Origin of the sequence: Janthinobacterium sp. SUN026 (assembly GCF_030397625.1) — a bacterium.
In the GTDB taxonomy this organism is placed as follows: Bacteria; Pseudomonadota; Gammaproteobacteria; order Burkholderiales; family Burkholderiaceae_D; genus Janthinobacterium; species Janthinobacterium kumbetense.
Window position 1 is genome coordinate 963060 of record NZ_JAPQNU010000001.1, and the last position, 57070, is coordinate 1020129.

Here is a 57070-nt window from a genome sequence, read left to right on the forward strand (position 1 = left end):
GCGCCGGTCGCTCGGCTGGACCTGGCTGCCATCGCGCGCAGCTATGGCGCCATTTTCAGCAACCGGCGCTTCATGTTCGGCATGTTCACGGCCGGGCTGGCCACCGTGCCCCTGACGGCCTGGATCGGCTTTTCACCCCTCTTCGTGCTGCAGGAAATGGGCGCCTCCTACGCCACGTATATCGCCCTGCAATGCGTGATCTTGTCCGGCTTTGTGCTCAGCAGCATCGCCATCCAGCGCCTGCGCCAGGATTTCCCCCTCGTGTCCCTGTTGCGCCTGGGCGGGCTGATCGCGGCCGCCGGCATGCTGGGCGCCGGCGCGGGCCGCCACCACGTCGACGTGTTTGCGGCCTGCATGTTTGTCTATTCCATCGGTTTCGGCCTGTTCAACGGCGCCCTGATCCGCAGCGCGCTCACGGCCAGCAAGGAATCGATGACCTTGACGACGGCCGCCATGAGCTTGCTGTACTGCATTTATCTGTCCGCCTGGCTGCAGCTGTACAACGTGCTGTGCCAGCGCTTCGGCTATGCGCTGGAAACGTATGCGCTGCTGAATATCCCCGTCATCGTGGTCATCACGGCCTGCCTGCTGCTGTTTACACGGGGCATGGCGGGGCGCCGGGAAAGCGAGGTGCTGCTCGCCCGGCACTGATGGCGCAACGATGCGCATGTTGTCGACCTTGTTTTATCTCCTGCGACGTTTATTGACACTCTCCTGCGGAAAATGGTGCGCCCATGAAAATAGATGACCTGGCCTCGAAACACGATCAAGCAAAGATTTTCAACCTGGAATACGAGTTTCGCATCAACCGGCTGAAACTCGATTACATCACCCTGGCCGATGTCAGGCCGGCTGGCAGCAACCTGGAGCAATTGGCCGCGGAGCACCAGGCGGGCATCGCGGCCCTGCGCAGCTTCGTCGCCCTGAACTTCAACCATTTCAATGCGGCAAGCTGTTCCTCGCTCAGCTGCATTCCCACGCGCGCGCTCGGCGAGGACGAGCGCTACCTGCACCGCATCTGGATGGGCGGACCCTTGCCGGCCATCGCCTGCGAGGCGATCCAGCAGTGGGGCGCGGCGCTCGACGACGTGCGCTGCAACGGCGGCGCGCCGTATGTTTCCATCCTGTGGGTGTGGGACGCGCAGCAACTGCGCGATGACGAGCGCTTCAGCCCCACGGGCGGCGCCGGGCGCTACACGATAGGCCGCTACGACATCGGCGGCACGACCCTGCATATCAATTCGCTGCGCGCGCTGGCGCTGGACTTCGCGCCGGCCCGCTTCGATATCCTCGATACCCTGCATACGCAGCGCTATTTCGCCACCTTGTCCGATTATTTCCGCATCCTCATCATGTGCGAATACGGCGGCCTGTATATGGATGTCGATACGATCCCGCACAATCCGGCGACGATTTTCCTGATGAAGCCGGAAGTGCCCGATTATTTCCAGCGCAAGGATGATGACAGCGAAGAGCGCCGGCATGTCAGTTGGATGAATTTGTTTCTCGATGAAACGGGCATGCTGATCGCCAAGAAGAACGATGCGGCGCTGCGTGTGATCCAGCGCAATGTGAACCGCGCGTATGCGGATATCGACCAGCAGATTCCCCGTTCCTGCCCACAATTCGAGGCGCGGCTGTTCGGCCAGTTTTATGCCGAATGGAAGAAAAACCTGGGCGTGACCCTGCTCAGCCATGCCGAGTTTTACCAGCGCTATTGCGTGCTGTATGACGGCGCGCGGGAAGCGGTGGCGGGTGGCATCCGCGGCATGCGCCTGCTGGACGATATCATTACCGACATGCACATCCCCTTGAGCGACGAGGAACGGCGCGCGTATGCGCGCTGCGTGGCGCGGCTCGACGAAATCGGCTGGCAACTCGACGATCCTTTGATCTTGCCCAATATCGTCGACGTGTTCGATATCGAGGAAGTGCCGCGCATGGCGTATGCTGCCCAATTGCGGGCGGACATCGAGCATTTTCACTATTACTCGGTGCTGTCGGACGATCCGCAGCTCGATCGCGTGAATGACGTTTTTTGCCGCTACCTGCTGGCCCATCGTTCGCAGCATATTGCCGGCGGCAACTTCTGGCGCCCCACCGTGGGCCGCCACGGCAGCCGCATGCCAACCGCCGGCGATGCCCTCCCGCCAAGTGACGAAGTTCAGGCTCAGGCGGGCCTGCTGTCGCATGCGCCGCTCACGCTGGTGCCGGGAGAACTGCTGGGCGACGAGGCGAAGAACCGCATGGCCAAATTGCTGTTTGCCACCAGTTACCTGGAATATTGTTCGTTCGGCAATAAACTCAATCTGCAGTTCGTCGAATTGCAGCGGCGGCAGAACATCGACCCCTACCTGGCGCACATCCACGGCCTGCATGACGAGGACGGGCGTTTCATCGGCTTCTTTACGGCCGCGACGATGGACGAGTTCCAGGCTTGCGGCGCCGTCTCGTATTACCGAGATGACATGAAGGCGCTCGACGATGCGTATGACGCCTTCGTGCTCGCGCATGCGCGCGCCGACGACTGTTTCGTCAGCAGCTTGGCCATCGACGAAAAATACCGGGGCCAGGGTTTATTCAGGCAGATGTTCCACGAAATCCGCGACCTGTCCAGCCGCAAGGGCTGCGCGCGCATCACCTTGACGGTGTGGGAAAAGAGCGAAGCGCTGCAAGTGTATCTGCACAAGGGTTTTCGCAGCGTGGGCACGTTCGACTATGCCTACAGCCTGTTCTATGACCGGCTGCATTTCCTCGTGTATGAAGGAAACTGAGGAAGGTAACTGAGGAGGGAGAACGAGGGAGAACAGGGGCGGCCGGCAGCCGCCCCGTGTAGTGTCTTACAGGGCCAGGAAGGCCAGGCCCGCCACGGCCGTCGGCAGCAGGGCGCCCGCCAGCAGGCCGACGGCGCCGATCGATTCATCCTTGAAGCCGCGGCGCAGCAGGGCCACGCCGGCCGGGTTCGGCGCATTGGCGATGACGGTCAGGCCGCCGCCGGCCACGGCGCCGGCCATCAGCATGTATTTCGCTTCGTCCGTCATGCCGACGATCAGCGAACCGAGGTAGGTGAGGGCCGCATTGTCGGTAATCGCCGTCAAGCCCAGGGCGCCGAAGAACAGGGCCAGCGGTTTCAGGCTCGAAACGATGGGCTGCAGCCACCATTGCTGCATGCCGCCCAGCACCACCAGGCCGCCCAGGAAGAAGCCGACCAGCAAGCCTTCCTTGAGGATCAGCGGGCTTTGATAGCGCTCATACGCCTGCACGAAGCCGAGGAAGAACAGGAACAGGCCGATGAACAGCACGGGATGGTGCGCCAGGGTGACGACGCCGGCCAGCACGATCATGTGCACCAGGCTGACGGCCAGCGGCACTTTCGGCGCTTCCACTTCACCGGCCTTCGGCTTGATGTCGGAGGTGTTGCTATGCAGATATTTGCGCAGCAATATGCTCACGCCCGTGGCGTTGACCAGCACGGCGATGGCGGCCTTCCAGCCGAAATGGGTGGCCATGTAGGCGCTGTCCCAGTTCCACGTGGTGGCCACCATCAGCACGGGCGGCGCCGCGTACGAGGTGAGGGTGCCGCCGATGGAAACGTTGACGAAGAGCACACCCAGCGCGCCGTATTTCAGCCATTCAGGGATGCCCGGGCGGAAGATTTGCGGCGCCAGCATCAGCGCGGCCAGGGTCATCGCGGCCGGTTCCGTGATCAGGGAGCCCGTCAGGGGCACGAGCGCCAGGCCCAGCCAGACGAGGGCCAGTTCCGTGCGCAGCGGCATCACGCGCGCCACGCCTTTCAACAGGCGCTGCACGGCGTCGAGCACGGGGCGCGAGGCGGCCACGACCATGACGACAAAGACGAACAGCGGCTCCGTGTAATGGCGCGACTCGGCATACTCGATGGCCGCATCGCCGCCCGAGACAAAGGCCATGATGATGATCAAAATGAAGGCCCAGAAGCCGAACACGACTTCCACTTCGCCCAGCAAATGCAGCAAGCCCGCATGGCGGGGATGGCGCCGCGATAATGTTTCAAACGACTTGGCGGCGAAGGTGTGGATGAGCGCGAGGCCGAAGACGATGGCGCTGATGAGTTGGATGGTGGTCAAATGCGTTTCCTTATGGACGGAGGAAGCCGCCCGGTGCATTGCCGAGCGGTAAGGAGAGTGCTTATGGTACAGCAATCGATGTGAAAAACGGTGTTTTTCGGACGTCGCGGGACGGCCCCCGGATGGGGATGCGCAGATATGCCTTGCCAAAAGGGGGACTGGATAGTACTGTATATGCATACAGTATTCATCTTCATATTCAATTATGCAACATTCCCAATTGATGGCCTCGCCGGAAGCCTTGCACCCGTCCCTGTGGCGCGCATCGCAGCTTGGGCAGGGCGCCACGCGCTGCCTGGACACGGGCTTTGTCGCCCTGTCCGCGCAGCTGCCCGGCGGCGGCTGGCCCTGCGGCAGCCTCATCGATCTGCTGGTGCAGCAGCCGGGCAGCGGCGAAGTGCGGCTGCTGGCGCCCGCGCTGGCGCAGCTGCCGGGCTTGCCCATCGTGCTGCTGCAGCCGCCCCACCCGCCGCAGGCGCTGGCCCTGGCCGCGCAGGGGCTGGCGCCGTCGCAACTGCTGTGGCTGAAGAGCGCCGGCAGCAAGGATGCCCTGTGGGCGGCGGAAAACATCTTGCGTAGCGGCACGTGCGGCGCCTTGCTGTTCTGGCAGCCGCACGTGCGCGCCGACAGCCTGCGCCGCCTGCACCTGGCCGCGCAGTCCGGCAACACCCTGTTCTGCATGCTGCGCCCCTTGCATGGCGCGCAGGATGCGTCGCCGGCGCCGCTGCGCCTGTCCGTGCGCCCGGCCGCCGGCGGCATCGAGATCGGCTTCATCAAGCGCCGGGGACCGCAGCGCGACGCGCCCCTGTTCCTGCCCCTGCAACCTCCTTCATTACTGCTACGCCATGCGACTCTGGATCGGCCTGTACCTGCCCCGGCTCCCGCTCGAAGTGTTTTGCCCGCGCTGGTCGTCTGACCTTCTCGGCGTAGTGCTGGAGCAGGAGCAAGTGATGGCCGTGTCGCCGCTGGCGCGGGCGGCGGGTATCCGGCCGGGCATGCGCCGCGCGGGCGCGCTGATGCTGGCGCCGCAGGCGCGCCTGCACGAGCGCTCTTTGGCACTGGAGGCGCAGGCGCTGCAAGCGGTGGCGCTGGCGCTGCTGCAATATTCGCCGCTGGTGGCGCAGGGCGAGGAAGCGACCCTGCTCGTCGACGCGGGCGCCAGCCTGCGCCTGTTCGGCGGCGTGCGGGCCCTGTGCCGGCAGATTGCGGCCAGCTTGCGCGCGCTGGGCTACACGGCCCAGCTGTCGTGCGCCCCCACGGCGCGCGGCGCCTGGCTGCTGGCGCGCGCCGGGACGCGCCGGGGCCGCGTGCTGGGCATGGAGAGCCTGGTGCGCCGTCTCGACGGCTTGCCATGCGCCTTGCTGCCGCCCGCGCGCCCCTGGCTGGAATGGCTGGACGGCATCGGCTGCCGCACCCTGGGGCAGTTGCGCCATTTGCCGCGGCCCGGCTTGCAGCGCCGCTGCGGCGGGGCCTTGCTCGACATGCTCGACGATGCGCATGGCCACGGCACGGAACTGTACCTGTGGCTCGAAGCGCCGCCCACGTTTTGCGCCAGCCTGGAATTGTTCGACCGCGTGGAGCACGCGGAAGCGCTGCTGTTCGGCGCGCGCCGCCTGCTGCAGCAAATGACGGGCTGGCTGTGTGCGCGGCAATTCGCCGTCGAACGCATCCAATTGCTGCTGGCGCACGAGCGGGGCAGGGTGGCGCGCCCGCCCACCGTCATCGACCTGGCCTTGGGCGAGGCCGTCTGGCGCGACGAGCATTTATTGCGCTTGCTCAAGGAGCGCCTGGCGCAGCTGGTGCTGGAGGCGCCCGTGATCGGCCTCACCCTGGAAGCGCTGCAGGTGCAGCCGATGGCGCCGCCCAGCGACACCCTGTTTCCCGAGCCGGGCGGCACGCCGCAGGAGCGCCAGCGCTTGCTGGAATTGCTGGTGGCGCGTCTTGGCGCCGAGAATGTCTTGCAGGCGGCGCCGCGCGCCGATTACCGCCCCGAGGCGGCCAACCAGTGGCTGCCGCTGCCGGCCAGGCCAGGCGCACAAAACGCGCAGCCGGACTTGCCGCCCGGCTTGTCCGGCATGCCCCGTCCCGGCTGGCTGCTGGCCCAGCCCATCGCCCTCCTGATGCGCGAACACCGGCCGTTTTATGGCTCGCCGTTGAAAATGGTGTCCGTCGCCGAACGCATTGAAGCGGGCTGGTGGGGGCAGTCGCAGGCGCGCGATTATTTCATTGCCGAAGGACTCGATCACGCCCATTACTGGGTTTACCGAGAACGCATCGCCGGCAGCGGAGAAGATGCCGCGCCGCGCTGGTTTTTGCATGGCTTGTTTGGCTGAATGCGTTGTCCTGCTGAAACTGTCATGCTTGGCTATACTTGCCTGCTTGTGCCACGTCATACACCTCAAAAGGATTTCCATGACCCAACTCTCCGACTTCCCCATCACCCAAAAATGGCCTGCCCGGCATCCCGAGCGTTTGCAGCTGTACTCGCTGCCGACGCCGAACGGCATCAAGGTCTCCATCCTGCTGGAAGAGCTGGGCCTGGCGTACGAGCCGCACCTGGTCAGCTTCGAGCAAAACGACCAGCTGTCGCCCGCCTTCCTGTCCCTCAATCCGAACAACAAGATTCCCGCCATCCTCGACCCGGATGGTCCCGATGGCAAGCCGCTGGCCCTGTTCGAGTCGGGCGCCATCCTGCTGTACCTGGCCGAGAAAACGGGCAAGTTCATCCCGCAGGACGCGGGCTTGCGCTATGAAACGATCCAATGGCTGATGTTCCAGATGGGCGGTATCGGCCCCATGTTTGGCCAGGTGGGCTTCTTCCACAAATTCGCCGGCAAGGATTACGAGGACAAGCGGCCGCTGGAACGCTATATCGGCGAAGCGAAGCGCCTGCTGGGCGTGCTCGAGCAGCGCCTGCAGGGCCGCGACTGGATCATGGGGAGCCAGTACACGATTGCCGACATCGCCATCTTCCCGTGGGTGCGCTGCCTGGTGGGTTTCTATGGCGCGGGCGACCTCGTCGGCTTTGCCAACTTCCCGAACGTGCAGCGCGCGCTGGACGCCTTCCTGGCCAGGCCAGCCGTTGCCAGGGGCGTGGATATTCCCAAGCGTGATTGAAGCTTGCCAGCCGCCAGCGGCGGCGGCCGGGCGGCGCTACAATGCGCCTTCGGCCGCCCTGCGCGGCAGCTTTGATCTGAGACAATGAAATCCACCCGGCAAGATTTTCCCGGCGCGCACGGCCATGTGCTGGCGGCGCGGCTCGATGCGCCTGACGGCGCCATCCGCGCCTATGCGCTGTTCGCCCACTGTTTTACTTGCGGCAAGGACGTGCTGGCCGCGCGACGCATCGCGCAAGGCCTCACGGAACACGGCATCGCCGTGCTGCGCTTCGACTTCACGGGGCTGGGCGCCAGCGAAGGCGAGTTCGCCGCCACCAATTTCTCGTCGAACGTGGACGACCTGGTCGCCGCCGCTGATTTCCTGCGGGCAAAACATGCCGCGCCGCAATTGCTGATCGGCCATAGCCTGGGCGGCGCGGCCGTGCTGGCCGCCGCGTCGCAAGTGCCGGAAGCCACCGCCATCGCCACCCTGGCCGCCCCCAGCACGCCCGCGTACGTGACGCGCATGTTCAGCGCGCACCTGGAGCAAATCGCCGCCGAAGGCGAAGCGCTGGTGCAGCTGGAAGGGCGGCCCTTCCGCATCCGTCAGCAATTCGTCGACGACGCAGGCAGCCACAGCCTGAAGACCCACATCACCGGCCTGCGCCGCGCCCTGCTGGTGATGCACGCGCCGAATGACACGACGGTCAGCCTGTCGAACGCGATGGAGATATTTACGGCCGCCAAGCACCCGAAAAGCTTCGTTTCGCTCGACGATGCCGACCACCTGTTGACGGGGCGCGACGACGCGGCCTATGTCGCCAACGTCATCGCTGCCTGGAGCGCGCGCTATCTGCAGCCAACGCCTCCTGCTCCATAGTTTCAGCTGCCCGCGGGCGCGGCCAGTTTTTTCCTGACAAGCAGAAACAGGATGGCGCCCAGCGGCAAGGAGGCGACGAATGTCCAGGGCTGGTAGGCGCTGGTGCCGGCGGCAACGCCAAACAGCTGGATGGCGATGGGCAGGAACAGGTATTGTCCCGTCGCCCAGTTGAGCGACAGCCGGCCGAAGCCGATGCTGATGAACAGCAACCAGGGCCATTTCCTGACGGTCAGCCTGCTGCGCAGGCATAACACCAGGGTCGACAGGATCAGCAAGGGAGAGAGGATGGCAGCGCCGAGCACCACGTAGTGGCGCAGCGATTTGCCGCGCAGCGTGAAGGTCGCCTGCTGTTCCAGCGATGCGGTCTGCGGCGCCACGCTCAAGCCCATGATGGTGGCGTCAGTGCCATATTTTCTCAGTGTGATGGTGCTGACGATCCATTTTTCCGGATAGGCATACTCGAAGCTGACACGCAGCAATTGAGGCATATCGCGCTGCTCGATGCGCTGGTAGCCCACCACCTTGACGGACAGGGGTTCGCTTGCCGGGAAGGCGGCGCTCAAGGCGGGCAGCGCCTGGCGGATTTGATCGCCGTTGTTGCCCGGCTCGGTTGCCATGCGTACGTAGTCCAGCTGTTTTTCGCGCAGCAGGTCGCTGTAATGCCGCGCCAGCTGCTGGTCTTGCAGCGGCACTATCTGTTCAAAGTCCTTGATCAGGTCGGATTGTTGGCATCCGGTCAGGATGCAGAGCAGGACAGGCAGGGCGCAGGTGCGCAGAAAGAGCAGGAGCATGGGTAGAGAAAGCAAGGAGACAATGAAAAACGCCGCCCCTGCAGTGGCAGGTGCGGCGCATGCTGGGGCGGAAATGGATCAGTCTTCGTCAAATTCGGCGGATAGATCCTTCCAGCCCTTGCTCACGGCAAAGGCGGAAAATTCCTCGGGTGCTTCCAGGACGATCAGTTTCTTGTCTTGCAAGCCCAGGTCGCCATGGCCGAAGTCGGGGCCTACATAGCCAAGGCTGCGCAGGCGGGCCAGGATGTGGCCGACCAGGGTCTTGTCCTTGCAGGCGCCCGCTTCGAGCGGGGCGGCGAAATCGACGTAGACGTCGATGATGCCGTAGCCTTCGTCGAAGATGCGGATGGCCTTGATGTCGTGGGCACGGCCGGAGCCGTCGGTGGCCTTGAAGGGGCCGCTGAGCTGGATGTCGGTGTCATTGTTCATGCCGCCAGCATACACCAAAAGCCGACCCTGCATGAGGGGTGTCATGCAACCCATCCCTGGATGGGGCATGTAAAAATTTCTTACAAATTCTTTGCCGTCTGGGGCGTTTTTTGCCAATTTCAAGGCCTTGAAAGGGCGTTGGCAGGCCGTATATCGGTAACAGGCGGATGCTCATGGTGAGGTCCGCCCCTCTTATCGCTTTAATGAAAAGGATATTTATCATGCGTACTTTTGACCTTGCTCCCCTGTACCGTTCCGCCATCGGCTTCGACCGCCTGGCGCAATTGCTCAACGAACAGCGCGCCGATGCACAGCCCAGCTACCCGCCCTACAACATCGAACTCGTGTCGGAAGACAAGTACCGCATCGTGATGGCATTGGCCGGCTTTTCGCGCGAAGAGATCGACATCATCACGGAACGCGATTCCCTGCACGTCGCGGGCCGCAAGCAGAAGGATGGCGTCGAGCGCACGTTCTTGCACCGCGGCATCGCTGCCCGCGATTTCGAACAGCGTTTCCAACTGGCCAACCACGTGAAGGTCACGGGCGCCACGTTTGAAAACGGCATGCTGACCATCGACCTGGTGCGCGAAGTGCCGGAAGCGCTGAAACCGCGCAAGATCGAGATCGGCACCACCACTGGCGCCACCGTCAGCACTTTGGAACAGCGTCAGGCAGCCTGATGTGATCTGAGTTGAGCTGATCCCGGCGCCACGCGCCGGCATCGGCGGGAGGGAACAGCGCTTCCCCATGCAGTAAAATACTGGCCGGTCGATCCGGCCAGTGTCACGTCCGGAGCCCGTTCGGGCCGCATTCAGGGCTTCCATTGGTTGCCCATGATACGCAAGATTAAACCCCGCTTAAAGGCGCAAATGCCTGTTTCCAAATGGAAAAATGTTAAGCACAGCCTAAGACTCGTGGCCCACTATTGCATACATCAAAATCTCATTGAATGAGGAGCAATTCATGGAACAGCAAACGAATACCGCATCGCTGAAAATCAAACGCACCGTAGCCGCGCTGGCCGCGATCGGTGTGCTGGGCGCCGGTGGCGCCATGGTGATGCATCAGAACAATGCCGGCGCGAATGCCACCGCAGGCACTCCCGCCGCACCCGTGGCCGCCGCCGTGGCGCCTGCAGCAAGCGCGCCGCTGGTGGCCTTGCCCGACTTTAGCCAGATCGCCGCGCGCAACAGCCCGGCCGTCGTCAATATCAGCGTCACGGGCAGCACCAAGGTGGCGTACGATCCATCGGCCCAGGCCGGTAATGACGACTTCGGCAACGACCCCTTCCTCGAATTCTTCCGCCGCTTCCAGGGCCCGCAAGGCGGGCAGCGCGGTGGCCGCGACGTGCCCACGCACGGCCTCGGTTCCGGCTTCATCGTCAGCCCCGACGGCATCATCATGACGAATGCCCACGTGGTGCGCGATGCGCGCGAAGTGACCGTCAAGCTGAACGACCGCCGCGAATTCCGCGCCAAGGTGCTGGGCACGGATCCGAAGACGGACATCGCCGTGCTGAAGATCGACGCCAACAACCTGCCCATCGTGCCGCTCGGCCATTCCAGCGACTTGAAAGTGGGCGAATGGGTACTGGCCATCGGTTCTCCTTATGGCTTCGACAGCACGGTAACGGCTGGCGTCGTCAGCGCCAAGGGCCGTTCCTTGCCGGACGACAGCAATGTGCCGTTCATCCAGACGGACGTGGCGGTGAACCCCGGCAACTCGGGCGGTCCCCTGTTCAACACGCGCGGCGAAGTGGTAGGCATCAATTCGCAGATCTACAGCCAGACGGGCGGCTTCCAGGGCTTGTCGTTCGCCATCCCCATCGACCTGGCCGGCCGCATCAAGGACCAGATCGTCGCCACGGGCAAGGCCAGCCACGCCAAGCTGGGCGTGACGGTGCAGGAAGTCAACCAGGGCTTTGCCGACTCGTTCAAGCTGGCCACGCCGGAAGGCGCGCTGGTGGCCAACGTGGAGCGGGGCAGCCCGGCCGACAAGGCAGGCCTGAAATCGGGCGACGTGGTGCGCAAGGTGAATGGCCAGCGCATCATCGGCTCGGCCGACTTGCCGGCGCTGGTGGGTACTTCCTTGCCAGGCGACAAGATCAGCATGGATGTCTGGCGTGACGGCAAGATCGTCAGCCTGACGGCAACCCTGGGCAATGCGGCCGACAAGGTGGCCGAAGTGGCGAAGAGCGACAACGCCGCCGGCAAGGTAAAGCTGGGCCTGGCCCTGCGTCCGTTACAATCGGATGAGAAACGCGAGGCGGGCATCAGCGCCGGCCTGCTGGTGGAAGACGCGGGCGGCGCCGCCGCGAATGCCGGAGTGCAGCCGGGCGACGTGCTATTGTCGGTGAATGGCCGTCCCGTCAACACGGTCGAGCAGGTGCGCGACGTGGTGGAAAAATCCGCGAAGTCGGTGGCCTTGCTGATACAGCGCGGCCCCGATAAGATCTTCATTCCCGTGCGCCTCGGTTGATCTGGCGCAGGATGCAAGGTCGATAAAACAGTCAAGATGAAGGAGTAGGGCATGCGCTTATTGCTGGTAGAAGACGATACGATGATCGGCGAGGTGGTGCTCGATTTGCTGCGCGCCGAGCATTACGCGGTGGATTGGGTCAAGGATGGCGACATGGCCGATACGGCCCTGCAGACGCAAACCTACGACCTGGTGCTGCTGGACCTGGGCTTGCCCCGCAAGGATGGCCTCGACGTGCTGCGCTCGATGCGCTTGCGCAAGCTCGACACGCCTGTGCTGGTGGCCACGGCGCGCGACGCCATCGAGCAGCGCATCGCGGGCCTCGACGCGGGCGCCGACGATTACGTCTTGAAGCCGTATGACCTCGACGAATTGCTGGCGCGCATACGCGCCCTGCTGCGGCGCGCCTCGGGGCGGCCGGAACCGATCTTCGAACACCAGGGCGTCTCCATCAATCCGCTGACGCGCGAAGTGATTGCCGAGGGCCATCCGGTCAACCTGTCGGCGCGCGAATGGGCCGTGCTGGAAGCCTTGATCGCCCGCCCCGGCATCGTGCTGTCGCGCGCGCAGCTGGAAGAAAAACTGTACAGCTGGAAGGATGAAGTCAACAGCAATGCCGTGGAAGTGTATATCCATGGCTTGCGCAAGAAACTGGGCAGTGACCTGATCCAGAACGTGCGCGGCCTCGGCTACATGGTGCCCAAGGCATGAGGATGAAGGTCACGGTGACGCATTCGCTGCGCGGCCGCCTGCTGTGGTTTTTGCTGGCGGCCATCATCATGGCGGCCCTGGCGCAAGCCTCGATCGCCTACCGCAGCGCCCTGTACGACGCCGACCAGATCTTCGATTACCACATGCAGCAGATGGCCCTGTCGCTGCGCTCCGGCGCGCCGCTGGCCAACCATGCGCAAGCGTTGCCGGCCGACCCTGTCAACAACGACATGGTGGTGCAGGTGTGGACGCCGGACGGCGTGCAGGTCTTCCGCTCGATCACGCGCGCGGAATTGCCGCAGCGCGCCGTGCTGGGCTTTTCCAACGTGAAAGCCAACGGCACGACGTACCGCATCTTTTCCGTGCAAACCAGTTCCCAGACCGTGCAGATCGCCCAGGACATGGCCGTCAGGAAGCGCATGGCCGGCAGCCTGGCCCTGCGCACGGTGGGGCCCATCGCGCTGATGGCGCCTATTTTGATGCTGGTCGTCTGGTGGGTCGTCAGCGGTTCGCTGGCGCCCGTCTCGCGCGTGCGCAAGCAGGTGGCGGCGCGCCAGGCGGACGATCTGTCTCCCGTCTCGGAAGCGGGCTTGCCCGACGAAGTGCGCCCCCTCGTGCATGAGCTGAACCTGCTGTTCGGGCGCGTAAAAACGGCGTTCGACGCGCAGCAGCATTTCGTTGCCGACGCCGCCCATGAATTGCGCACGCCGCTGGCGGCCCTGAAACTGCAGGTATTGAGCCTGGAACGGGCCGAATCCGAGGAAAAACGCAGCCTGGCGATCAGTCGGGTCAGCGCCGGCATCGAGCGGGCCACGCGCCTGGTCGAGCAATTGCTGGTGCTGGCGCGCCAGGAAGCGAGCGCTGCCAGCGGCGACCAGCTGCAGGCGGTGGATTTGAACGATGTCGTCAAGCGCGCGCTGGGCGACATGGCCGGCATCGCGCAGGCGCGCAAGATCGACCTGGGCCTGCATCACATGGACCCGGCCAAGGTGGCGGGCCAGGCCGATGCGCTCAACATCATGCTGCGCAACCTGGTCGACAACGCCATCAAGTACACGCCGCAGGGCGGCACGGTCGATATCGACCTGCGCGCCAGCCCCGTCGGCGTGACGTTATCGGTGGAAGACAGCGGCCCCGGCATCCCGCCCGAAGAGCGCGAGCGCGTCTTCAGCCGCTTCTACCGCGTGCCCGGCACGGACGCCAACGGCAGCGGCCTGGGGCTGGCCATCATCAAGGCCATCGCCGAACGCCATGGCGCGCGCCTGGTGCTGGACAAATCCGAGCGCCTGGGCGGCCTGTGCGTACGCGTGGAATTCCCGCAAGCCGTGAAAAGAGCATTTTGATCATGATCTTTGGCATGTTGCATTGACGCGCGCGCCGTGGCCCTATATTGTCTGCGAAACAAGCAGAATCAGACCACGGAGCGCAGCATGCAGAAGATCGGATTTTCAGGAACCCTCGACCCCATCACCAACGGCCATATGTGGGTGATCGGCGAAGCGCGTTCGCTCGCCGACGAGGTGATCGTGTTCCTGTCGCAAAACCCCGCCAAGAAGCCGCAATTTCCCGCCGAAGACCGCAAGCGCATCATCGAGCAGAGCGCGCGCGAATGCGGCTGGGACAATGTGCAGGTGGTCATCGTCAAGGGCGACTACACGGCGCGCGCGGCGAAAAAGCATGGCTGCGACTACCTGATCCGCGGCATCCGCACGACGGCCGATTTCGACTATGAAAACCTGATCCAGCAAACCAATGTGGACGTGCTGCAGGGCGCCAAGACCATCTTCGTCATGCCGCCGCGCGACCTCGGCTCCGTCAGCTCCAGCTTCGTCAAGGCGCTGGAAGGCCCCGTGGGCTGGAACTGGACCATGAAGAAATTCGTCCCCGGCCCGGCCTATCAGGCGTGGATACTCGACTGCCTGCGCAAGGAGTGGGAAGCGCTGTGGAACTACGCCACCGCGTCCGATGCCGACATCGCGCTGGCTGATCACTGGTTCTCCCACCTGACGGGGCCGCAGGCGTATGGCGGCGCGGACCGCCACTATCACAACCTCGACCACCTGGTGCACGGCCTGTCCGAAATCCGCGTGTGGGCCGACAATACCTATGCGCCCAAGCGCGACAGCGCGCTGGTCAAGAAAGCGTTCTGGTTCCACGACGCCGTCTACAGCCACGACGACGACGCCCTGTATTCCAGCGAAGAGGCGAGCGCCCAGCTGTGGCTGGCCAGCGGCCTCGATGCGGGCGACAACTTTGATGTGGCGCAATTGATACGCGTCACCGACCATTTCCAGGGTCCGGGCATCAGCCATCCGCTGAAAGACGCCATGCTCAGCGCCGACCTGGCCATCCTGGGCCAGGATGACGAGGTGTACCAGGCCTACACGCAAGCCATCGGCCGCGAATACGAGCACGTGGACCCCGTGCGCTTCAACGAGCAGCGGGGCTTGGCCCTGCAGCATTTGTGCGGCAAGGCGCAGGCGGGCCAGCTGTTCGGCGATGCATATTTTGCCAACCAGTACAACGAACGGGCCATTGAAAACATGCAGAAGGAAATCGCGGCGCTGGCCGGTTGATTATCGTCAGGGGAGGGCGGCGGCATGCGCCAGCGCATCGTCCAGCCGGTCGTTGCCCCAGAAGAGTTCGCCGTCGCTGAGGAAGCTGGGCGCGCCGAACAGCTTCAACGCTTGCGCCTGCTCAGTCTGGCGGCGCAGGCGCAGCTTGTTGTCCTGTGTCAAAGCCAGCGCCACGATGGCGCGCGCATCGAGGCCCAGCCCTTCCAAGGCTTCGCTGACGGCTTCGAAGTTGTCGATGTCGCGGTCTTCGGCGAAATTCATCGCCATCATGCGGCGCGCAAACGGGGCGATCCAGCCCTGGTCCGCGCCGACCAGGGCCACGCGCATGGGCAGCAGGGCCGCGCGGGGAAAGGAACTCGGTTGCTGCCATGGCAATGCATACTTTTCGCACTGGCGCGCCATGTCGCGCCACGTGTAGTCGCCCTTGATTTTTTGCAAGACGAACGGCGACGTTTCCCAGCCCAGCGCCTTGAAGACGACGCCCAGCAGGAAGGGTTTCCAGATCACTTGCACCTTCTTTTCATGCGCCAGCGCATCGATGCGCATGGCGCTCAGGTAGCTGTAGTTGCTGCCGAAGTCGAACCAGAATTCCAGTGTGGCCATGGTCTCTTTTCCATGCGGTCGCGCGGGGTTGATTCCTGCGCCGGGGCGCGAAGGCGCGACTACCGCGCCGGCCCCCGCTTGTCGTCCTAGCGGGCCGCCGCCTTGGCGCGCGCCGCGTGCAATTTCTTGAAGCTGTCGATCAGGCGCTGGTGCCGGTCGAGGCCTTCCAGTTGCATGCTGGTCGGGGTCAGGCCGAAGAAACGCACGCTGCCGTCCACCGAGCCCAGCACCGCATCCATACGGGCGTCGCCAAACATGCGGCGGAAATTGACGACGTAATCGTCCAGCTCCAGCTCGTCATCGAGTTCCACTTCCAGCACCACGTTCAAGGCTTGATAGAACAGTTTGCGCTCGAGCGTGTTGTCGTTGTACTGCAGGAAGGTTTCCACCAGCTCTTTCGCTTCCTCGAATTGCTGCAGGACGAGCTGTATCAGCAGTTTTAATTCCAGCGTCGTCAGCTGGCCCCACACCGTGTTTTCGTCAAACTCGATGCCGATCAGGGTGGCGATGTCGCCGTACTCGTCGAGCTCGCTGTTTTCCAGGCGGTCGAGCAAGTCTTCCAGGCTGGCATCGTCCAGGCGGTGCAGGTTCAGGATGTCGGCGCGGAACAGCAGCGCCTTGTTGGTATTGTCCCAGATCAAATCCTCGACCGGGTACACCTCGGAATAACCGGGCACGAGGATGCGGCAGGCGGTGGCGCCCAGCTGGTCATATACGGCCGTGTAGACTTCCTTGCCCATGCCGGCGAGGATGCCGAACAGGGTTGCCGCTTCCTCGGCATTCGAGTTTTCGCCGTGGCCGGAAAAATCCCACTCGACAAAATCGTAATCGGCCTTGGCGCTGAAGAAGCGCCACGAGACGATACCGCTGGAATCGATGAAGTGCTCGACGAAGTTGTTCGGCTCGGTGACGGCTTCGCTGGCAAACGTCGGCTGCGGCAAGTCGTTGAGGCCCTCAAAACTGCGGCCCTGCAGCAATTCCGTCAGGCTGCGCTCCAGCGCCACTTCCAGGCTCGGGTGCGCGCCGAACGAGGCAAACACGCCGCCCGTGCGCGGGTTCATCAGGGTGACGCACATCACCGGATACACGCCGCCCAGCGACGCATCTTTCACCAGCACGGGGAAACCCTGTTCTTCCAGTCCCTGGATGCCGGCCAGGATGCCCGGATATTTCGCCAGCACTTCCTGCGGCACGTCGGGCAGGGCGATTTCGCCTTCGATGATTTCGCGCTTGACGGCCCGCTCGAAAATTTCCGACAGGCATTGCACCTGTGCTTCGACGAGAGTGTTGCCGGCGCTCATGCCATTGCTGACGTACAAGTTTTCAATCAGGTTCGTTGGGAAGTACACGGTCTCGCCATCGGACTGGCGCACATACGGCAGCGAGCAGATGCCGCGCTCCGCATTGCCGGAGTTGGTGTCGATCAGGTGCGAGCCGCGCAGTTCGCCATCGGCATCGTAGATGTCGCGGCAGTAGGCGTCGAGAATCTCCTTCGGCAGCGCATCCTTGCGGCCCGGCTTGAACCAGCGCTCGTTCGGGTAATGGACAAAATCCGCGTTGGCGATGTCTTCGCCCCAGAACGAGCCGGCGTAGAAATGGTTGTTGCTGAGGCGTTCGATATACTCGCCCAGGGCCGACGCCAGCGCGCTTTCCTTGGTCGCACCCTTGCCGTTGGTGAAACACATGGGCGAATGCGCATCGCGGATGTGCAGCGACCACACGTTGGGAATGATGTTGCGCCATGAAGCGATTTCAATCTTGATGCCCAGGCCAGCCAGCAGGCTGGACATATTGGCGATCGTCTGTTCCAGTGGCAAGTCCTTGCCGACGATATAGGTGCTTGCGCCAGGGGCGGGATTCAGGGCCAGCAAGGCCTGGGCATCGGCGTCCAGGTTCTCCACTTCTTCAATGACGAACTCCGGCCCCGCCTGCACCACTTTTTTTACCGTGCAACGGTCGATCGAACGCAGGATGCCCTGGCGGTCCTTGTCCGAGATATCGGCCGGCAACTCGACCTGGATCTTGAAAATCTGCTGGTAGCGGTTTTCAGGATCGACAATATTGTTTTGCGACAGGCGGATATTTTCAGTGGAAATATTGCGCGTATCGCAATACAACTTCACGAAGTAGGCCGCGCACAGTGCCGATGATGCCAAAAAGTAATCGAACGGGCCGGGCGCCGAACCATCGCCTTTATAGCGAATGGGCTGGTCGGCGATGACCGTAAAATCGTCGAACTTGGCTTCGAGACGCAGCTTGTCGAGAAAGTTGACTTTAATTTCCATGAGGTAATCCAATACTGTGCTTATGAGTTAGCCGCTATTATCCGTGCTTTCCGCTGCAGGGCAAAGATTGTTCGCGGCGGCCGTGCTGGCGGGGAGCCGCAGGACTAGGCCGGCAGGGCAGGCAAGGGGCAGGTTCCCCCATGAAGCGGACGGATAAATGTGCGAGGCGATCTGACTGGACATGCGAATAACATTAATGAGACACGGCGAGCCCCGACTCGCCAAAGGGCGCTGGATAGCGCCGCTGCAAATGGGACAGTGGATTAATCTCTACAATCAATCGATCATCAAAGAAGGCGGCATCCCTGCGCAGTGCGCTGCGGCAGCGCTTTCCGCGTCGACCATCGTGGCCAGCACGGCACCGAGGGCATGCTCATCGGCCAGGGCATTGGGTGACTTGCCATTCATGCAAGAGGCGATTTTCTATGAAGCAGGGTTGCCCTTTGCGCTCTGGAAGGCCCCTTGGCTGCCGGCTGAAGCCTGGGCAGCGATTTTTCGCCTGCTCTGGTTGTTCGGTTATGCGCGCGGATCGGACTCGTTGCAGATAACCCGGCGGCGCGCCAGGGCTGCCGCCGAGCGGCTGGTCGCGCTCGCCGCCAGGGCTGCCGCCGAGCGGCTGGTCGCGCTCGCCGCCAGGGGGCCCGTGCTGCTGGTCGGGCATGGCATCATGAATCGATTGATCGGCAAGGAGTTGCAGGCCTTGGGTTGGCTTGCCCGCAACAGGCAAGGCAGCCGGTACTGGAGCATGGGAGTGTATGAGCTGTGAAAGTGAACTGTGAAAACCTGTGACGAATGCGGCAGCCGATACCGTGACGACGCCGAAGGCATGGCCAGCCTGTGCCCGGAATGCGCCTCTGTCATCTATGGCTTGCCACGGTGTGAGCACCTGTTCGAGGCAGGCCGATGCCGGAAATGCCTGTGGGATGGCCGGAAAAGTGACTTTGTGCGAAAACTAGAGCAGCAGGGGCGTTGACGCGATATCCGTGTGTGTGGGGCAGCGTCCATCGGCGGTCACCGGTGTTTTCGTGACAATGCATGAGTTTTTCGGATGGATAATTGGCTATCCTCCATGGGGGCTGCCTGCAGCCACTGCTGGACGGTTGATCGCATCTGGATCTCCTGCCAGCGACCGCTCCGTCATTTTCGCTTTGCCTAACCTGATGCAAGGATGAGCTGATGCAATTATCCAATTATCTTTTCTTTACTACCACTTGCGAACAAGCCTTGGCGTTCTACACGCAATGCGGGCTGGGCAAGATAAGCGATGTCTTGCGCTTTGGCGTGGATGGCATGCCGGTCCATCATGAAGCCATGCGCGGGAAAATCATGCATGCCCGATTCGAAGGACCAGGCGTGTTGTTTTTTGCTTCTGATAATGACGATGCCGAGCCCATGCGAGGGTCCGCACATATTTTGCAAATGCATGACAGGCAGTTAACGAAACAGCTTTTTGACAAGCTGGCTTATCAAGGCGTGGTGACGACACCGCTCGCCATCCAGGTATGGGGCGATTATTACGGTAAATTGACGGACCAGTTCGGGGTGCAGTGGATGCTGAACTGTTCGGCCTAACTAAAAAACAGCGGCTGCCCATGCTGGCGCAGCCGCTGTTTTTTCAGGCGGGCAGAGTGATCAGAACTTCACCCACAGCCGCCCGAAGTAGGAGGCGCCGTTCAGGCCGAACTGCACGCTGTCGTATTTGAAGCCATTGTCCGTCTCGTCCGCGTTTTGCGTGGTGGGCTTGACGTTGAAGATATTGTTGCCGCCAAAGGTCAGCTTAGTGTTCTTGCTGATGCTGTAGGTGAAGCTCAGGTCGGCGGACGTCTTGGCCGCGTAACGGGCATTCGGCACGCCTTCGGCCGTGCCGCTGAAGGTGCCCAGGGTTTGCGGGCCAAAATAAATGATGCGCAAGTCCGATTCCAGCTTGCCCGTGATGTAGTCGAAGCCCAGGGTGGCTTTCGCGCGCGGACCGCCCTGTTCGATGAACAGGCGTTCGCGCTCGGACAGCAGCACGTCTTCAAAGCCCGTCAGCGAGGCGGGCGTCTTGACCTTCGTCACTTCCGTTTTGCTCAAATTCAAGGCCAGGAAGGTGTTCAGGCGGTTGCCGGCCAATTCTCCCTTGTGCGACGCCGTCAGGTCCAGCCCGCGCGTGCGCGTGTCGATGGAATTGACGAAGAATTGCGCCTCGCCCACGCCCAGGAGGGCCAGACGCGCCGCCAGGTCCGGGTAGTTGTCGGCATTGAAACGGCCCGACAGCACGATGCGGTCCTTGATTTTGATGTTGTACAAGTCTGCCGTGACGGAAACGGCTTGCGTCGGCGTCCAGGTGGCACCGAAGGTAAAGCTGGTGGATTTTTCCTCTTTCAACTTCGGAATGCCGGCCGCGTTGGCGACGGCGCCGCCGTTCGGCGCCAGCACCACGTCTGTGGGCACGCCGCCGATGAAGTCCGTGAAGGTGGACGAGAAATACACTTGTTGCAACGATGGCGCGCGGAAACCCGTGCTGGCCGAACCGCGCAGCAGCACGTTGGGCGCCACTTTATAGCTGGCGGCCAGCTTGCCCGTCACGGTGGAGCCGAAATCGCTGAATTTCTCATAGCGCAGGGCCGCCTGGGTTTTCAGGCGCTCCGTCCAGTCCAGTTCCACGTCGCCATACGCGGCGATGCTGTGGCGCTTGGCCTTGGTGGCGTCGCCGGGCTGGAAGCCGGGAAAGCCCTGGCTGCCCGCATTGCCGCCCACGCCCACGCCGTCGGCGTCGTTGTAGGAGCCCGGTTCGCCAGCCATGATCTTGTATTCCTCGCTGCGGTATTCGGCGCCGAAGGCCACGTTCATGCCGCGCATCACCGTGTCGTAGTAGCGGCTGAAGTCGGCGTTGCTGGTCAGTTGCTGGAACGAGAAGCCGCCCGCATCGAAACGGCTGGGGCTGACGCCCTTGCCGCCGTTCATCAGGTCAAGGTTGGCGATCGAGGCATTCAGCGTGTTGCTGATGTCGTAGCGCATCTTGTTGTAGCCATAGGTTTGCGAAAAGTCAGCATGCCATTCGCCGATCTGGCTGCGGTGGCCGATGGTGGCGTACTGGTCGTCGATCTTGCCATTGATGAAAGGCACGAAACCATCCGGATACATGGCGGCCGAATTGCGCGATGGAATGTCGTCGCTGCCGATGCCGCCCCGGCCGAATGCGGCGCTGGACGCGTCGCGCGTCTGCGCGCCGGCCGTGAAGTACAGCTTGCCCGTGGGGCTGGTGGCGTAGTCGCCATTCACGTACAGGGTCTTGTTCTTGGACTTGGTGTCGCCGATGATGCGCATGCTGTCCGCATCGGCCCGGTTCGAGCGGCCGCGGTCCAGGTATTCGCCCGTGATGGCCAGGGTGCCCTTGTCGCCCAGCGCGATGCCGCAATAGGCGGAGGTCATGTAATTCTTGCCGTCGCCTGCGGAATACTGGCTGTAGCCGGCCACGGCTTCGCAGCCCAGGCTTTTCTTCAGTTCGATGTCGATCACGCCGGCAATGGCGTCCGAGCCGTACTGGGCGGCGGCGCCGTCGCGCAGCACTTGCACGTTCTTGATCGCCAACAAGGGAATCGCATTCATGTCCGTGCCCGTGTTGCCGCGGTTGCGCGCGCCGAACAGGTTGACGAGCGCCGTCGTGTGGCGCCGCTTGCCGTTCACCAGCACGAGGGTCTGGTCGGAACCGAGGCCGCGCAGGGCGGCTGAATCGATCAGGTCGGCCCCATCGGCGCCCGTCTGGCGCGTGGAATTGAACGAGGGCGAGATGTATTGCAGCGATTGCGCCAGATCAAACTGGCCGCCTTGCTCGGCCACCTTGGAAATGGGAATGATATCGACCGGCACCATGGTATCCGTGGCGGAACTGGCGACCCGGCGCGAGCCGACCACGCTGACCGTTTGCACGGGGCCTTCCGTGGCGGCCGCTTCCGTGTTCTGGGCCATGGCGGCAGGACTGAAAACGGCCAGGGCGGCGCTGCCGTACAGGCTGATGAGGATGGCTTGACGCAAGGTGGTGAGGGTCGGCACGCAGTATCTCCAAGTGGCTGATGAGCAAGATTCGTGACTTGATTCTAGTGCCATCATTTCAGCATTCACCAGCGATACTTTGTTTTGTTATTACAAATTTGCTGTAACTGTTGTTTCCTGGTTGATTATCTTTTGGCCGCTGCCTGGCTTGCCTTGTGCTGGTGCGGCATGCCCCATTCAGGTGCTGCGTTGCACCATGCCGCCCACCCAGATCGCTTGCGTGCCGTACTGCACTTCGATCAGACAGGGCTGCTGCGTCACGTGGCCCTGGTGCAGGCGCAGCGACTGCCGCAAGTGCGCTGCCAGCGCGCCCGCCGCCACGCCCGTGGCGCTGTCTTCCAGCGCCGGGTCGAGGTGGTTGAAGTTGCGTCCCTCATATTCGTTTTCGCCGACGCGGCAATACGCATAGCAGCCGCTGACCTTGTGCAAGGCGCTCCAGTCGGCGATCAATTCCAGGTTCGGCCGCAGCGCGCGCAGGGTGGTGCGGTCGGCCACTTCCAGCAGCAGCTTCGGGCTGCCGACGGACGCGACCACGGGCGGCGACAGCAAGTGCATGTGCTGGCCCATCAGCTCGGACGGCACATACTTTTCCACCAGGACGGCAGGCGCCGGCTGTGGTGCCAGGCCGATGAACAATCCCTCTGCGCGGCGCACCAGCTGCAAGGCTTGCCCGTGCATGGCGGTCGTCACCGTCAGCGCCGCCGGCGCGCCGGGCGCCGCCAGCAGCACATGCGCGGCCGCCAGGGTGGCGTGCAGGCACAGGGGACTGCGCGTGTGCGGATAAAAATAGTCGAGCACGAGGCATCGCTCCGCGCCGTCCGCTTGCCGGTCGAGGAAGACGCAGGCGCTGACCTGGCGTTCGCGGGCAAAGGCCTGGCGCTGCGTTTCGCTGGCGTAGTCGTTTTCCACGACCAGCGCCGCATTGCCGCCACCGGGGGCGGCGCCGAAACATTTTAATGAGTGGACGATCATGGCGGGCACTGTGCAAGGTAAAACCTCAGCATAACTGAGATGGCCGTTTTCAGATGAGTATAATATACTGTGTTTATATACAGTATTGAGGTAGATCATGGGGAGCGCAGTCTTACCCGAGTATGCTGAGTTGTACTGCCTGAGTAATTTCAGCTTCCTGCATGGGGCCTCGCATGCGGAAGAGCTGGTGGCGCGCTCTGTCCAGCTTGCTTACCGGGCGCTGGCCATTACCGACGAGTGCTCGCTGGCGGGTGTCGTGCGCGCCCATGCGACGGCCAAGCGGGCCGGTTTCCCCCTGATTATCGGCGCGCATTTTCACTTGACGCAGGCCGACGGCAGCCCGGGGCCGTCCCTGCTGGCGCTGGTGCAGGACCGCGACGGTTACGGCAACCTGTCGGAACTGATCACCATGGCGCGCACGCGGGCGGCCAAGGGCCGCTATCTGTTGACGCCCGACGATTTCGCCGCACCGTCGGCGCAGTTTGCCCATTTGCAAGGGCTGCCCGGCTGCCTGATGATCTTGCTGCCCAGCTATCCGGCCCAGCCCGCGACGCTGCGCGCGCAGGGGGCGTGGATGCTATCCACCTTTGGCGGCGAGCGCAGCTGGATAGGCTTGAACCTGCTGCAGCGGGCGCAGGATGACGCGCACCGCAGCGCCGTGCAGGACGCCGCGCAGGCGCTGGGCTTGTCCGTGGTGGCCGTTGGCCATGTGTGCATGCACGTGCGTTCGCGCAAGCCGCTGCTCGACACCCTGTGCGCGATCCGCGTGGGCAAGCCCGTGGGCGAGTGCGGCTATGCGCTGGCGCAAAACGCGGAGCAGCATCTGCGCGCGCGCTTGCGCCTGGCCAATGTGTATCCGCCGCAGGCGCTGGCGGAAACCCTGCGCATCGCGGACCTGTGCAAATTTTCTCTCGACAGCTTGCGCTATGACTATCCCGACGAGCTGGTGCCGCACGGCCACACGCCGGCGACGTATCTGCGCGAAGAAACGTATGCGGGCGCGCGCATCCGTTTTCCGCTGGGCATACCGGCCAACGTGCAGGAGCAGCTCGAACAGGAGCTGGAACTGATCGCGGAGCTGTCGTATGAAGCCTACTTTTTGACCGTGTACGACATCGTGCGCTTTGCCCGCTCGCAAGACATCCTGTGCCAGGGCAGGGGGTCGGCCGCCAATTCGGCCGTCTGCTATTGCCTGCACATCACGGAAGTGGACCCGGCGCGCGGCAATTCATTGGTCGGGCGCTTCATGTCGCGCGAGCGCAACGAGCCGCCCGACATCGACGTCGACTTCGAGCACCAGCGGCGCGAAGAAGTGATTCAATATATCTACGGCAAGTATGGGCGCGAGCGGGCCGCGCTGGCGGCCGTGGTGATCAGTTACCGTCCGAAAAGCGCCTTGCGCGACAGCGGCCGGGCGCTGGGGATCGACCTGGCCATCGTGGAAAAAGTGGCCAAGGCGCACCGCTGGTTCGACGGCAAGCGCGATCTGCTGGAGCGCCTGGCCGAATGCGGACTGGACCCGGAAGCGGCATTGTCGCAGCAGTGGGCCGGCCTGGCGCAGCAGCTGCTGGGCTTTCCCCGCCATCTGTCGCAGCATCCGGGCGGCTTTGTGATTGCGCAAGGAAAGTTGTCGCGCCTGGTGCCGATTGAAAACGCCGCCATGGCCGAGCGCAGCGTCATCGAGTGGGATAAGAACGACCTGGAAGAGCTGGGCTTGATGAAGGTCGACGTGCTGGCGCTGGGCATGCTGTCGGCCCTGCGCCGCGCCCTGGAACTGGTCGGTGCGCGGCGCGGCGAGCCACTCCGCCTGCAGGATATTCCGGCGGAAGACCCTGCCACCTACGACATGATGTGCCAGGCCGATACCATCGGCGTGTTCCAGATCGAGTCGCGCGCGCAGATGAGCATGCTGCCCCGTTTGCGTCCCCGTGAATTCTACGACCTCGTCATCGAGGTGGCGCTCGTGCGCCCCGGCCCCATCCAGGGCGGCATGGTGCATCCGTATCTGCAGCGGCGCCAGAAAAAGGAGCCAATCGATTATCCGAAGGGCCTGGAAAAGGCGCTGGGGCGCACCCTGGGCATTCCCATTTTCCAGGAGCAAGTAATGCAGGTGGCCATCATCGCGGCCGGTTTCACGCCTGGCGAAGCGGACCAGTTGCGGCGGGCCATGGCGGCCTGGAAACGCAAGGGCGGCATGAACAATTACCATGACCGCATCGTCAATGCCATGGTGGAGAATGGTTACGGCAAGGAGTTTGCCGAGGCCATCTTCAGCCAGATCGAAGGCTTTGGCGAATACGGTTTTCCCGAGTCGCACGCGGCCAGTTTCGCGCTGCTGACGTACGCCAGTTCCTGGCTGAAATGTCACGAACCGGCCGCCTTTCTGTGCGCCTTGCTCAACAGCCAGCCCATGGGTTTTTACAGCCCCTCGCAACTGGTGCAGGATGCGCGCCGGCATGGCGTGCCAGTGCTGCCCGTCGACGTGACCGTCAGCGCCTGGGAAGCGGCATTGGAAGCAGGGCAGGACCCCGTGCCCGCCGTGCGCCTGGGCTTGAACAGCCTGTTCGGCATGCGCGCCGAGGCGGCCCGGCGCATCGAGGATGCGCGCGCCATCGCCGCCTTCGTCGACGTGGCCGACCTGGCGCGGCGTGGCGGCCTGGACCGTCATGACTTGCAGGTCTTGGCGGCAGGCAACGCGCTGCACGCGCTGGCCGGGCACCGGCGCGCGGCGCTGTGGCAGGCGGCCGGCGCCGTGCCCGACAGGGATTTGCTGCGCGTCACCACGCCAGAGGAAGACCTGCCCGTGCTGGCCACGCCGACGGAAGGCGAGAGCATCGTCAGCGACTACCGCGCGCAAGGCCTGACCCTGGGCCGCCACCCGCTGGCGCTGCTGCGCAGGCAATTGTTGGAGCAGCGTTTCCTGCCAGCATCCGCGCTGGCCAGCTACACGGATGGCCAACTGGCGCGCGCCTGCGGCATCGTCACCGTGCGCCAGCGTCCGGGCACGGCCAAGGGCGTCATCTTCATGACCCTGGAAGACGAGACGGGCACCGTCAACGTCATCGTCTGGCCCGACCTGGTGGAAAGCCAGCGCCGCGAAGTGCTGAGCGCGCCGCTGCTGGGCGTGTACGGCGTGTGGCAGCGCGAGGGGCTGGTGCGCAACCTGGTGGCCAAGCGCCTGGTCGACATGTCGCATCTGCTGGGACGCTTGAGGACCAGCAGCCGGGATTTCTGTTGATGCTTGTCAATGTCGGCCAGGCGGTGGCATGATTGTCATATGACTACTTTGCCCGAACCGACATTGCGACCCGCCCTGGTCGCCGACGCGCCCGCCATCGTCGCCCTGATCGACGACTTGATGCCCTTTTTGACCCTGCATCCCGATGGTGTGGGGGCGGAAAAGTTCATCGAACATTGCCGCCAGCCGGCCATTGAAAGTTACCTGTCGCTATCCAACTATCATTACCAGCTGGCGCACATCGATGGCGAGCTGGCCGGCGTGGTGGCCATGCGCGACAACACGCACCTGTTCCACATGTTCGTGCCGCGCGCGCTGCACCGGCGCGGCATGGCGCGCCGCCTGTGGCGGGCGGCCCGCGATGTCTCGCTGGCCAGGGGGAAGGTCACGGCGTTTACCGTCAATTCCTCGGCCTATGCCTTGCCCCTGTACGAAAGCCTGGGCTTTGTCGCCACGGGGCCGAAGGTGGAGACGGGCGGCATCGCCTTCGTGCCGATGCGCATGGAGTGGATAGCCTGATTACCAGCGCACGATCTTGCCCGGATTCATGATGTTCTTCGGGTCCAGCGCGTGTTTCAGGGCGCGCATGGTGTCGATGGCGCCTTCGCCATGTTCTTCCACGAGAAAGGCCATCTTGTGCATGCCCACGCCATGTTCTCCCGTGCACGTGCCGTCCATGCCGATGGCGCGCGTGACCATGTCGCTGTTGACCTTTTCCGCGCGCGCGATGTCGATTGGATCGTCCGGGTCGACCAGCATCTGCACGTGGAAGTTGCCGTCGCCCACGTGGCCGATGATGGCGTAGACGAGGCCCTGCGCTTCGCAATCGGCCTGGGTGGCGAGGATGCATTCGGCCAGGCGCGAAATGGGTACGCAGCAATCGGTGGAAATGGCGCGGCTGCCGGGGCGCATCTGCAGCAGGGCGAAGTATGCGTTGTGGCGCGCGGCCCACAGGCGCGAGCGGTCTTCGGGGCGGCTTGCCCACTCGAAATCGCTGGCGCCGTGTTCCGCCGTGATGGCTTGCACCAGCTGCGCCTGCTCGGCCACGCTGGCCGGCGTGCCGTGGAATTCAAACAGCAGCAAGGGTTTTTCCGGCAAGGCCATCTTGTCGTAGGCGTTGATGGCTTTCACGCCGTTTTCATCGAGAAACTCGACACGCGCCACGGGAATACCCATCTGGATGGTCTGGATCACGGCGCTGACGGCCTCGCCCGTGCCGGGGAACGAGCACACGGCCGCCGAGATCGCTTCCGGCAGCGGATACAGTTTCACCGTCACTTCCGTGATGATGCCCAGGGTGCCTTCGCTGCCGACGAACAGGCGCGTCAGGTCGTAGCCGGCCGACGACTTCTTTGCCCTGGTTCCCGTCTTGATGATGCGCCCGTCGGCCGTCACCACAGTCAGGGCCAGCACGTTTTCGCGCATGGTGCCGTAGCGCACGGCGTTCGTGCCCGAGGCGCGCGTGGCGGCCATGCCGCCCAGCGAGGCATTGGCGCCCGGGTCGATGGGGAAGAACAGGCCCGTGTCGCGGAGCTCTTCGTTCAGCTGCTTGCGCGTCACGCCCGCCTGCACGGTGGCCGTCAAGTCTTCACTATGCACGGCTACCATCTGGTTCATTTGCGACAGATCAATCGTCACGCCGCCATGCAGGGCCAGCACGTGGCCTTCCAGCGAAGTGCCGCTGCCGTAGGCGATGACGGGCACGTCGTGCGCGCTGCACAGCTTGACGGCGGCCGCCACTTCCTCGGTGGAATGGGCGAAAATGACGGCGTCCGGCAGCATGGGGGGATAGCTCGACTCGTCGCGGCCATGGTGTGCGCGCATGGCTTGCGTCATGGAAAAACGGTCGGCAAAGATCAGGGAAAGTACGGCAGCAAGGGATACGGGCAGCGGTTTTTTCAGTACCGCCAACTGGTCAGTTTGATTCACGCAAGTCCTCCGTTTTTTTTATTCTACTCCGCGCCCGGGGATTTCACCGGCGTAGCCTATTGATTTTTTGCCAGTTGTAAAAAAACCTGCATGGTTCGCCGCGCTTTGGTTGTAAATGAGAATCATTTCTATTAGAATGCCCGCCTATACCTATTTTGCAACAGTTTGACCCGCAGCTCAGACCCCGAAAGGCCATGCCATGAAATTCCCCCTGTCCTTCTCCGCAGTCCTGCCCGCCTGCGTGCTGGCGCTGAGCGCCTGCAGCAGCGTGGCGCCAGCGACGGACGCTGCCACCGGCGCCGCCGCGGCATCCGCCGCGCAAGACGTGCGCCAACTGGGCGAAATCGTCGACTTGCGCAGCGGTCAGCGCGTGACTGCCGAACAATTGCTGGCCCAGCTGGCCGCCGCGCCGCGGGTCATCGTGGGCGAGCAGCATGACCAGCTCAGCCATCACCAGATCGAGCAATGGCTGCTGCAGCAATTGCAGGGCCAGCGTCCGCAAGGCAGCGTGTTGCTGGAAATGCTGAACCCGGACCAGCAAGCCAAGGTGGACAAGGTCAAGCCGTGGCTGCAGACGGACCCCGTCGTGCGCCCCGAGCACGTGGCCGAGCTGCTGGCCTGGCAGCCCAGCTGGAAGTGGGCGCAATATGGAGACCTGGTGATGACCGTGATGCGCGCGCCGTATCCCGTCTGGTCGGCCAACCTGGACCGCAGCGAAATCAAGCAATTGTTTATCGACAAGCCAGCCGTGCAGGGCAAGCATTCGAACCTGGCCAACGATGGCAAGGTGCATGAGAAACTGAAAGACATCATCCGCGTCATGCATGACAACCAGATCGACGAGCCGCGCCTGGCCGCCATGCTGTCGGTGCAGCAGCAGCGCGACCGCCGCATGGCCGAGCGCCTGCTGGCCGCGCCCGCGCCGGCCGTGCTGATCGCCGGCGCCTACCATGCGCACAAGGACCTGGGCGTGCCGCTGCACGTGCAGGACTTGACGGGCGGCCCGGCACCGCTGGTGCTGGTCCTGGCACAGCAGGGCGCCACGGTGCTGGCGCCGCAGGCGGATTTCGTCTGGTTCACGCCGGTTGTCGCGCCCGCCGTCGCCAGCGCCAAGTAAGCCGTTTCACCTCCGCCGGGCGGTCAGCCCGGCACTCTCCCCCAGCAAGCTCCCCCATAGCAGCCAGGTAGTTCGTCCGATTTTTTTTGCATGCGCGTGCGCGCCGTTGGCGCAGCCATGCCTGTTACCTGTCAAAGTTCTCATGCGTATCCCCTTGTTCCGTATCAAAGCCGCCAGCTGCGGTGTCGTTCTTTCCCTGTTGCATGCCACCGCGCAAGCGTCCGCCTTACCCCATGACATGTCGCCGCTGGGCATGTTTTTCGCCGCCGACCAGGTCGTCAAAAGCGTGCTCATCGGTTTGCTGGTCGCCGCGCTGGCCACCTGGGTGGTCTTGCTGGTGAAGGGCGCTAGTTTGCTGCAAGCCCGGCGCGAGGCGGCGCATGCCGTCGCCATGTTGAAGACGGCCACCTCCTTGCCGGACGCGGCCGTCAAAGTGGAGGGCGCAGGCGCCATTTCGCTGGCGCAACAGTTGCTCGCTGATGTACAGCAAGAACTGAGTCTGTCGCACGCCAGCGCGCCGGCGGCGGCCCTGAAGGAGCGGGCCGGCTTTCGCCAGGAACAGTTCATTGCGCAGCAGGTGCGCGCCATGACGCAAGGCATCGGCTTGCTGGCCAGCATAGGCGCCGTGGCGCCGTTCGTTGGTCTGTTCGGCACCGTGTGGGGCATCATGAACAGTTTTATCGGCATCGCCGTCAGCCAGAGCACGAACCTGGCCACCGTGGCGCCGGGCATTGCGGAAGCCTTGCTGGCCACCGCCCTGGGCCTGGTGGCGGCGATCCCCGCCGTCGTCATCTATAACGTCTTGAGCCGTGGCATCAACCACTACAAGGCGCAGCTGCGCGCCGCTTCCGCGCAAGTGCTGCTGATGCTGAGCCGCGACCTCGACACGCGCCAGCAGGCCTGAGCCATGGCTTCCCTGTTTCCCTCCCCGGACGACGATACGGCCGACATGCCGGAGTTGAGCGAGATCAATGTCACGCCCTTCATCGACGTGATGCTGGTGCTGTTGATCATCTTCATGGTCGTCTCGCCGCTGGCCACGGTCGACTTGAAAATCGACTTGCCGGCCGCCACGGCCAAGCCCGAACCCCGTCCCGAGAAACCGTTGTTCGTGTCGCTGAAGGCGGACCGCAGCCTGTACCTGGGCGAGTCTCCCGTGGCGCGCGAGCGGCTGGGCAGCCTGCTCGACGCGCAAACGGGCGGCGACCGCCAGCGCACGCTGTTTTTCCAGGCCGACAAGCAAGCCGCGTATGAAGACGTGCTGGGCGTGATGGATGCCCTGCGCCAGGCCGGCTATCTGAAAGTGGGCCTGGTCGGCCGGGAGGGCGGGTGAGTCCGCAGTCCGGGCCGGCGCCGCGCCCCCTATTGAGCTGGGGTATTGCCACGTCGCTGGTGGTGGCCGCTACGCTGGCGCTGCTGCTGTGGGCCGGCTGGCAGCCCGTCGCCGTGGTGCCCGCCAATCCGGCGGCCAGCGTGATGGTGGTCTTTGCCGCGCAAGCGATGTCGCCGGAGACGCAGGTGGCGCACGCCGTGGGCGCGCGCCAGTCGGCCGCGTCCAGCGCCGCCCGGCCGCCAAAGAGTGCAATCAAGCAAGAGGCGCTGCCGGTGCTGGCGCGCGCCGCCGCGTCGGAGATCGTCGCGGCGGAAAAAGAGGAAAAGGCGACGGCCAGTCCGTCGACGGAGCCGGGCAAGGATGCCGCGAAGGAAGCGTCCGTGCCCGCGCAGGCCAGCAGCAGCGCCACGCCGGCGCCGGCCGCCGTGCGCGGTCCGCAGGCGGCGCCGTTCAACAGCGACACGGCGTCAAGCAGCGCGGCGCCGGCCAGCTGGCAAAGCCAGGTGCTTGGCCACCTGGCGCACTTCAAGCGTTATCCGGGCGATGCGCGCCAGCGCAAGCGGGCTGGCGCCGCCTGGGTGCGCTTCCAGGTGGACCGCGACGGCAAATTGCTGGCCAGCGAACTGGTCACGTCGTCGGGCACGGTGCTGCTCGACCGGGAAGCCTTGCAAGTGCTGCAGCGCGCGCAGCCGCTGCCGGCGCCGCCCGACAACGTATTGCGCCAGGGCACGGTGACGGTGACCTTGCCCGTGTCGTTCAAGCTCGACGCCAGCTGAATTTTATATTTTTCAATAACATAACAAATCGAGGGTGTATGCATATCAAGACAATGACGCAGGCCGTGGGCATCTGCATGGCCTTGCTCGCGCAGCAGGCGTGGGCGCAACAGGCGCAAGACAGTGGCAAGGTGGAATTTTCGCCGCTGAATGTATCGGGTGAAACGGTGCCTGCGGAACGGCAGGCGCTGGAAAAACCGGGCGCCGTCAGCGCGCGCGGGGCCGATACGCGCTTGCAGCCCGTGGACCAGATCGTGCGCAGCATGCCGGGCACGTTTACCCAGATCGATCCGGCGCAGGGCGCCGTCAGCGTCAACATCCGCGGCTTGTCGGGCCTGGGGCGCGTCAACATGATGGTCGATGGCGTGAGCCAGAATTACTATGGCAGCGCGCCGTCGTCCGTGTCGCACGGCGGCGTGCCCAGCAGCCAGTTCGGCGCGCTGATCGACCCGAATTTCATCATCGGCGTGGATGTGTCGCGTGGCAATGTCGTCGGCGGCGACGGCGTCAATGCGCTGGCCGGCAGCGCCAATTTCCGCACCATCGGCGTCGATGACGTCGTCTTCGCCGGGGAAAAGACGGGGGCGCGCACGAAGATGTGGACCGGCAATAACGGCGTGGGTCGCAGCGCCATGCTGGCCGTGGCCATGAAAAACCCCGCCTTCGATGGCGGCAGCGTGGGCTTCATGGCCGCCACCAGCGCGAGCGTGATCGGCAACAACTACAAGAATGCGAAGGGCGTCAACAGCGAGGAATTCGGTTTCGGCTACAACCGCTATTACAAGCAAAAGCCCAAGTCGCAATTGCTCAAGCTGGACCTCAAATTGAGCGACTTCCATGCGCTGGAACTGTCGGCGCGCGATTACCGCAGCACGTTTACGCGCCGCGACATCCACAGCGATGACTACTACGTAAAATATCACTACACGCCATTTTCCGAGTTGATCGACCTCAATGTGGTGGCCAGCAGCAGCCGCGGCAACCAGAAATACATGCCCGAGGCGCTGACCAATTTCATCAACACGAATGCGGCCAACCGCGCCGACGCCTTCGACATCAACAACACCAGCAGCTTCAGGCTGGCCGGCGGCGATGCGCTGGTGACCATCGGCGGCAAGCTGATGCGCAATAAATACAGCAAGCACGTGGAAAGCCTGGTCGACGATCCGGACAATCCGGATGCGAACCAGCAATCGATCGAAAACAATACGTTCGGCCCCGAGGGCGTGCAAAAGATCAACAGCCTGTATGCGGGCCTGCAATACAACCGCGGCATTGTTCAAGTCAATGCGGGCCTCAACTACACGCACTTTGATTTGACGGGTCACAAGCCCGCCTGCGACTTGCGCGTGCAGTGCTTCCCGCAAGGGGCAAGCAATATTGCGTTGAAGGAGCATGGCATCAATCCCTCGCTGCTCGTTTCCGCGCAGGTGACGCCGTGGTTCCAGCCGTTTGCCAGCGCCGAGCGCACCATGCGCGGGCCGAATCCGCAGGAAGTGTTTTTCTCGAATGACGGCGGGGCGTCGATGAACCCCTTCCTGAAGGGCGAGCGGGCCAGCACCTACCAGCTGGGTTTCAATTCCAGCCTGCATGGCTTGCTGAGTGCTAACGATGCGCTGAATTTCAAGGCCTTGTATTTCAAGAGCAAGATCGACGGCTATATCACCAGCCAGTCCTTCCTCGTGTGCGACAGCGGGCGCAAGTGCAATATCGCGGAAGTGATCGCCAAGGACTGGCAGAATGTGGATGAATACGTGACCAATATGTATATCTACATCAACTCGGCCACGCCCGTGTATTCGCGCGGCTGGGAACTGGAAGCGCAATATCACCTGGGGCCGGCGTATGCGCGCCTGTCGTACACGCGCGAAACGACGCGCCAGCCCACGTCGATCGCCAGCGCCTGGTTTGGCGCGGCCGACATCAGCGAACTGCCCAGCGTGTACTACAACCTCGACGTGGGCACGCGTTTGCTGGACAACAAACTGGAAGTGGGCGCCATCCTCAAGCACACGGGCTCGAACCGCCGCCTGTCGCCGGACAATGACGCCGATGAAGCGACGGGGGAAGTGCTCAAGGCCGACAATCCGAAGATCCCGGCCGTGATCGACTTGTATGCGAGCTACCAGGTCAGCAAGAACCTGTTCCTGCGCCTGTCCGTGCAAAACGCCATGAACAAGGATTTCTCGGAAGCGCTGAACCGCCTGAACTCGATGCCGTCGCAGTCGCAAGAGAATACGCCGCTGAGCACGGCGCGGGGCAGGACGTATGTGGCAGGGCTGGAGTACCGCTTTTAAAGCAGGCCCAAGCCCCGCTGCCTTGGCTTAATTAATACTCGCGCGGCGTCGTTCCATAATAGCTATGGATCGACGTCGCCCAAGCGCTGTCCGCCATGTTCGGCCAGTTATCCGTGTCGAAGCCGGGGGCGTTTTCGATGCGTTCCTTGTCGACGTTGAGGGTGAAGCGCTTGTTGACGGTGTCGAGCAGCAGCGCCTCCCACGGCACGGCGAACAGCTTTTCGCCGATGGTGAAGACGCCGCCGTGCGACATGACGGCGTAGGCGATCTTGCCGCTGCGCATGTCGAGCATGATTTCCTTGATTTCGCCCAGGTGTTCATCCTTGGCATTGTGCACATGGTCGCCGATCAGGGTGTCGGCGCCCATCAGTTCAGGGCCGGGGCCTTTGTGGCCGCGGTTGACATACATGCCGTAGGCGTCGCGTTCTTCGTAGCTCATGATGGACCTCCTGTTGAAAAATCCCAGTCTGCCGCCGGGGCGCGGCAGGGTCTGTTCGCTCGCCCACACAACATATGGAATTGGAAATATTTCAATTATTGTTATTGGGTAATTTTGTTGCGCGTAGACAGCAGGAGGGGGAGGGATAGTCGGTATTTGGCGCAAATTTCCGTGCGCGGGGAGCGACGCAGGCGGGCTTTAGTGTATAATTTCAATTTCCCGCACGTGCCGTTCGGCACCATCTGCAATGACCAAATTTGTCTTCGTCACTGGTGGCGTTGTGTCTTCCCTTGGAAAAGGGATTGCCGCCGCCTCCCTCGCCGCGATCCTCGAATCGCGCGGCCTTAAAGTCACCATGCTCAAGCTCGACCCGTATATCAACGTCGATCCTGGCACGATGAGCCCTATGCAACACGGTGAAGTATTCGTCACCGATGACGGGGCCGAAACCGACCTCGACCTCGGTCACTACGAGCGCTTCATTTCCACCCGCATGAAAAAGGTGAATAACTTCACCACTGGCCAGATCTATGAATCGGTGATCCGCAAGGAACGCCGGGGCGAATATCTGGGCAAGACCGTGCAGGTGATTCCGCATATCACCAATGAAATCCAGGATTACATCCGCCGTGGCGCCGAAGGCTACGACGTGGCCCTGTGCGAAATCGGCGGCACCGTCGGCGATATCGAATCCTTGCCATTCCTGGAAGCGGCTCGTCAGCTGAGCCTGCGCGCCGGCCGCAAGAACACGGCGTTCGTCCACCTGACCCTGGTGCCGTACATCGCCTCGGCCGGTGAACTGAAAACCAAGCCGACCCAGCACTCGGTGCAAAAGCTGCGCGAAATCGGCATCTTGCCGAATGCGCTGCTGTGCCGCGCCGACCGCGCCATCCCGGAAGACGAGCGCGCGAAAATCTCGCTGTTCTCGAACATCGAGGAAGACGCCGTCATTTCCGTGTGGGACGTCGACACCATCTACAAAGTGCCGCAAATGCTGCACGACCAGGGCCTCGACAAGATCATCTGCGACGCGCTGGACCTCGATCCTGCGCCGGCCGACCTGTCGATCTGGAGCAAGTTGATCTACACGATGGAGCACCCGAAGGCGGAAGTGACCGTCGGCATGGTCGGCAAGTATGTCGAGCTGACCGAGTCGTACAAGTCGCTGATCGAAGCGCTGCGCCACGCCGGCATCCACACGGAAAGCCGCGTCAACATCGAGTACATCGATTCGGAAGAAATCGAAACGACCGGTTGCGACAACCTGGCCAAGTACGATGCCATCCTGGTACCGGGCGGCTTCGGCAAGCGCGGCGTGGAAGGCAAGATCAAGGCGGCCCAGTTTGCCCGTGAAAACAAGATCCCTTACCTGGGCATCTGCCTGGGCATGCAAGTGGCCCTGATCGAATACGCGCGCAACAAGGCTGGCATGCCGAACGCGAATTCGACCGAGTTCGACCTTGATACGGATCAACCTGTTGTTGCACTGATCAATGAGTGGCAAAACCACGATGGTAAAGTCGAGTTGCGCGATGAAAACTCGGACCTGGGCGGTACCATGCGCCTGGGCGCGCAGACCTGCGCCGTCAATCCGGGCACCCTCGCCGCCGAGATCTACGGCAGCGTGGTGACCGAGCGTCACCGTCATCGCTACGAAGCCAATAATCACTACCTGGCCCGTGTCGAATCGGCTGGCCTGATCGTGTCGGCCCGCACGCCGAGCGAAGATTTGTGCGAAATCATGGAATTGCCGCGCACGGGTGAAAATTCCCACCCTTGGTATATGGGCGTGCAATACCATCCCGAGTTCAAGTCGACGCCACGCACCGGCCATCCGTTGTTTACGTCGTTCATCAAGGCAGCGCTGGCGCACAAAGAAGCCAACGCCGCTGCGGAATAACGCGGTCGATCGCGACAGTATTACCCGTAAGACAGCTCCCGGCCAGATCGTTCCCGCCGGGAGTTTCTTTGCCCCCTTTGTGCAATTGCGCATCAGAACGCAGTGTGCAGCCCCCTGTTAAGCTTAACTTTGGAGAATGACATGAGTGCTATTGTTGATATTATCGGCCGCGAAATCCTGGACTCGCGCGGTAACCCGACCGTCGAATGCGATGTGTTGCTGGAATCGGGCGTGATGGGCCGTGCGGCCGTACCGTCGGGTGCCTCGACCGGTTCGCGCGAAGCCGTGGAATTGCGCGATGGCGACGCCAAGCGCTACTTCGGCAAGGGCGTGCTGCAAGCATGCGAGAACATCAACACCGAAATCTCCGAAGCCATCATGGGCCTGGACGCCAATGAACAGGCTTTCCTGGACCGTACCCTGATCGACCTGGACGGCACGGAAAACAAATCGCGCCTGGGCGCCAACGCCATCCTGGCCGTCTCGATGGCTGTCGCCAAGGCTGCCGCCGAAGAAGCCGGCTTGCCGCTGTACCGCTATTTCGGCGGTTCGGGCGCCATGCAGATGCCAGTGCCGATGATGAACGTCATCAACGGCGGCGCACACGCCGACAACAACCTGGACATCCAGGAATTCATGATCATTCCCGTGGGCGCCCCGTCGTTCAAGGAAGCCGTCCGCTACGGCGCGGAAGTGTTCCACACGCTGAAAAAGATCCTGCACAAGAAGGGCCTGAACACCAACGTGGGCGACGAAGGCGGTTTCGCGCCATCGCTGGCCAACCATGAAGAAGCCATCAAGCTGATCATCCAGGCCATCGAAGAAGCGGGCTACGAGCCAGGCACGCAGATCGCCATCGGCCTCGATTGCGCCGCGTCCGAGTTCTACAAGAACGGCAAGTACGAAATGGAAGGCGAAGGCCTGAGCCTGACCGCCACCGAGTTCACCAACCTGCTGGCGACCTGGTGCGACAAGTACCCGATCATCTCGATCGAAGACGCGATGCACGAAGGCGACTGGGATGGCTGGGCGATCCTGACGGCAGAACTGGGCAAGAAAGTGCAACTGGTCGGCGACGACCTGTATGTCACCAACACCAAGATCCTGAAAGAAGGCATCTTGAAAGGCATCGCCAACTCGATCTTGATCAAGATCAACCAGATCGGTACCCTGACGGAAACCTTCGCCGCCATCGAAATGGCCAAGCGCGCCGGCTACACGGCCGTCATTTCGCACCGCTCGGGCGAAACGGAAGACTCGACCATCGCCGATATCGCCGTTGCCACGAACGCCCTGCAGATCAAGACGGGCTCGATGTCGCGTTCGGACCGCATGGCCAAGTACAACCAGCTGCTGCGTATCGAGGAAGACCTGGGCGACATCGCCAGCTACCCTGGTCGCGATGCGTTCTATAATCTGAAGTAAGCTGATGTAAAACCCACTGGCCGGCCGGAGATGTTCCGGCCGGTTTTTTAACTGAATGCCCCATGCGCCTCATTACGCTCGCCCTGGCAGCCCTGCTGCTGTTGATACAATTTCCCCTCTGGCTGGGTAAAGGCGGCTGGCTGCGTGTTGCCGACATGGAAGCCCAAGTGGCGGTGGCCAACAAGAAGAACATGGAATTGAAGGCGCGCAACGCCAAGCTCGAATCCGAAGTGCGCGACCTGAAAGATGGTACGGGCGCCGTCGAAGAGCGTGCCCGCTATGAGCTGGGCATGGTCAAGCAGAATGAGATTTTCGTGCAGATCGTGCGCAAGGGCCAAACCCCGCCACTGCTGGAAACACCGGTGGACGCCGCGGCGCCACATTAAGACAGTACTACTTCCCACTTGCCAGCCTGGACCGATTGCCAGGCTGACATATCACTTTACTTCCTTGTACTTATTACCTTGTACTGCTGCACACGCATGGCGCGGCGTGCTGCTGCCTTGCTGCTTGCTGATCAGAAACGGGCCTTGCCGGTCGTGATCAGGTAAAAATGGATGCCGGTGACCACGACGGCGACACTTACCAGTACGGTTTCGAGAAATATCATATAAAAATCCTTGTCAGTATTTAGTTAGCTTAAAAAACGTCTAGGGCCAGGCGCCAGGCCGAAGACAGTACCGTCAGTACGGCAAGGCGCAGGCAACGTCGCCATGAACGTTTTTTAACCGCGCGACGCCAGGAAGCGCAGTTCTGCGGCCAGATTCGGCATCAGCTTTTCGTAGCGGTTGGCTTCCGAGTTCAGCAGGGCGAAATCGCGCTTGCTTGGACGCACATAGCGCTGTTCTTCATCGTTGACGCTGCTGGCGATGACTTCCTTCTGCGCCAGTTCGCTGTACGGCTTGGAAGCGAGCAGGGCGCCCAGGAAGGCGCGCGTGGCGCGGCCCAGGTTGCTGAAGTAATTGTCGTTGTCGTTGCTGTAGGTGTTGGTAAAAGTGGACATATGCCCTCCATGAATGGTCTGTTGTTGCATTGCACAATAATGGAGTTTGCGATATGCGTCCAATTTCAAATTCCAATTTCAGAAATTCAAGAAACGCATAATAAGGGCGTAGCCATCGGCCACGCCCTGAAAATGAATTTGTTACGAAATGTTTATCCTGCGGCGATGCGTCCCAAACCCGGATCGTCGCTGAAAAAACCGTCGAGTCCCGTCTCGATATAGCGCCGCATTTCCGCCACGGATCCCGCTTCGTTGCGCGCATTCTCGCCATTGCCGTCGCGGAAGTCGGCCGCCAGGAAGCGGTTTTCCGGACGGAAGGTCCACGTGTGCAGCAGCAAGCCCGCCTGGTGCGCATCGTCGACGATGGAAGAGGGCTTGGCCAGGCGCTGGTCGGCGCCCAGCGGGATGATTCCTCGCGTTGGCGGCGCCACCACGTCCGCGTAGGCGGCGATGTCGCGCAGGCCGGCCGGCGTCGTCATCTGGCCAAACGTCAGCTTGCCGCCCGCCTTGGCCACGTCCATCGGGCGGATATCGCCGCCCACCACCAATTGCATCAGGCGCACGTTGGCGCGCCGTCCCAGCTTCTCGCGCAAGTATTTCAAATTGGCCACTTCGAAGGACTGGATTTCGATGGGCGCGCGGCGCGTGTACTCGTGCGCCAGCATGGTCGACAGGAAACGGTCTTCCAGCGCCAGGCCCGCATCGCGGAAATACGTGGAGCTTTTCAGCTCCGGCACGAGGCCGATGACGCGTCCGCTGGCGGCTGATTGCGCTGCAACAAAATCGATGATTTCTTCCCAGGTCGGAATCTGGAATTGTCCATCGTACAAGGTGTTGCCGGTGCGTACTTTCGGCAGCCGTTCGATGGCGCGCAGGGTTTTCAATTCCGCCAGCGTGAAGTCGTCGACGAACCAGCCTTCGTGCCATTCGCCGTCGACCATCTTCTTGCCGCGCCGGCTCGCAAACTCGGGACGGCGCGCCACGTCGGTGGTGTCGATCAGGTTGCTTTCGTGGCGGGCCACGAGAATGCCGTCGCGCGTGGCGACCAGGTCCGGCTCGACGTAGTCGGCGCCGTCGAGGATGGCCTTGGCGTAGGAGGCCAAGGTATGCTCGGGACGCAGGGCGCTGGCGCCCCGGTGGGCGAAGACGAGCGGACGGCTTGGCTTTGTTTCCAGCAGGCCCGCGGCAAAGCCGGGCGCGGCGGCCAGCGCCAGGCCGCCGACGGCCGCCTGGACGAAGCTGCGGCGCGAAAAGTGCCGTTGCGGAAGGATAGGCGCGCGCATCAGAAATCCGCCGTCAAGGTCAGGAAGCCCTGGCGCGGGGCGATGGGGAAGGTGTTGTATGTCTTGTCGGCCGCGCCCACCACCACGTTCAAGGAACCTTCGCGGTTGGCCAGGTTGCTGACGTTGACTCTCCAGCGCGGGTTTTTCAGCCAGCTGGCCATGGCCGGCAGCTTGCCCGACACGCCCAGGCCCATCAGGAAATAGCTTGGGACGGACAGATCGTTGGTGTACGTCGCGTAGCGCTTGCCCACATAGTCTCCCGTCAGTTGCACTTCGATGTCGCCAAACGTGGCGGAAGCAACGAACTTGTTCAGCCATTCAGGCGAGCCCGGCACGTTCTTGCCCGCCGTCAAGACCAGCGCGGCGCCATTGTTGTAATTGTCCGCGTACTGCGAGCGGTTGTACGACAGGGCATTGTAGAACGAGAAATTGTTGCCGAAGTGCACGGTGCCCGCGATATCGATGCCGTCCGTGCGCACGCTGCCCACGTTGGCCAGCACGGGGTTGCCGCCAATGATGGAGGAAATCACGGGCGTCGGGCTGATCTGCAGCAAACGGTTGCTGAAATCGACGTGGTAGACGTTGACCTGGCCATCGATGGCCGTGATGGCGCCCAGGCTCAATGGGTGGCTGCCGCGCACGCCCACTTCATAGGTGAGGGCCGTTTCCGGCTTGGCGTCGCGCTTGAACAAATCAAACGCGGCCTGGCTCGACAAGCTCCAGGGCGAGGCGCCGCCGCCGCCGTAGGTGACGAACTGGCGCATGTTTTTCTGGATATTGAAGTACAGCTGGTCTTGCGGCGTGAAATCCCAGCGCGCGCCCACTTGCGGCAAGAACCATTTTTTCGTGTTGATGGTGCCGACCGGCAATGCCGTCGAGCCGCCGGCGATGGCGCCCTTGGCCGGCTGCACGGGGAATTGGCCATCGGCAAATTGCAGGCTGGACTTGAAGCCGGCTTGCAGGGCGATATCGGGACGGATGCGCCATTCATCCTGCAAGTGCAGCTGCACCACCTTGTTGTCGATCTCGCTGCCGTACTGCGTGATCAAAGGATTGCTGGGACGGTCGTACGGCGACGTCGGGTTGTTGACGTCCAGCGCATACCAGCGGCGGTAGGCGGACGAGCGGTTCTGTTCCAGCCACAGGCCCGCTTCCAGCTGGTGATTGCCGATTTCCTTGCGCAGGGTGGAAAGGAAGCCGCCCCGCTTGATGTCGTATTCCGTCGTGCGCACGGCGTAGCCCGAGTTGCCGAACACCTGTTTCAGGTTCTGTTTCGGGTAGTACACGCTGAACAGGCCCGGCAAGCCTGCCACGCCGATGGGGCCGGCCACCACGCCCGCGCCGTCATCCTTGTGGTAATACACCTGGTTCGACCACGTCATGCCTTCGGACAAGTTGGCGTCGAACTTGGCGTAGGCCAGGTAATCGGTGCGCTGCGCATCGCTGTAATAGTTGCGGTAATTGTTGCCGTCCGCGGCAGGCGTGGCGCCCGTCGGGGACAGGTAATTCAGGGCCGCCTTGAAGTCCGGATACAGGAAGGGGCGCGTGTATGGCGCGCTCGTCTCGCCCGCCACGTGCACGGTGCTGTCTTCGTTCGGCTCGATCTTGTCCGAGTAATTGAAGAACAGGGTCAGCTTGCCCGCCTCGCTGCGGTTGACGTATTTTGCGTTGAACTGGTCGCCGCCCTGGCGCGCATCGAAGTCCCAGGCGCGCGCTTCATGGTGCAGGATGGAAAAATAGGCGCTGCTGCCATCGCCGAAGGCGCCCGTGTCATAGCGGGCAAACGTGCGCGACGTGCGGTGACTGCCCACTGTTTGTTGCACGCTGGCGCCCTGCGTGGCCAGCGGGTCGCTGGAATAGGTTTCGATGGTGCCGCCCAGGTTGCTGGTCGACGCCGTGGCCAGGTCGCCTGCGCCCGAGGACAGCACGACGCTGCGCACGTTTTCGCTGATCACGGCGCGCTGCGGCGACAGGCCGTTGTAGTTGCCGTATTGCTGGTCGCCCAGCGGCACGCCGTCCATGGTGTAGCCCAGTTGCTGGCCGGAAAAACCATGCACGAACAGCGACAGGTTTTGCTCGTTGTTGCCCCATGGATCGGCCGTCTGGAAGCTGACGCCAGGCAGGGTTTGCAGGGCCTTTAACGGATTCGTGCCGGGCAGGATCTTCTGGATTTCATTCTTGCTCAGGGCGACGGAAGAGCGCGTCTTGCGCGAGGAAATCTCCACGGTGGCCATCGGGGCATTGTCGTCGGCGGCGGGCACGGCGGCCATGTCGGTGGCGGCGGACGCCACGGCGGCGGCGACGGCCGTTTGCGCCAGGGCCGGCAAGGAGAGGCCTGCGGCGCAAGCGCCCAGCAACACGTGGAAGGAATGGCGGCGCAGGGCCAGCGTCAAGTGGGTATTCATCATCAGCCTGTGGAAAGTATTGGAAGTAATACAAGCTGCGCAGCGTAACGGCGGCGCGTGACGGGCTGATGACGAACTGATGACGGGAAGATGACAGCAGAAACAATTGCGCCGCCTGAGGGGCGGCGCGGGGATTATTACAATTAGTTAATACTTGCTGCGGGGGGAATCAAGACTTCTGCCGGCGCATCCGTGATGAACAGCTGCGCGCAATCGACCTTGTCGAATTCATAGTGCTGGCCGCAGAAATCGCAGTTCACGCCCACCTGGCCCACTTCTTCCAGGGTGCTGTTGACTTCTTCCTCGCCCAGCATCTTGAGCATATTGCCCACTTTTTCGCGCGTGCAAGTGCAATGGAAGCTCGGGTGCAGCGGGTCGAAGACGCGGATCGTCTCTTCCCAGAACAAGCGCTGCATCAGGGTATCGATGTCCGTCGACAGGATTTCCGCCTCTTTCAGGGTCGACGCCAGCATCACGGCGCGGTTCCACGTGTCCAGCGCGTCTTCTTCCGAGACGGGCGTCGCTTCGGCCTTGCCGCCATGGTGGGGCAGCTTTTGCAGCAGCAGGCCGCGCGAGACGCTGTCGTCCGTGGCCAGCCACAAGCGCGTGTCCAGCTGTTCCGAGCGCAACATGTAGTTTTCGATCACGGTGGCCATGTCATCGCCGTCCAGCGGCACGATGCCCTGGTACGGTTGCTGGCCCGGCACCTTGTCGGCCGGGTCCAGGGTGATGATGAAGCGGCCCTTGCCCGTGGCGTTGAGCAATTGCGGCACGGTGGCCACGTCGGGAATCGTGGCGTCCGGGTCCAGCTTGGCCGTGGCGCGCAGGCGCAGGTCCGAGTCGCACTCGACCACCATCAGGCGCACGGGACCGTCGCCATGGATTTGCATGATGATGGAGCCGTTGAATTTCAGGTTGGCCGACAGCAGGGCGGCGGCGGCCACCATTTCGCCCAGCACTTTTTTCACGGCCGTCGGGTAGGCGTGGCGCGACACCACTTCCTGCCACGTGGTCGAAACGTCGATGAACTGGCCGCGCACGGCGGCGTTGTCGAAAATAAATTTTTGCAGGGTATCCTGGCCGCTAACGGCTGCGCTGATTGCGCCCGTGGTTTCAGTCGTCATTCTCTTATCCAATCTTCTTGAGTTGCGTATTAAATAGCTGGCCGCGTTGCACATAGTTCACGGCGTTGCCTTGTAGCCTGGTGATATCGTCTGCCGTCAGGGCCCGCACGGCTTTCGCCGGTGAGCCGATGATCAGCATATTGTCGGGAAATTCCTTGCCTTCCGTGACCAGCGCACCCGCGCCGACCAGGCAGTTCTTGCCGATCTTCGCGCCATTCAGGATCACGGCCTGGATGCCGACCAGGGCGCCATCGCCGATCGTGCAGCCATGCAACATCGCCTGGTGGCCGATGGTCACGTTCCGGCCGATGTCCAGCGGGTAGCCCGGGTCCGTGTGCAGCACGGCGCCTTCCTGCACATTGCTGTTGGCGCCCACCGTGATGCGTTCGTTGTCGCCGCGGATCGTGGCGCCGAACCATACGGACGTATTCGCTTCCAGGGTCACCTTGCCGATCACGTTGGCCGTGTCGGCAACAAAAGCGGAAGCATCAATCAGCGGCGCATCGGCGCCCAATTGGTAGAGTGTCATCGTTAGCCTGTGGCGGTGGTGGAAGCGCCGGGCACGGCCGGACGCGGAAGTTTTGCGCTATTTTACGCTGTTGCAGGGCAAGTCCGAGCGCCGGCCGCTAATCCGGTATAATTATCGAACGGTCGTACTTTTATGTGCGCCCTATCTACAGACACAGCATGTGGCGCCATCTGCGCCACTTTCAAGGCAGGCATCCGATGAAACCCATGAAACTTTCCCGTTCCGAATTCATCAACATCCGCGGCGCCCGTACGCATGTGCGCCATTGGGGCCGCGAAGGCGCGCCCATCCTGTTCATGGTGCACGGCTGGATGGACGTGGCCGCCTCGTTCCAGTTCGTCGTCGACGAGTTGCAGGGCGACTGGCACGTGATCGCGCCCGACTGGCGCGGCTTTGGCCTCAGCGACTACACGCAATCGGACACCTACTGGTTCCCCGACTACCTGGCCGACCTGGACGCCATGCTGCTGCATTATTCGCCGGACGCGCCCGTCAACCTGCTGGGCCACAGCATGGGCGCCAACGTGGCCGGTCTGTACGCGGGCGTGCGCCCGGAGCGCATCAGCCGCTTCATCAACCTGGAAGGCTTCGGCATGATGGCAACGCAGCCGGAGCAGGCGCCGGGCCGCTACGCCAAGTGGCTGGACGAATTGCGCGAGCCGCCCACCATGCGCAGCTATCCTTCGCAGCGCGCCGTGGCCGAGCGCCTGCAAAAGACCAATCCGCGCCTGCCGGACGAGCGCGCCGCTTTCCTGGCCGAACACTGGTCGGCGCGCAACGAGGCGGGTGAGTGGGATATCCTGGGCGATCCGCAGCACAAGCGGGTCAATCCCATCCTGTACCAGGTGGAAGAAGTGATGGCGTGCTGGCGCCGCATCACGGCGCCCGTGCTGTGGGTGGAGGCCGATGACACGAATATGTGGCAATGGATGGGGCCCAAGGAACAGGCGCGCATCGAAATCGACCGGCGTTTGGCCTGCATCAAGGATGTGCGCTGCGAGATGATGGCGGATGCTGGCCACATGCTGCATCATGATCAGCCGCAGGCACTGGCGCGGCTGGTGGAAGCGTTTTTGGCCTGATGTGTGTCGGGAACGCTGCAGCGCGATTGGCCAAGCAGCGTACAATGAAAACTTCTTCCATGCTGAGCCCGTGCAGGGTATTGTTTTCACATGCTTAAAGTCGACCTGCATTGTCATTCGAATATCTCCGACGGCGTGCTGTCACCGGCCGCCGTGGCCGCTTACGCGCGCAAGGCGGGCGTGGACGTGTGGGCGCTGACGGACCACGATGAAGTGTCCGGCGTCGCCGCCGCGCGCACGGCCGCGCTGGACCTGGGCATGCGCTTCGTGGCCGGCGTGGAAATTTCCATCACGTGGGCCGGTGAAACCGTGCACATCGTCGGCTTGCAAGTCGATGAAAACAATCCGGGTCTCGTGCAGGGCTTGCACCGCACGCGTTCGGGGCGCGACGCGCGCGGCCGCGAAATCGCCCGCCAGTTGGACCTGGCCGGCATCCCCGACGCCTATGAAGGGGCCTTGAAATTCGTCGGCAACCCGGACCTGATGTCGCGCACGCACTTTGCCCGCTACATCGTGGAAACGGGGAAATGCGCGAATATTCCCGACGTGTTCAAGAAATACCTGTCGGAAGGCAAGCCGGGCTACGTCGAGCACCGCTGGGCCACCCTGGCCGAAGCGGTCGGCTGGATCCGCGGCGCGGGCGGCGTGGCCGTCATCGCCCATCCGGGCCGCTACCGCTTCAGCGACATGGCGCAAGGCGTGCTGTTCGATGAATTCAAGCAACTCGGCGGCGTGGCCATCGAAGTCGTCACGGGCAGCCACAGCCCGGACCAGTATCCGAAATACGCGCAGCTGGCCAACGCCTACGGTTTCCTCGCCTCGCGCGGCACGGATTTCCATGCGCCGGGCGAGTCGCGCGTGGATTTTGCCATGTTGCCGCCATTGCCAGCCAACGTCACGCCCATCTGGCACGACTGGTTTTAGCCTGCAGCCAGGCAAATCTGCTGCGCGGCGCGCTTTGCGGCCGGCGATGCTCACCGTACTCCAGTACGGTTGCGCTTCTCGGCCACAAATCACTGCCGCTCGCGACGATTTTCCTGGCTGCCGATGCGCCGTCGTGTCGCTGCTTGAAATCTGCGTTAGCGTGCATATCTTTTTGTTATTCTTGTTATACATAGTCATCCGGAGCCATCGCCCATGAAACGTATCGTCCTGTTTATTGCAACCAACCTGGCCGTGATGCTGGTGCTGTCGCTCGTGCTCAGTTTGCTGGGCGTGGGCAATCCGGCGCGCGGCAGCACCTTGAACCTGGGCAGCCTGCTGGTGTTTTCGCTGGTGGTGGGCTTCACGGGTTCGATCTTTTCGCTGTTGATCAGCAAACCGATGGCCAAGTGGAGCACGGGTGCGCGCGTGATCGACAATCCGACGTCGTCGACGGAGTTGTGGCTGGTCAACACCGTACGCGCGCTGTCCGAGCGGGCCGGCATCGGCATGCCGGAAGTGGCCGTGTACGAAGGCGACGCGAATGCGTTTGCCACGGGCGCCTTCAAGAATTCGGCGCTGGTGGCCGTCTCCACGGGCTTGCTGCAAAGCATGAACCGCGATGAAGTGGAAGCCGTGCTGGGCCACGAGATCGCCCACGTCGCGAATGGCGACATGGTCACCTTGACCCTGATCCAGGGCGTGGTGAATACCTTCGTCGTCTTCATGGCCCGCGTGGTAGGTTTCTTTGTCGACAATGTCCTGTTGAAAAATAACAACCGCGAAGGCGGCGGACGCGGCATCGGTTACTTTGTGACCGTGATGGTGTGCGAAGTGATCTTCGGCTTGCTCGCTTCCATCATCGTGGCCTGGTTCTCGCGCCAGCGCGAATTCCGCGCCGACGCCGGTTCCGCCAAGCTGCTGGGCAGCCCCACGCCGATGATGCATGCGCTAGCCCGCCTGGGCGGCGTGCCGCCGGGCGAATTGCCGCAATCGATGCAGGCGCTGGGCATCAGCGGCGGCAATGGCGGCTGGGGCGCGCTGTTCGCCACCCATCCACCGCTCGAACAACGCATCGCCGCGCTGCGCAGCGTACAATAATGCCAACTTAACAAGCTGGTTCGCCAGAACGCTTACACATGAGTCAATTTTTTCATATTCACCCCGACAATCCGCAATTGCGCCTGATCAAGCAGGCGGCGCAGATCATCCAGTCCGGCGGCGTGGTGGCCTTGCCCACCGACTCCTGCTACGCGCTGGTGTGCCAGCTCGACGACAAGGGCGCTGTCGAGCGCCTGCGCCGCATCCGTGGCGTGGATGAAAAGCACCATTTGACCTTGCTGTGCCGCGACTTGAGCGAGCTGGGCGTGTATGCCCGCGTGGACAACCGCCAGTTCCGCCTGCTCAAGGCGGCCACGCCCGGCGCCTACACGTTTATTCTGGAAGCGACGAAGGAAGTGCCGCGCCGCCTCAGCCATCCTTCGCGCAAGACCATCGGCCTGCGCGTGCCGCAGCACCGCATCGTGCAATGCCTGCTGGAAGAGCTGGGCCAGCCGCTGCTGGGCGCGACATTGACCTTGCCGGGCGACGAAGACAGCTTGACGGATGCCGACACGATCCGCGAACGGCTGGAAAAACTGGTCGACCTGATCGTCGACGGCGGCGTCTGCGCGCATGGTCCCAGTACCGTGATCGACCTGACGGGGCCGGAGCCGGAAGTGGTGCGCGTGGGGCGGGGCGACCCGGCCGTGCTGGGTTTGTAGGCGGCATCGCACGCCCGTGCTGGCGCCGGTCTTCACCTGTTCTTAATGACAACGTAAGAAAGAGCCTAGTTCGCCTCTGGTAGAATCGCGGTCATGAGCGATTTCAATACGATAGTCCAGACCGTTGCGGTCTACCTGGTGCCGGTGCTATTTGCCATTTCCCTGCATGAGGCGGCGCACGGCTACGCGGCCCGCTATTTCGGCGACCCCACGGCCTCGAACGAGGGCAGGCTGAGCCTCAATCCCATGCGGCATATCGACCCTTTCGGCACGATCTTGCTGCCCTTGATGCTGTATTTCACGATCCAGGTGCCGTTCGGCTATGCCAAGCCGGTGCCCGTCGATTTCAGCCGCCTGCGCAATCCGAAGAAGCAGATGGCCTGGGTGGCGTTTGCCGGGCCTGGCGCCAATTTCGCCATGGGCCTGGGCTGGATGATCGCCTTTGTCGTGCTCAGCGTCTTGCCGCCGACGGAGATGGGCATGTTTTTCCGCAAGATGGCGGGCGCCGGCGTCAGCGTGAATGCGGCCATGTTCGTCTTTAACCTGATTCCCGTGCCGCCCCTCGATGGCGGGCGCATCATGACGGGCTTGCTGCCGATGCAGCTGGCGCGCCCTTACGCCAGCATCGAGCGCTACAGCCTGTATGTGTTCGGCGCCCTGGTGCTGCTGATGTACACGGGCATCTTGAATCGCGCCTTGCTGGCGGCGATCGAATTTGTCATCGGCATTTTTGTCACCCTGGTCACGCCCCTGACGGCGATATTGACTTGATGCCCGCAACTGGATGTACGCACATAATTGATGGAAGTACCGATGCAAGTAACTGAACCAATATTAGAAACCGAAGCGATTTCCGGCTGGCTGCGCCGCTGGGCGCCCCTGATCCCGGGCGGCGAGGTGCTGGACCTGGCCTGCGGCGCAGGCCGCCACGCGCGCCACCTGGTAAGCCTGGGCCACCCCGTGATCGCGCTCGACCATGATCCGGAAATGCTGGAAAAGGCGGCTGGCACGGGCATCACCACTTCGCTGGTGGACCTGGAAGCGCCGGGCGCCGTGTGGCCTTTCGCTCCCGGCCGCTTTGCCGGCATCGTCGTCACCAATTATCTGCACCGGCCGCTGCTGGAAGCCATGGTGGCCAGCCTGGCGCCCGATGGCGTGCTGCTGTATGAAACGTTTGCCGAGGGCAATGAGCAGTTCGGCAAGCCGTCGAATCCGAAATTCCTGCTGAAGGAAGGCGAAATGCTGACCTGGGCGGTGCAGCACGGCTTGCGTGTGGTAGCGTATGAGGATGGGCGCGTGGAACAGCCAAAAGCTGCTCTGGTGCAACGAATTTGCGCTGTCCGGCCGGATTTTCCACGGTTGGCAGCCCTGCTGCCGACGTTTTGAGCGGCCATACTATGTCAGAATGCACCACAGGCGCGGGCTATCCGCTACAATCGTTGTTTTATTTATCGGCGCTATAAACTTACTATGATCAAGGGCAGCATTGTAGCAATCGTCACCCCGATGCACGCAGACGGCAGTCTGGACTTTCCAGGTCTGCGCAAGCTGATCGACTGGCATATCGCCGAGGGTACAGACGGCATCGTCATCGTTGGCACGACGGGCGAATCGGCAACAGTCAGTGTGGAAGAACACTGCGAACTGATCCAGTTGACCGTCGAACATGCCAAGGGACGCATTCCTATCATCGCCGGCGCCGGAGGCAACTCCACGGCCGAGGCCATCAAACTGACGCGCTACGCGAAAGAAGCGGGCGCCGATGCTGTCTTGCAAGTGGTGCCGTACTACAACCGTCCTACCCAGGAAGGCATGTACCAGCACTTCAAGGCCATCGCCGAAGCCGTCGACATTCCCGTCATCCTGTACAACGTGCCTGGCCGTACGGTTGCCGACATGAGCAACGAGACCATCGTGCGCCTGTCCGCCATCCCGAATATCGTCGGCGTGAAAGATGCGACCGGCAATATCGGCCGCGGCATCGACCTGCTGCGCCTGGTTCCAGCGGACTTCGCCGTGTACTCGGGCGACGATCCGACGGCCATGGCGCTGATGTTCTGCGGCGGCCACGGCAACATTTCCGTGACGGCCAACGTTGCGCCACGCGCCATGCACGAACTGTGCGTGGCAGCCATGGCGGGCGAGCGCGCCACGGCGATTGCCATCAATAACAAAGTGTTCCCTTTGCACCAGAAATTGTTTGTCGAGCCCAACCCGGTGCCCGTCAAATGGGCGCTGGCCGAAATGGGCCTGATGCCAGCCGGCATACGCTTGCCACTGGTGCCGCTGGCTGAAAATTGCCATGCCACCGTGCGCGATGCCTTGCGCGACGCTGGCATCCTGTCTTAAGCCGAACTTCAAGCCCGGGCTTGACCAGCCCGGACCTTTCCTGATTCCAGCTGCTACTTAGCTTCTTATCCAGTTACGACATGACTAATTGCAAGAAAACCAAACCGGCGCCTGCCACCATCGCCGTCCGCGGCATCGTCATCGGCGCCGTCGCAGCCAGCCTCGCGGGCTGTGGCATGATCAGTTCGGTAGTCGGCGGCGACAAGGTCGACTACAAGTCGGTCAAGAAAGCCAGCACCCTGGACGTGCCGCCTGACCTGACGCAATTGCAGCAGGACAACCGTTATTCCTTGCCGGATTCGAAAAACGGCGTGGCCACGGCTTCCGGCTACAACGCGCAGCGCAACGCCACGGCCGGCACGCCCGTCATCGTGGGCGCCGACGGCGTGGTGGGTGTCGTGCCCGTCACGGCCGGTGGCGTGAAGGTCGAGCGCGCGGGCAACCAGCGCTGGCTGGTCGTCAAGCAGTCGCCTGAAGTGCTGTGGCCGCAACTCAAGCAATTCTGGGAAGATTCGGGCTTTACCGTCGCCATCGACCAGCCTACGGCTGGCATCATGGAAACCGAGTGGAACGAAAACCGCGCCAAGCTGCCGCAAGACTTTATCCGCAATACCATCGGCAAGGCCTTCGATTCGATGTACTCGACTGGTGAAAAAGACAAGTTCCGCACCCGCGTGGAGCGCCTGGCCGATGGGTCGACCGAGATCTACATCAGCCACCGTGGCGTGGAAGAGGTCGTCACGGGCCGCGACAAGGAAACCACCACCTGGACCGCGCGTCCCAACGATCCGGGCCTGGAGGCGCAATTCCTGGCCAAGCTGATGACGCGCCTGGGCGCGGCCAGCGATGAAGCACAAGCGAAGACAGCCGTTGATGGCGCCATCGTGCAGCCGCTGCACGCCAAGCTGGTGGGCGACGCCGCCACGCCGGCGCGCGCCATCGAAGTCGATGAAGGTTTCGACCGCGCCTGGCGCCGTGTCGGCCTGGCGCTGGACCGCGTCGGCTTCACCGTGGAAGACCGCGACCGCACGCAAGGCACGTATTTCGTGCGTTACGTCGATCCGGACGCGGTCAAGAAAGATGGTTTCTTCTCGAAACTGTTCAGCTGGGGTTCGTCGTCCGACAAGGACAAGGAAGCGCAGCGCTACCGCGTCCTGGTCAAGGCCGGCAATGGCTCGACCAGCCTGGTCAGCATTCTCAGTAACGAAGGCCAGCCCGATGTCTCGCCAGTGGCCGAGAAGATCCTGGGCTTGCTGAACGAGCAGCTGAAGTAAGCGGTGCATTCGCGGCGGGTATCGCAACCTGCCGCGCAATAAAAAAGGCTGATCCGGGAAACCGGCGCAGCCTTTTTTATTGCCTGCGTCCGGCTTATATCCTGCGGATAAAACGCCGGACGCAAAAAAGCCGACCCGAAGGTCGGCTTTTCCTAGTGCAGGGTGCTAAATTACTTAGCAGCCGATGCAGCAGCCGAAGCAGCCGAAGCAGCGTCGGTAGCGGCCGAAGCGGCAGCCGAAGCAGCAGCAGCAGCGTCGGTAGCGGCCGAAGCAGCAGCGTCAGCAGCAGCAGCTGGAGCAGCTTCAACTGCTGGTGCTGGTGCTGGGGTTTCAACTACTGGTGCTGGTGCAGGAGCTTCTTCTTTTTTGCTGCAAGCAGCCAGAGCAACAACCATCAGGGAGGCGATCAGCAGGGATTTTTTCATTTGTTTTCCTTAATTATTTCAAAAAATAAATCAATATTGTTGCGATGAATAATTACCGGTAATTATCGCTCGTTAGGTCGTCTTCGAAGGCTTTTCGTACCAGGTGGTGCCTGCCAGACAACGGAAACTTCCTAACCGAATATTATAGCGATTTTTGGTGCGTCGCAATAGGAGCAAGAGGCAAATTCGCAACTATTTTGTGATATCGCAATATTTGCCGAAGCAAATTGCAAGCAAGTGTAAGCGATTTGCGAAAGCGCGACAAAACGATATAAAAATAATATGTTTTATTGCGCTAACGCAGATGCTGTTATTTTACCTACTGTAATACCACTTTGCTACGCCGCCCCCATTCAAGCCAGTTCGAGCCAGCCATCCTGATACCACGTATATAACGCATCCATCACGTCATCGGAAGCCTGGGCCACGGCGGCGCCATCGAGGGCGCGTTCGTTGGCCAGGGTTTCCAGGGCCGCTTTATCGGCCTTGCCAATGGCAAACGATTCGCCATTGATGAAGACATTCTTGCCACGATACAGCATCAGGGTCTTGCGCGACAACACGACACCCTTTTTCTGTGCGGCGTCCGCGAAGCGGCCTACCGTCAGCGGCTTGGACAGCGGCGTGAAAAATACATTGTGTTTCGGTTCCGACAGGTGTTCGCCGAGGAAAATGGTCACGTCTTCTTCCGTGAAGCGCACCTTGTTCATTTCTTCCGCAATGGTGCTGAGCATTTCACGGGGGATTTCCGCCGGTTTGCCCGACGCTTTCAAGTCCGGATCGCTGTAAATGCCTGGCAAGTCGATCGAGTCGGCCATGAATTGCAGGAACGCTTCGCCCAGCTCCTGGAACGTGGGCGAGCGGAAGCCGATCGAATACGTCTGGCAATCGCCGATGGCCACGCCGTCGTGCGCGTAGTGGGGCGGCAAATACAGCATGTCGCCCGGTTCCAGCGTGAATTCTTCATCGGGCGTGAAGTTGCTGAGGATTTTCAGCGGCAAGCCGTCGATCAGGCTCAGGTCTTTCTGCGCGCCGATGCGCCAGTGGCGCTTGCCCTGGCCTTGCAGCAGGAATACGTCATAGGAATCGAAATGCGGGCCCACGCCGCCGCCATCGGTGGCGAAGCTGACCATCAGGTCGTCCAGGCGCGCGTCCGGCAGGAAGCGGAACTGGCGCAGCAGGGCGTCAGCCTTGGCGCTGTGCAGGTTGGCGCCCTGCACCAGCAGGGTCCATTCCTTCTGTTTCAGCGAGGGCAGGCTGGTTAGTGGACCTTGTTGCATGTTCCAGTGGCCATCCGCATGGCTGACCAGGCGCGATTCGACGTGATCGAGGGTAGCCAGCTCGGCCAGGGCCTTGAAATCGAACAGCGCCTTGAAGCCAGGCACGGCTTGACGGATCAACAAGGGTTTTTTATGCCAGTAGTCGCGCAGGAATTGCGCCGGCGTGATATCGCCGAGGAGAGTTAATGTTTTCATGCGCCCATTATAACAACCGGAAATGCAGGAATGCGCCTGCCGTTGGCGGCGTGAAGGTATAATTTGCCAGCTTATACAATGAAAGGAAGCATAATGAAGATTGCCAAAAATACGGTCGTGACTGTCAACTACAAACTGTCAGACGCGCAAGACAATCTGATCGAAGACGGCCGTCAGCCGATGGTCTACCTGCACGGTGATTATGAAAACACCCTGCCGAAGATCGAAGAAGAGCTCGACGGCAAGGAAGTTGGCTATTCCAACACGATCCAGATCGAACCGGATGATGCTTTCGGTGAATACGATCCAGCCCTGGTGAAGGTCGAGCCGCGTAATCGCCTGCCTGAGCCGCTGGAAGTGGGCATGCAGTTCGAAGGCATGCCGGAAAGCGATTCGCCGGATGAAGAAGCGATGATCTTCACGGTCACCGATATCGCCGACGACAAAGTCGTGCTGGACGGCAACCATCCACTGGCCGGCATCGCGCTGCGCTTCTCGCTGACCGTCGCCGACGTGCGCGAAGCCACCGAAGAAGAAATCGCCCATGGCCACGTGCATGGCGCACACGGCCATGACCATGGCGATGAAGATGATGAAGGCGAAGGCGAAGAGGGCGATCACTTCCGCACCCACCCTATTCATTAACACCTGACCAAACCTACTGCGCGGCGCGCTTTGCGGCCGGCGATGCTCACCGTACTAGAGTACGGTTGCGCTTCTCGGCCACAAATCACTGCCGCTCGCTACGGTTTTGTCAGGCGTCGTGACGTCTGTTGTTTGTTAGATAAAGGCTGGCTGCGTGCCGGCCTTTATTTTATCGGCGCAGCGTCGACGCCTTGGTTCGCGCTTGCGTCGATGGCCGCGTGGCCCGTTGACGTACCTCAAAGAATGGGGTCTTGCCGGGCCGGACGGCGATGGCGGACCAGTCGTTGTCGATGCTGACGTGGCCCAGGTTGCCTTTCCAGCTGATTTTCGGCCCGCCTGCCCTGGCTGCGGCTTTTTTACTTTTTCCCTCCTTGCCATCCGCGTCGCCATCGCGCTGCGTATCGACCAGTAACACCTTGCCGCTGAACTTCTTCGCCAGGGTGCGGATTTGCTTGCGCGGTCCGGCAAAGCCATCCTGTTTCGAACTGAAGCTGGGCAGCAGCGAATTGTCGTCTTCATCGAGCACGCCCACGTCGCCATCGGAAAACAGCACGATGCCGTCGAGCTGCTTGCGCTGCGCCATGGCGAACAATCTCTGCAGCCAGGAACGGTTGGCGACCAGGCGGTCTTCGAATTCGCTGTTGCGTCCCGCTTCCGGCAGGAAATGGTTGTTATTCGCCGGCAGATTCACGGTGGCAAACAATACGCCGCCGTATTCCCAGTGGGCATTTTCCGCATAGCTGCGGAATTTTGCCGTCGATGACAGTCGCGACAGGGTCAGCTTGTGCTGGCCCAGGCTCTGGTCATCGGCGAAATACACGTCGCGCAAGCGGTTCAGGCGTTCGATGGCGTTGACCCTGCCGCGCGAATTGCGGCAGTTGGCCCAGTCGCTTGCCGACAGCGAGACGATCAGCGGCGGGCCGCTGGCGTCGAGCAAGTCCTTGCGCTGGCCATACAGCTTGTCGCTGCACGATTCGCTGGCGGCCTTGATGCCGGTGGCCACGACGAAGGATGCATTGAAGGCGCTCGTGTCGGCGATGGCTTTTTTCAGGGGGCCATCGTCCGGCCCTGCGTTGAAGGAGTGGCCCAGCACGGCAAACTCGAAGCCGGCCTGGTCGGCGGGGGCCGCCACCGCCGCTTGCCATGGCAGGCTGGCAGCGAGCAAGCCGGCGGCCAGCAGGCGTATCGAGCTGCGCCGGCAGGTCATGCGGCGGCCAGCCGTTTCAATTGATACAGCTGCTCCAGCGCGTCGCGTGGCGTGAGCGCGTCGGGATCGAGGTCGGCGATGGCGTCGAGCAAGGCTTGCTGCGCCGCGTTCAGCGCGGCCAGCGGCGCCGCCGCTTCCTCTTCTTCCTCTTGCGCATACGGATCGGCGGAAGGCAGCGCGAACAGGTCGCGTTGCGGCGTGGCGTCGAGCGCCTGCGCTTCCAGGCGCGCCAGGTGCTTGCGCGCCGCCTTGATCACGGGCTGCGGCACGCCAGCCAGTTGCGCCACCTGCAAGCCATAGCTTTGCGAGGCGGGACCGGCTTGCACGGCGTGCAGGAAGACGATGCTGTCCTTGTGCTCGACGGCGGACAAATGCACGTTGGCGGCGCTCGGATGACTGTCCGGCAATTGCGTCAGCTCAAAGTAATGTGTGGCAAACAGGGTGAAACTACGGCTGGTGTCGATCAAATGGCGCGCGATGGCCCACGCCAGGGCCAGGCCGTCGAAGGTGGAGGTGCCGCGGCCCACTTCATCCATCAGTACCAAGGAATGCTCGGTGGCGCCGTTCAGGATGGCGGCCGATTCCGTCATTTCCACCATGAAGGTCGAGCGTCCGCCCGCCAGGTCGTCGGTGGCGCCGATGCGCGTGAAGATGCGGTCGATGGGGCCGATGGTGGCGGACGCTGCCGGCACGTAGCTGCCCACGTAGGCCAGCAGGGTGATGAGTGCTACCTGGCGCATGAAGGTCGATTTACCGCCCATGTTCGGGCCGGTGATCAACAGCAGCCGACGCTCGTTGACGAAGCGGCAATCGTTGGCGATGAAGCGTTCGATCTGCTTTTCCACCACGGGGTGGCGGCCTTCGACGATGTTGATGCACGGCTCGTCGACCAGTTGCGGCGCGGCCCAGTTGTGCTGCTGCGCATGTTCCGTCAGCGCGTTCAGGGTGTCGAGCTGGGCCAGACCCTGCGCAATCGTCTGCAGGGTGCCGATGTGCGGCGCCAGTTCGGCCAGCAGCAGGTCGTACAGCATCTTTTCGCGCACCAGCGCCTTGTCTTGCGCCGACAGGGCCTTGTCTTCGAACACTTTCAGTTCGGGCGTGATGTAGCGCTCGGCGTTTTTCAAGGTCTGGCGGCGGCGGTAGTCGTCCGGCACCTTGTCCGTCTGGCCGTGCGTGACTTCGATGTAGAAGCCATGCACCTTGTTGTATTCGACGCGCAGGTTGGCGATGCCCGTGCGGGCCCGTTCGCGCGTTTCCAGGTCGAGCAGGAACTGGCCCGCGTTTTCCGACAGCGCGCGCAATTCGTCGAGTTCCGCGTCGAAACCGGTGGCAAAGACGCCGCCGTCGCGCACCATGGCGGCCGGTTCCTGCGCCACGGCGCGCACCAGCAAGTCCAGGCAGGCGGTCGGCGTGGCCAGGGCAGCATGGATGGCGGCCAGCAAGCCGCTTTCGCCGCCCTGGCCATGGCCATAACAACGGACCACGTCGCCGCGCAGTGCCGGCAGTTGCAGCAAGCCGTCGCGCAGGGCGGCCAGGTCGCGCGGACGCGCCGACAGCAGGGCGATGCGCGTGGTGATGCGTTCGATGTCGGGCACTTGCGCCAGCGTGGCGGCCAATGGCCCCGCCGCTTCGCTTTGCGCCAGCGCGGCGATCGCTTCATGGCGCGCGCGGGCCACGTTCTGGTCGCGCCGCGCATGGTGCAGCCAGTGGCGCAGCATGCGCGAACCCATGGCCGTGCGGCAATGATCCAGCAGGGAAAACAGTGTCGGCGATTCCTGGCCGCGGATGGTTTCCGTCAATTCCAGGTTGCGCCGCGTGGCCGCATCCAGGCCGATGAATTCGCTTTCCGTTTCCGTGATCAAAGAGCGCACGTGCTGCAAGCCGCGGCCCTGCGTCGATTGCGCATAGCGCAGCAGCGCGCCGGCCGCGCCGAATGCGGCGCCGAGGCCGTCGGCGCCAAAGCCCGTCAAGGTCGCCACGCCCAATTGGTCGAGCAGGGCCTTGTGGCCGCCCACCACGTCGAAATGCCAGTCCGGCACGCGGTTGATGTGCGTGCCCGCGTAATCGTCGAACAGGTTGCCATTGTCGCCGCTGAGAATCTCGGCCGGCACGATGCGTTCCAGCTCCTGCTGCAGGCGCGCGGCCACGGTGGCGCTGTCGCCGG

At 62.5% G+C, this 57070-nt stretch carries 50 protein-coding genes (2 of these 50 only partly in view); 32 read left to right on the forward strand and 18 right to left on the reverse strand.

The window, feature by feature from the left end; translation table 11 throughout:
- Both OX459_RS04440 and OX459_RS04445 read left to right on the forward strand, forming a co-directional pair.
- Nucleotides 1–651: the 3' portion of an MFS transporter gene (locus tag OX459_RS04440; protein WP_289903972.1), read on the forward strand. Its footprint begins 564 nt before the window's first position; 651 of the gene's 1215 nt are visible here — the last part of the coding sequence; its start codon lies beyond the left edge, outside the window; it ends in the stop codon at nt 649–651.
- 83 nt (nt 652–734) lie between these two features.
- Complete coding sequence (locus OX459_RS04445) at nt 735–2774, forward strand: GNAT family N-acetyltransferase (protein ID WP_289903973.1); 2040 nt, start codon at nt 735–737, stop codon at nt 2772–2774.
- A gap of 66 nt (nt 2775–2840) precedes the next feature.
- Here OX459_RS04445 and OX459_RS04450 read toward each other — a convergent pair whose 3' ends face one another.
- Nucleotides 2841–4106, reverse strand: a complete 1266-nt coding sequence (locus OX459_RS04450) for a putative Na+/H+ antiporter (protein WP_099666919.1) — start codon at nt 4104–4106, stop codon at nt 2841–2843.
- A gap of 205 nt (nt 4107–4311) precedes the next feature.
- On the opposite strand from OX459_RS04450, the gene imuA reads away from it, so the two are divergent.
- From imuA to OX459_RS04470, 4 genes are all read left to right on the forward strand, one after another.
- On the forward strand, nt 4312–5022 hold the full coding sequence (gene imuA, locus OX459_RS04455) for a translesion DNA synthesis-associated protein ImuA (RefSeq protein ID WP_289903974.1): 711 nt from the start codon (nt 4312–4314) through the stop codon (nt 5020–5022).
- Complete coding sequence (locus OX459_RS04460) at nt 4952–6439, forward strand: DNA polymerase Y family protein (RefSeq protein ID WP_289903975.1); 1488 nt, start codon at nt 4952–4954, stop codon at nt 6437–6439. The genes imuA and OX459_RS04460 overlap by 71 nt, the downstream gene beginning before the upstream one ends.
- Nucleotides 6440–6518: 79 nt before the next feature.
- The gene (locus OX459_RS04465) at nt 6519–7223 is read left to right on the forward strand and encodes a glutathione S-transferase N-terminal domain-containing protein (RefSeq protein WP_289903976.1); all 705 of its coding nucleotides are present in this window, start codon (nt 6519–6521) and stop codon (nt 7221–7223) included.
- An 84-nt stretch (nt 7224–7307) separates the two neighbouring features.
- On the forward strand, nt 7308–8084 hold the full coding sequence (locus OX459_RS04470; RefSeq protein WP_289903977.1) for an alpha/beta hydrolase: 777 nt from the start codon (nt 7308–7310) through the stop codon (nt 8082–8084).
- A 2-nt stretch (nt 8085–8086) separates the two neighbouring features.
- On the opposite strand, the gene OX459_RS04475 is transcribed toward OX459_RS04470, so the two are convergent.
- Both OX459_RS04475 and OX459_RS04480 read right to left on the reverse strand, forming a co-directional pair.
- Nucleotides 8087–8875: a hypothetical protein gene (locus OX459_RS04475; protein ID WP_289903978.1), complete on the reverse strand. Its 789-nt coding sequence runs from the start codon at nt 8873–8875 to the stop codon at nt 8087–8089.
- A 78-nt stretch (nt 8876–8953) separates the two neighbouring features.
- Nucleotides 8954–9304: a hypothetical protein gene (locus OX459_RS04480; protein ID WP_099668403.1), complete on the reverse strand. Its 351-nt coding sequence runs from the start codon at nt 9302–9304 to the stop codon at nt 8954–8956.
- Nucleotides 9305–9525: 221 nt separating this feature from the next.
- Between OX459_RS04480 and OX459_RS04485 the strand changes: the two genes are divergently transcribed.
- From OX459_RS04485 to coaD, 5 genes are all read left to right on the forward strand, one after another.
- The gene (locus OX459_RS04485) at nt 9526–9987 is read left to right on the forward strand and encodes an Hsp20 family protein (protein WP_289903979.1); all 462 of its coding nucleotides are present in this window, start codon (nt 9526–9528) and stop codon (nt 9985–9987) included.
- Between the two features lie 283 nt (nt 9988–10270).
- Entirely contained in the window at nt 10271–11785 is a 1515-nt protein-coding gene (locus tag OX459_RS04490; protein WP_289903980.1) for a Do family serine endopeptidase, read from the forward strand.
- 51 nt (nt 11786–11836) lie between these two features.
- Complete coding sequence (locus OX459_RS04495) at nt 11837–12496, forward strand: response regulator transcription factor (RefSeq protein ID WP_034783312.1); 660 nt, start codon at nt 11837–11839, stop codon at nt 12494–12496.
- Between the two features lie 2 nt (nt 12497–12498).
- Entirely contained in the window at nt 12499–13839 is a 1341-nt protein-coding gene (locus OX459_RS04500) for an ATP-binding protein (protein ID WP_289904817.1), read from the forward strand.
- A gap of 87 nt (nt 13840–13926) precedes the next feature.
- The gene (gene coaD, locus OX459_RS04505; RefSeq protein WP_289903981.1) at nt 13927–15072 is read left to right on the forward strand and encodes a pantetheine-phosphate adenylyltransferase; all 1146 of its coding nucleotides are present in this window, start codon (nt 13927–13929) and stop codon (nt 15070–15072) included.
- Between the two features lie 6 nt (nt 15073–15078).
- Here the strand turns inward: coaD and OX459_RS04510 are convergent, their stop codons facing one another.
- Together OX459_RS04510 and OX459_RS04515 are read right to left on the reverse strand one after the other, a co-directional pair.
- Nucleotides 15079–15675: a 2-hydroxychromene-2-carboxylate isomerase gene (locus OX459_RS04510; RefSeq protein ID WP_289903982.1), complete on the reverse strand. Its 597-nt coding sequence runs from the start codon at nt 15673–15675 to the stop codon at nt 15079–15081.
- A gap of 86 nt (nt 15676–15761) precedes the next feature.
- Entirely contained in the window at nt 15762–17960 is a 2199-nt protein-coding gene (locus tag OX459_RS04515) for an OsmC domain/YcaO domain-containing protein (RefSeq protein ID WP_289903984.1), read from the reverse strand.
- Between the two features lie 196 nt (nt 17961–18156).
- Here OX459_RS04515 and OX459_RS04520 point away from each other — a divergent pair, with 196 nt between their 5' ends.
- Both OX459_RS04520 and OX459_RS04525 read left to right on the forward strand, forming a co-directional pair.
- Nucleotides 18157–18726: a hypothetical protein gene (locus tag OX459_RS04520; RefSeq protein WP_289903986.1), complete on the forward strand. Its 570-nt coding sequence runs from the start codon at nt 18157–18159 to the stop codon at nt 18724–18726.
- A gap of 410 nt (nt 18727–19136) precedes the next feature.
- Nucleotides 19137–19532: a glyoxalase/bleomycin resistance/extradiol dioxygenase family protein gene (locus OX459_RS04525; RefSeq protein WP_086136174.1), complete on the forward strand. Its 396-nt coding sequence runs from the start codon at nt 19137–19139 to the stop codon at nt 19530–19532.
- A gap of 60 nt (nt 19533–19592) precedes the next feature.
- Here the strand turns inward: OX459_RS04525 and OX459_RS04530 are convergent, their stop codons facing one another.
- Together OX459_RS04530 and OX459_RS04535 are read right to left on the reverse strand one after the other, a co-directional pair.
- Nucleotides 19593–21995: a TonB-dependent receptor gene (locus OX459_RS04530; RefSeq protein WP_289903990.1), complete on the reverse strand. Its 2403-nt coding sequence runs from the start codon at nt 21993–21995 to the stop codon at nt 19593–19595.
- Nucleotides 21996–22172: 177 nt separating this feature from the next.
- Nucleotides 22173–22967 (reverse strand): PhzF family phenazine biosynthesis protein, encoded by a 795-nt coding sequence (locus OX459_RS04535; RefSeq protein WP_289903992.1) that lies wholly within the window; start codon nt 22965–22967, stop codon nt 22173–22175.
- 97 nt (nt 22968–23064) lie between these two features.
- On the opposite strand from OX459_RS04535, the gene OX459_RS04540 reads away from it, so the two are divergent.
- Both OX459_RS04540 and OX459_RS04545 read left to right on the forward strand, forming a co-directional pair.
- Complete coding sequence (locus OX459_RS04540; RefSeq protein WP_289903993.1) at nt 23065–26205, forward strand: error-prone DNA polymerase; 3141 nt, start codon at nt 23065–23067, stop codon at nt 26203–26205.
- A 39-nt stretch (nt 26206–26244) separates the two neighbouring features.
- Nucleotides 26245–26724, forward strand: a complete 480-nt coding sequence (locus OX459_RS04545; RefSeq protein ID WP_289903994.1) for a GNAT family N-acetyltransferase — start codon at nt 26245–26247, stop codon at nt 26722–26724.
- Here OX459_RS04545 and OX459_RS04550 read toward each other — a convergent pair whose 3' ends face one another.
- The gene (locus OX459_RS04550; protein WP_099668406.1) at nt 26725–28041 is read right to left on the reverse strand and encodes an FAD-linked oxidase C-terminal domain-containing protein; all 1317 of its coding nucleotides are present in this window, start codon (nt 28039–28041) and stop codon (nt 26725–26727) included.
- Between the two features lie 292 nt (nt 28042–28333).
- On the opposite strand from OX459_RS04550, the gene OX459_RS04555 reads away from it, so the two are divergent.
- The 5 genes from OX459_RS04555 (at nt 28334) to OX459_RS04575 (ending at nt 33657) form a co-directional block, all read left to right on the forward strand.
- On the forward strand, nt 28334–29251 hold the full coding sequence (locus tag OX459_RS04555; RefSeq protein WP_289903995.1) for a ChaN family lipoprotein: 918 nt from the start codon (nt 28334–28336) through the stop codon (nt 29249–29251).
- Between the two features lie 154 nt (nt 29252–29405).
- On the forward strand, nt 29406–30155 hold the full coding sequence (exbB, locus tag OX459_RS04560; RefSeq protein ID WP_289903996.1) for a tonB-system energizer ExbB: 750 nt from the start codon (nt 29406–29408) through the stop codon (nt 30153–30155).
- 3 nt (nt 30156–30158) lie between these two features.
- Nucleotides 30159–30584, forward strand: coding sequence for a TonB system transport protein ExbD (exbD, locus tag OX459_RS04565; RefSeq protein ID WP_289903998.1), 426 nt, complete (start codon nt 30159–30161; stop codon nt 30582–30584).
- Nucleotides 30581–31360: an energy transducer TonB gene (locus OX459_RS04570; RefSeq protein ID WP_289904000.1), complete on the forward strand. Its 780-nt coding sequence runs from the start codon at nt 30581–30583 to the stop codon at nt 31358–31360. Before exbD ends, OX459_RS04570 begins: the two co-directional genes overlap by 4 nt.
- 38 nt (nt 31361–31398) lie before the next feature.
- Nucleotides 31399–33657: a TonB-dependent receptor gene (locus OX459_RS04575; protein ID WP_289904002.1), complete on the forward strand. Its 2259-nt coding sequence runs from the start codon at nt 31399–31401 to the stop codon at nt 33655–33657.
- 31 nt (nt 33658–33688) lie between these two features.
- On the opposite strand, the gene OX459_RS04580 is transcribed toward OX459_RS04575, so the two are convergent.
- On the reverse strand, nt 33689–34096 hold the full coding sequence (locus tag OX459_RS04580; RefSeq protein ID WP_251350379.1) for a PRC-barrel domain-containing protein: 408 nt from the start codon (nt 34094–34096) through the stop codon (nt 33689–33691).
- Between the two features lie 247 nt (nt 34097–34343).
- Here OX459_RS04580 and OX459_RS04585 point away from each other — a divergent pair, with 247 nt between their 5' ends.
- The 3 genes from OX459_RS04585 (at nt 34344) to ftsB (ending at nt 37807) form a co-directional block, all read left to right on the forward strand.
- Entirely contained in the window at nt 34344–35996 is a 1653-nt protein-coding gene (locus tag OX459_RS04585) for a CTP synthase (RefSeq protein WP_099666940.1), read from the forward strand.
- 141 nt (nt 35997–36137) lie between these two features.
- Nucleotides 36138–37421, forward strand: coding sequence for a phosphopyruvate hydratase (eno, locus tag OX459_RS04590; RefSeq protein ID WP_289904003.1), 1284 nt, complete (start codon nt 36138–36140; stop codon nt 37419–37421).
- A gap of 62 nt (nt 37422–37483) precedes the next feature.
- Complete coding sequence (ftsB, locus tag OX459_RS04595) at nt 37484–37807, forward strand: cell division protein FtsB (protein WP_035821182.1); 324 nt, start codon at nt 37484–37486, stop codon at nt 37805–37807.
- Nucleotides 37808–38145: 338 nt separating this feature from the next.
- Here ftsB and OX459_RS04600 read toward each other — a convergent pair whose 3' ends face one another.
- From OX459_RS04600 to OX459_RS04620, 5 genes are all read right to left on the reverse strand, one after another.
- Nucleotides 38146–38424: a hypothetical protein gene (locus OX459_RS04600; RefSeq protein WP_289904005.1), complete on the reverse strand. Its 279-nt coding sequence runs from the start codon at nt 38422–38424 to the stop codon at nt 38146–38148.
- Between the two features lie 152 nt (nt 38425–38576).
- Nucleotides 38577–39707, reverse strand: a complete 1131-nt coding sequence (locus OX459_RS04605; RefSeq protein WP_289904007.1) for a glycerophosphodiester phosphodiesterase — start codon at nt 39705–39707, stop codon at nt 38577–38579.
- Nucleotides 39707–42115 carry a TonB-dependent receptor gene (locus tag OX459_RS04610; RefSeq protein ID WP_289904008.1) on the reverse strand — a complete coding sequence of 803 codons (2409 nt, stop codon included), beginning with the start codon at nt 42113–42115 and terminating at the stop codon, nt 39707–39709. Before OX459_RS04610 ends, OX459_RS04605 begins: the two co-directional genes overlap by 1 nt.
- Before the next feature lie 140 nt (nt 42116–42255).
- Complete coding sequence (hslO, locus tag OX459_RS04615) at nt 42256–43236, reverse strand: Hsp33 family molecular chaperone HslO (protein ID WP_099666943.1); 981 nt, start codon at nt 43234–43236, stop codon at nt 42256–42258.
- 4 nt (nt 43237–43240) lie between these two features.
- On the reverse strand, nt 43241–43765 hold the full coding sequence (locus tag OX459_RS04620; protein ID WP_070260363.1) for a gamma carbonic anhydrase family protein: 525 nt from the start codon (nt 43763–43765) through the stop codon (nt 43241–43243).
- 206 nt (nt 43766–43971) lie between these two features.
- Here OX459_RS04620 and OX459_RS04625 point away from each other — a divergent pair, with 206 nt between their 5' ends.
- From OX459_RS04625 to bamC, 8 genes are all read left to right on the forward strand, one after another.
- Nucleotides 43972–44847, forward strand: coding sequence for an alpha/beta hydrolase (locus tag OX459_RS04625; protein ID WP_289904009.1), 876 nt, complete (start codon nt 43972–43974; stop codon nt 44845–44847).
- Between the two features lie 90 nt (nt 44848–44937).
- Nucleotides 44938–45771 carry a 3',5'-nucleoside bisphosphate phosphatase gene (locus tag OX459_RS04630; RefSeq protein ID WP_289904010.1) on the forward strand — a complete coding sequence of 278 codons (834 nt, stop codon included), beginning with the start codon at nt 44938–44940 and terminating at the stop codon, nt 45769–45771.
- Between the two features lie 213 nt (nt 45772–45984).
- The gene (htpX, locus tag OX459_RS04635; protein WP_099666947.1) at nt 45985–46869 is read left to right on the forward strand and encodes a protease HtpX; all 885 of its coding nucleotides are present in this window, start codon (nt 45985–45987) and stop codon (nt 46867–46869) included.
- A gap of 38 nt (nt 46870–46907) precedes the next feature.
- Nucleotides 46908–47531: an L-threonylcarbamoyladenylate synthase gene (locus OX459_RS04640; protein WP_077407642.1), complete on the forward strand. Its 624-nt coding sequence runs from the start codon at nt 46908–46910 to the stop codon at nt 47529–47531.
- A gap of 93 nt (nt 47532–47624) precedes the next feature.
- A complete protein-coding gene (locus OX459_RS04645; RefSeq protein ID WP_289904011.1) occupies nt 47625–48302 on the forward strand; it encodes a site-2 protease family protein in 678 nt (225 codons plus the stop codon).
- Between the two features lie 42 nt (nt 48303–48344).
- Entirely contained in the window at nt 48345–48917 is a 573-nt protein-coding gene (locus OX459_RS04650) for a class I SAM-dependent methyltransferase (RefSeq protein WP_099666949.1), read from the forward strand.
- Between the two features lie 84 nt (nt 48918–49001).
- On the forward strand, nt 49002–49880 hold the full coding sequence (dapA, locus tag OX459_RS04655) for a 4-hydroxy-tetrahydrodipicolinate synthase (protein WP_099666950.1): 879 nt from the start codon (nt 49002–49004) through the stop codon (nt 49878–49880).
- A gap of 80 nt (nt 49881–49960) precedes the next feature.
- Nucleotides 49961–51154, forward strand: coding sequence for an outer membrane protein assembly factor BamC (gene bamC, locus OX459_RS04660; RefSeq protein WP_251350384.1), 1194 nt, complete (start codon nt 49961–49963; stop codon nt 51152–51154).
- A gap of 170 nt (nt 51155–51324) precedes the next feature.
- Here the strand turns inward: bamC and OX459_RS04665 are convergent, their stop codons facing one another.
- Nucleotides 51325–51579, reverse strand: coding sequence for a hypothetical protein (locus OX459_RS04665; RefSeq protein ID WP_034783358.1), 255 nt, complete (start codon nt 51577–51579; stop codon nt 51325–51327).
- Nucleotides 51580–51932: 353 nt separating this feature from the next.
- Nucleotides 51933–53054: a cupin domain-containing protein gene (locus OX459_RS04670; protein WP_251350385.1), complete on the reverse strand. Its 1122-nt coding sequence runs from the start codon at nt 53052–53054 to the stop codon at nt 51933–51935.
- 93 nt (nt 53055–53147) lie between these two features.
- Here OX459_RS04670 and OX459_RS04675 point away from each other — a divergent pair, with 93 nt between their 5' ends.
- A complete protein-coding gene (locus tag OX459_RS04675; protein WP_099666953.1) occupies nt 53148–53699 on the forward strand; it encodes a peptidylprolyl isomerase in 552 nt (183 codons plus the stop codon).
- Between the two features lie 169 nt (nt 53700–53868).
- Here OX459_RS04675 and OX459_RS04680 read toward each other — a convergent pair whose 3' ends face one another.
- Together OX459_RS04680 and mutS are read right to left on the reverse strand one after the other, a co-directional pair.
- Nucleotides 53869–54906, reverse strand: coding sequence for a hypothetical protein (locus tag OX459_RS04680; protein WP_289904012.1), 1038 nt, complete (start codon nt 54904–54906; stop codon nt 53869–53871).
- Nucleotides 54903–57070 carry the 3' portion of a DNA mismatch repair protein MutS gene (gene mutS / locus OX459_RS04685; RefSeq protein WP_289904013.1) on the reverse strand. 526 nt of this gene lie beyond the right edge of the window, so 2168 of the gene's 2694 nt are visible here — the last part of the coding sequence; its start codon lies beyond the right edge, outside the window; the stop codon is at nt 54903–54905. The genes OX459_RS04680 and mutS overlap by 4 nt, the downstream gene beginning before the upstream one ends.

What these genes read in the sequence shown, in the direction of transcription:
- OX459_RS04445 (WP_289903973.1), top strand. Translation starts at nt 735, where the DNA reads ATGAAAATAGATGACCTGGCCTCGAAACACGATCAAGCAAAGATTTTC.
- imuA (WP_289903974.1), top strand. Translation starts at nt 4,312, where the DNA reads ATGCAACATTCCCAATTGATGGCCTCGCCGGAAGCCTTGCACCCGTCC.
- OX459_RS04460 (WP_289903975.1), top strand. Translation starts at nt 4,952, where the DNA reads ATGCGACTCTGGATCGGCCTGTACCTGCCCCGGCTCCCGCTCGAAGTG.
- OX459_RS04465 (WP_289903976.1), top strand. Translation starts at nt 6,519, where the DNA reads ATGACCCAACTCTCCGACTTCCCCATCACCCAAAAATGGCCTGCCCGG.
- OX459_RS04470 (WP_289903977.1), top strand. Translation starts at nt 7,308, where the DNA reads ATGAAATCCACCCGGCAAGATTTTCCCGGCGCGCACGGCCATGTGCTG.
- OX459_RS04475 (WP_289903978.1), bottom strand. Translation starts at nt 8,875, where the DNA reads ATGCTCCTGCTCTTTCTGCGCACCTGCGCCCTGCCTGTCCTGCTCTGC.
- OX459_RS04480 (WP_099668403.1), bottom strand. Translation starts at nt 9,304, where the DNA reads ATGAACAATGACACCGACATCCAGCTCAGCGGCCCCTTCAAGGCCACC.
- OX459_RS04485 (WP_289903979.1), top strand. Translation starts at nt 9,526, where the DNA reads ATGCGTACTTTTGACCTTGCTCCCCTGTACCGTTCCGCCATCGGCTTC.
- OX459_RS04490 (WP_289903980.1), top strand. Translation starts at nt 10,271, where the DNA reads ATGGAACAGCAAACGAATACCGCATCGCTGAAAATCAAACGCACCGTA.
- OX459_RS04495 (WP_034783312.1), top strand. Translation starts at nt 11,837, where the DNA reads ATGCGCTTATTGCTGGTAGAAGACGATACGATGATCGGCGAGGTGGTG.
- OX459_RS04500 (WP_289904817.1), top strand. Translation starts at nt 12,499, where the DNA reads ATGAAGGTCACGGTGACGCATTCGCTGCGCGGCCGCCTGCTGTGGTTT.
- coaD (WP_289903981.1), top strand. Translation starts at nt 13,927, where the DNA reads ATGCAGAAGATCGGATTTTCAGGAACCCTCGACCCCATCACCAACGGC.
- OX459_RS04510 (WP_289903982.1), bottom strand. Translation starts at nt 15,675, where the DNA reads ATGGCCACACTGGAATTCTGGTTCGACTTCGGCAGCAACTACAGCTAC.
- OX459_RS04515 (WP_289903984.1), bottom strand. Translation starts at nt 17,960, where the DNA reads ATGGAAATTAAAGTCAACTTTCTCGACAAGCTGCGTCTCGAAGCCAAG.
- OX459_RS04520 (WP_289903986.1), top strand. Translation starts at nt 18,157, where the DNA reads ATGAGACACGGCGAGCCCCGACTCGCCAAAGGGCGCTGGATAGCGCCG.
- OX459_RS04525 (WP_086136174.1), top strand. Translation starts at nt 19,137, where the DNA reads ATGCAATTATCCAATTATCTTTTCTTTACTACCACTTGCGAACAAGCC.
- OX459_RS04535 (WP_289903992.1), bottom strand. Translation starts at nt 22,967, where the DNA reads ATGATCGTCCACTCATTAAAATGTTTCGGCGCCGCCCCCGGTGGCGGC.
- OX459_RS04540 (WP_289903993.1), top strand. Translation starts at nt 23,065, where the DNA reads ATGGGGAGCGCAGTCTTACCCGAGTATGCTGAGTTGTACTGCCTGAGT.
- OX459_RS04545 (WP_289903994.1), top strand. Translation starts at nt 26,245, where the DNA reads ATGACTACTTTGCCCGAACCGACATTGCGACCCGCCCTGGTCGCCGAC.
- OX459_RS04550 (WP_099668406.1), bottom strand. Translation starts at nt 28,041, where the DNA reads ATGACGCAAGCCATGCGCGCACACCATGGCCGCGACGAGTCGAGCTAT.
- OX459_RS04555 (WP_289903995.1), top strand. Translation starts at nt 28,334, where the DNA reads ATGAAATTCCCCCTGTCCTTCTCCGCAGTCCTGCCCGCCTGCGTGCTG.
- exbD (WP_289903998.1), top strand. Translation starts at nt 30,159, where the DNA reads ATGGCTTCCCTGTTTCCCTCCCCGGACGACGATACGGCCGACATGCCG.
- OX459_RS04575 (WP_289904002.1), top strand. Translation starts at nt 31,399, where the DNA reads ATGCATATCAAGACAATGACGCAGGCCGTGGGCATCTGCATGGCCTTG.
- OX459_RS04580 (WP_251350379.1), bottom strand. Translation starts at nt 34,096, where the DNA reads ATGAGCTACGAAGAACGCGACGCCTACGGCATGTATGTCAACCGCGGC.
- OX459_RS04585 (WP_099666940.1), top strand. Translation starts at nt 34,344, where the DNA reads ATGACCAAATTTGTCTTCGTCACTGGTGGCGTTGTGTCTTCCCTTGGA.
- eno (WP_289904003.1), top strand. Translation starts at nt 36,138, where the DNA reads ATGAGTGCTATTGTTGATATTATCGGCCGCGAAATCCTGGACTCGCGC.
- ftsB (WP_035821182.1), top strand. Translation starts at nt 37,484, where the DNA reads ATGCGCCTCATTACGCTCGCCCTGGCAGCCCTGCTGCTGTTGATACAA.
- OX459_RS04600 (WP_289904005.1), bottom strand. Translation starts at nt 38,424, where the DNA reads ATGTCCACTTTTACCAACACCTACAGCAACGACAACGACAATTACTTC.
- OX459_RS04605 (WP_289904007.1), bottom strand. Translation starts at nt 39,707, where the DNA reads ATGCGCGCGCCTATCCTTCCGCAACGGCACTTTTCGCGCCGCAGCTTC.
- OX459_RS04610 (WP_289904008.1), bottom strand. Translation starts at nt 42,115, where the DNA reads ATGATGAATACCCACTTGACGCTGGCCCTGCGCCGCCATTCCTTCCAC.
- hslO (WP_099666943.1), bottom strand. Translation starts at nt 43,236, where the DNA reads ATGACGACTGAAACCACGGGCGCAATCAGCGCAGCCGTTAGCGGCCAG.
- OX459_RS04620 (WP_070260363.1), bottom strand. Translation starts at nt 43,765, where the DNA reads ATGACACTCTACCAATTGGGCGCCGATGCGCCGCTGATTGATGCTTCC.
- OX459_RS04625 (WP_289904009.1), top strand. Translation starts at nt 43,972, where the DNA reads ATGAAACTTTCCCGTTCCGAATTCATCAACATCCGCGGCGCCCGTACG.
- OX459_RS04630 (WP_289904010.1), top strand. Translation starts at nt 44,938, where the DNA reads ATGCTTAAAGTCGACCTGCATTGTCATTCGAATATCTCCGACGGCGTG.
- htpX (WP_099666947.1), top strand. Translation starts at nt 45,985, where the DNA reads ATGAAACGTATCGTCCTGTTTATTGCAACCAACCTGGCCGTGATGCTG.
- OX459_RS04640 (WP_077407642.1), top strand. Translation starts at nt 46,908, where the DNA reads ATGAGTCAATTTTTTCATATTCACCCCGACAATCCGCAATTGCGCCTG.
- OX459_RS04645 (WP_289904011.1), top strand. Translation starts at nt 47,625, where the DNA reads ATGAGCGATTTCAATACGATAGTCCAGACCGTTGCGGTCTACCTGGTG.
- OX459_RS04650 (WP_099666949.1), top strand. Translation starts at nt 48,345, where the DNA reads ATGCAAGTAACTGAACCAATATTAGAAACCGAAGCGATTTCCGGCTGG.
- dapA (WP_099666950.1), top strand. Translation starts at nt 49,002, where the DNA reads ATGATCAAGGGCAGCATTGTAGCAATCGTCACCCCGATGCACGCAGAC.
- bamC (WP_251350384.1), top strand. Translation starts at nt 49,961, where the DNA reads ATGACTAATTGCAAGAAAACCAAACCGGCGCCTGCCACCATCGCCGTC.
- OX459_RS04665 (WP_034783358.1), bottom strand. Translation starts at nt 51,579, where the DNA reads ATGAAAAAATCCCTGCTGATCGCCTCCCTGATGGTTGTTGCTCTGGCT.
- OX459_RS04670 (WP_251350385.1), bottom strand. Translation starts at nt 53,054, where the DNA reads ATGAAAACATTAACTCTCCTCGGCGATATCACGCCGGCGCAATTCCTG.
- OX459_RS04675 (WP_099666953.1), top strand. Translation starts at nt 53,148, where the DNA reads ATGAAGATTGCCAAAAATACGGTCGTGACTGTCAACTACAAACTGTCA.
- OX459_RS04680 (WP_289904012.1), bottom strand. Translation starts at nt 54,906, where the DNA reads ATGACCTGCCGGCGCAGCTCGATACGCCTGCTGGCCGCCGGCTTGCTC.